We start from the raw sequence: 56528 nt of genomic DNA, 5'->3' as shown, positions 1-56528 counted from the left end.
CAAGCCCGGCACCGCGCCGCCGGATTCCTACTCGGCGCCGTCCTCCTCGGGCGGCGGCCAGGCGGCCGCCCCCGCGGCGGTCGCGCCCGATCCCGACCGGGCCGCGCAGGCCGGCGGGCTGTACTGAGGCGGCTCGCCCCGCCCAGCCCGCACTCAGCCGAGGTCGCACTCAGCCCAGGTCGGGTCCGCCCGGCCTGGGCTCTCGCGTTGTGGATCCGGAGCGGACGCGCGTCTCACGCGGGGACGGCCGCGAGGGCGGCGTCCCAGATCCGGGGCAACGGCGCGCTCGACACGTCATCGCCGGGCAACGCCCCGCGATCGGCAACCGGCGCCGTCCGGGACCGCGCAGGGGTGCCCGAAGGGGTCAGGCGGCGCGGCTGCCCGGCCCGTGCGGGCCGCTTCCGCGCGGCCCGGCCAGCCGGCGCGGCGGCGAGCGCACAGAAAAAAGCCGCCCCGGACGGAGCGGCTCGAGGAGTCATCAGGGAGGCATCAAAACAGAGCGGACGGATATGTCCAACTCGACATCCAGATCACTGGATGCCTGTTTATGCCTCGAAAACCTTAATGCGGAGTTAAGGCAGGTTCTCGCCCGGCGATCTCAGGCCGCCAGACTGTCGAACAGACCGCGCCCGTCGGTCCCGCCGATCAGGTCCTCGACGAAGTTCTCCGGGTGCGGCATCATCCCGAGGACGTTCCCGGTCTCCGACAGGACGCCCGCGATGGCGTTGAGGGAGCCGTTGCGGTTGGCCTCCACGGTGATCGCGCCGGTCGCGTCGCAGTAGCGGAAGGCGACCCGGCCCTCGCCCTCGATCCGCGGCAGGGTCTCGGGATCGGCGAAGTAGTTGCCTTCGCCGTGCGCCACGCAGACGTCGATGACCTGACCCTGCCGGTAGGCGCTGGTGAAGCGGGTGTCGGTGCGCTCGACCCGGAGCGTCTGCCGATGGCAGATGAAGCGCCGGTCGATGTTGCGCATCAGAACGCCCGGCAGGAGCCCCGATTCGCACAGGATCTGGAAGCCGTTGCAGATGCCGAGCACGAGGCCGCCGCGGGCGGCGTGGGCCCGGACCGCGTCCATGGCGGCGGCCCGGCCGGCGATGGCGCCGCAGCGCAGATAGTCGCCGTACGAGAAGCCGCCGGGCAGGACGGCGAGGTCGGTGCCGGCGGGGAGCGCGTGGTCCGCGTGCCACACGAGGCTCACCTGCGCGCCGGAGCGCCGCAGAGCCCGGACGACGTCCGACTCGCGGTTGGAACCCGGGAAGACGACGACCGCGGCGTGCATCAGAGGATCTCGATCGCGTAGTTCTCGACGACGGTGTTGGCCAGCAGCTTCTCGCAGGCCGCGCGCAGGGTCGCCTCGGCGGCGGCGCTGTCGACCGCCGACACCTCGATGTCGAAGACCTTGCCCTGCCGGACGCCGTCGACGCCCTCGATGCTGAGGGATCGGAGGGCGGCCTCGATCGCCTTGCCCTGCGGGTCCAGCACACCGGTCTTCAGGGTGACGATGATACGGGCTTTCATGGATCTTCGGGTCTCACGCGTGTCCGGGACGGGGGTGTGACCTGCGACAACATCACACAGACCGTCGCCGGTCGCTTCTAGCAGGAAGGCCGGCGCACTGTCGAACACGCCGCACGCATAGGGATCATTCCGCTGTTCGATACAACTTGAATGAAGAACCCGCCCGCGCGCGCTCGTTCAGCGATGCGCCGCCGGGGCCGGGCCCCGCAGGGGCTCGATGCTGGTCGCCCGGCGCCAGAGCTGGAGCATGATCCAGGCCGCGAACAGGCTGAACAGGCCCATCAGGACGTGCCCGACCCGGTCGCCGAGATCGAAGATGCCCGCGATGGCCCAGCCCGCCGCGATGGCCACGGCGAACACCTCGGTGCCGACGAGGACCATCATGCTGATGATGGTGATGGCGTTGCGCCCGTTCACGAGATCCGCCCTCGAAAAGATTTCGGGCCCCGGACGAACCGTCCGGGACCCGCGCAGCTAGCCCACAGAGGCGGGGCGATGCAACCGACCGGGCGGCGCCGGAGCGGTCCGGCCTCAGCGCGGCGCGCGCTTGGCCAGGATCCGCTGCAGGGTCCGCCGGTGCATGTTGAGGCGCCGGGCGGTCTCGCTGACGTTGCGGCTGCACAGCTCGTAGACGCGCTGGATGTGCTCCCAGCGGACCCGGTCGGCCGACATCGGGTTCTCGGGCGGGTCGGCCCGCTCGCCCGGCTGCGCCATCAGCGTGCCGTGGATCTCGTCGGCGTCGGCCGGCTTGGCGAGGTAGTCGAAGGCGCCGAGCTTCACCGCGGTCACCGCCGTGGCGATGTTGCCGTAGCCGGTGAGGATCACGCCCCGGGCCTCGGGACGGCGCTCCTTGAGGCGGGCGATCACGTCGAGGCCGTTGCCGTCGCCGAGGCGCATGTCGATCACCGCGAACGCGGGCGCGCGCGCCTCGACGGCGGAGACGCCGTCCGCGACGCTGTCGGCCACCTGCACGTGATAGCCGCGGCTCTCCATGGCGCGGGCGAGGCGGGTCTGGAAGGGCTTGTCGTCGTCGACGATCAGCAGGCTGCGGTCGGAGAAGGCGGCCAGTGGATCGGCATCGTTGATCACGGCGGGGTCTGTCGCCGCCGAGGTCCCGGGCTGCGTGAGCATCCGGCACTCCTTTCGGGTTTTCGTCGTCGGGTTCTTGGTCTGTCCTTCATATAGGTACGGCGTCGCGCGGTGGCAGGGGGGGGCGGATACTGAGTTCCGGAGAATGTCGCGGCGCCGCGCCGCGCTCGAAGATGTGGCGGGCCCAGGAGACGCGCACGATCGCCCCGTGGGCGTCCGGCGCCGCGACGTTCATGAGGGCGAGCTGCGCCCCCGAGCGCTCGATCAGGGTCTTGGCGATGAACAGCCCGAGGCCGAGCCCGGCCCCCACGGTCCCGCCGGATTGCGGCCGGTCGTGGCTGCGGGTGGTGACGTAGGGCTCGCCCGCCCGCAGCAGCACCTCGCTGGAGAAGCCCGGCCCGTCGTCGCGGATCTCGATCCAGACGCGGTCGGGGGTCCAGCGCCCCTCCACGGTGACGCCGGCCTCGGCGAAGTCGACGGCGTTGTCGAGGATGTTGGCGAGCCCGAACATGACGCCCGGGTTGCGCCGGCAGGCGGGCTCCGGCCCCTCGCCGGTGCTGGTGACGGCGAGGGCGGCGCCGAGTGCCCGCTGCGGCGCCACCAGCTCCTCCACGAGGTGGCTGAACGTCACCGTCTCCAGGAAGCCGGCCCCCGCCCCGTCCCCGTCGAGGGAGGTCAGCTTGCCGAGGATGCCGCGGCAGCGGTCGACCTGCTCGCGCAGCAGGTTGAGATCCTCCGCCACCGCCGGCGAGGCGGTGGGGCCGAGCTGGCGGATCAGCTCCTTGGTCACCACCATGATCGTGCCCAGCGGTGTGCCCAATTCGTGGGCAGCCGCGGCCGCGAGCCCGTCGAGCTGCGACAGGTGCTGCTCGCGGGCGAGCACCAGCTCGGTGGCGGCGAGCGCCTGAGCGAGGAGCCGGGTCTCCTCGGCCACCCGCCACGCGTAGACGCCCGTGAAGGCGGTGCCGAGCAGGATCGCGGTCCAGACGCCGGAGACGTACAGGAACGGCAGCTCGATCCGACCGTCCGCGAACCAGGGCAGGGGCCGGTGCACCAGCGCGAGCAGGGTCGCGAGGCCCACCGCCAGGAGGCCGAGCGCCAGCGTCCGCTCGGGCGGCAGGGCGGTGGCGGAGATCAGCACGGGGGCGAGGAACAGCAGCGAGAACGGGTTCTGGAGCCCGCCCGTGAGGAACAGCAGGGCCGCGAGCTGCACGATGTCGAAGGCGAGGAGCAGCGCCGCGGAATCGTCGCTGAGCCGGTAGCTCGCCGGGAAGCGGATCCGCAGGGCGAGGTTCAGCCAGGACGAGGTGGCGATCACCAGGAAGCACCAGCCGAAGGGCAGCGGCAGGCCGAGGCCGAACTGCGCCCCGACGACCGCCGCGCTCTGGCCCGTGATGGCGAGCCAGCGCAGGCGGACGAAGGTGTCGAGCCGCAGGTGTCGCGCGTCGCGACCGAGGCCGCTGAGATCGGTATCGGGCATAGACTGTATCGTGCGTCGCCGGACGGGCGCCGCCGGAGCGGCGTCCCGCGGACTCCCTTCGCACGACGCGGTGCTGGGAATCCCGGCATGCCGACCCGGACACGTCGTCGCTGGCGGAGGGTCGCCGGCGGATCTGGTCACAAGCAAGTCGCCGCAGCTGCGGGATGTTCCACCCGCGTTCAGGGTGGAGCATTATCCTACCGAATCGGGTTGCAGGGGGTATGGGTCGCGCGGCTCGAAGCCCGCGGCCGGACCGAGACCGCGAGGTGACGATGCTGCTGGCCTATTCCCTGTACGAGGGCGCGCGCGCCCTGATGGCACCCGCCCGCGTCGCCGCCGACCTCACCCGCTACGGGCTGCAGATGCCGGGCAACCCCCTGGCCTACGGACCCTATGCCCGCGCGGTCAGCGCCGGCTGCGAGATGTTCGAGCGCGTCACCCGCCAGTACGGCAAGCCCGCCTTCGGCTTCACCGAGACGGTGGTGGACGGCGCGGCGGTCCCGGTCACCGAGCGGGTGGTCTGGGAGCGGCCGTTCTGCCGCCTGATCGCCTTCGACCGCGCGTTCCAGGCGGCCCCCGCGGAGCCGCAGCCCAAGCTGCTGATCGTCGCGCCGATGTCGGGTCACTACGCCACGCTGCTGCGCGGCACCGTCGAGGCGATGCTGCCGAACCACCGGGTGTATATCACCGACTGGACCGACGCCCGGATGGTGCCGCTCTTCGCCGGCCAGTTCGATCTGGACGACTACATCGACTACCTGCAGGAGATGTTCGCGGTCCTGGGGCCGGACCTGCACGTCATGGCGGTCTGCCAGCCGGCCGTGCCGGTGATCGCCGCGGTGGCGCTGATGGAGGCGGCCGACGAGCCGGCGGTGCCGACCTCCATGACCCTGATGGGCGGCCCGATCGACACCCGCCGCTCGCCCACCGCGGTGAACTGCCTCGCGCAGGAGCGCGGTCAGAAGTGGTTCGAGCAGAACACGATCAGCCTCGTGCCGCCGATCTACCCGGGCGCGTGGCGCCGGGTCTATCCGGGCTTCCTGCAGCTCTCGGGCTTCATGGCGATGAACCTCGACCGCCACGTCACCGCCCATTCGGACATGTTCGACCATCTGGTGACGGGCGACGGCGACTCGGCCGAGAAGCACCGTGAGTTCTACGACGAGTACCTCGCCGTGATGGACCTGACGGCCGAGTACTACCTCCAGACCGTGCAGACTGTGTTCGTCGACCACGCCCTGCCGACGGGACAGATGAAGCACCGCGGCACACCGGTCGATCTCGGCGCCGTCCGCCGCTGCGCGATCCTGGCGGTGGAGGGCGAGAACGACGACATCTCCGGCGTCGGCCAGACCAAGGCGGCCCTCGACCTGACGCCGAACCTGCCCGAGGCACGCAAGGCCTACCACCTCCAGGCCGGCGTCGGCCATTACGGCGTGTTCAACGGCTCGCGCTACCGGGCGGTGATCGCGCCCCGGATCGCGGCCTTCATCCGCGCCATGCAGGCGGTGCCGGGCGCGCGGGGCGGCCACCTGCGGCAGGTGGGCTGAGCCCGGACCGGGCACGACGCGCCCCGTTCCCGTGCGGGAGCGGAGCGAGGACGGAGTCGGCGCGCGGTCGGCCCTCCCACTTCTGGCGCGGTCGCGCCGGCATCGCGCCCGCGCCTGTGCGCGCACGCCTCCCCGCCTTTCCGGAGGCCGCGGGCGAGCCGGACATCCGGGGCCGCCGTCGGTGCGGGCCCTCCGTGCCCCGGCGGTTCCGGGATGACGCGCCGTCGCGAGACCGCGCGCGAAACAGACCGCCGATCCTGAATACATAACGCAGGGACGGTCGGGCTGGCGCGGGGCTTGCGAGACGCGCCCCGTGAGTTCGAGCCGCGCCACCCCAGCCCCCATCCACGCCGCCGTCGCCCCGAGGCCGGCGGCGGTGTGGGCGCTTGCCCGGGCCGCGTTGTCACGTCGGGCCATTGCGCCTGTGCATCAGAACCGTTCAAACTCGCCCGCAAGGTGCGGGCCGGCGACCGATGCTTGAGATCCGCACCGCCAGGGAGAAGACGATGGACCGCAGGACCTTTCTCAAGGGTTCGGCTGCGCTCGGTTTGGCTGCGCCGCAGCTCGCGCGGCCGGCCCTCGCGCAGGGCGGCAAGGTCCTGCGCTTCGTGCCGCAGGCGAACCTCGCCAATTTCGACCCGATCTGGGGGACCCAGTACGTGGTGCGCAACGCCGGCACCCTCGTCTGGGACATGCTCTACGGCGTCGACGCGCAGCTGAAGCCGCAGCGCCAGATGGTCGAATCCGAGGAGGTCTCGGGCGACAAGCTGACCTGGACCTTCCGGCTGCGCCCCGGCCTCAAGTGGCACGACGGCGAGCCGGTGCTGGCCAAGGACGTGGTGGCGAGCCTCACCCGCTGGATGGCCCGGGACCCGATCGGCCTGATGATCCGCGGGATCCAGGACGACCTCGCGGCGACCGACGACAAGACCTTCCAGTGGCGCCTGAAGAAGCCGTTCCCGAAGCTCCTCTACGCGCTGGGCAAGACCAACGCCCCGATGGCGCTGATGATGCCGGAGCGGATCGCCAAGACCGACCCGTTCACGCAGATCACCGAGTATGTCGGCTCGGGCCCGATGAAGTTCGTCCGCAACGAGTGGGTGCCGGGCGCCCGGGCGGTGTTCGAGACCTTCACCGACTACAAGCCCCGCGACGAGCCGAATTCCTGGCTCGCCGGCGGCAAGCGCATGCTGGTCGACCGGGTCGAGTGGGTGATCATGCCGGACGCCGCCACCGCGTCGGCGGCCCTGCAGAACGGCGAGGTCGACTGGTGGGAGAACCCGATCTCCGACCTCGTGCCGCTGCTGCGCAAGAACGCCAACCTCAACGTCGATATCGCCGACCCGCTGGGCAATGTCGGGTCGTTCCGGATGAACCACCTGCACCCGCCCTTCGACAACCCGAAGATCCGCCAGGCGGTCATGACCGCCATGAGCCAGGAGGACTACATGCGGGCGATCGTCGGCGACGACGACAGCCTGTGGAAGAAGCTGCCGGGCTTCTTCACGCCGGGGACGCCCCTCTACAGCGAGGCGGGCGGCGGCAATGTCGGCAAGGGCGACATCAAGCTCGGCCAGAAGCTGCTCAAGGAGGCCGGCTACAAGGGCGAGCCGGTGGTCTGCGTCGTGGCGCAGGACCAGGGGATCACCAAGGCGCAGGGCGACATCACCGCCGACCTCCTGAAGCAGATGGGCTTCAACGTCGACTTCGTCGCCACCGACTGGGGCACGACCGGCACCCGCCGGGCCTCCAAGGCGCCGCCGTCTCAGGGCGGCTGGAACATGTTCCACACCTGGCACGCGGGCGCCGACTGCATCAATCCGGCGGGCTACCCGGCGGTGCGGGCGAGTGGCGACAAGGCGTGGTTCGGCTGGCCCAGCATCCCGCCGGTCGAGACCGCCATCGCCGAGTGGTTCGACGCCGCCGACCCGGCCGCCGAGAAGGCCGCCATCGACAAGGTCAACGCCGCCGCCTGCGAGGGCGTGGTCTACGTGCCCACCGGGTTCTTCCTCGGCTACCAGGCGTGGCGCAAGAACGTCTCGGGCATCGTGAAGGGGCCGATCCCCTTCACCTGGGGCGTGTCGAAGGCGTGATGGCGCTCGCTCTCGCCAAGTCGGGCCGCCCGACCCGCCCGGTCTCTCGGGCGGGCTACCGGCCTCGGACAGCGCGTTCGGCAACGCGGCCGCGGGACGGGGCGCGAGGCCCCTCTCCCGCACGTGCGCCGGCGGTGCGCGCGCTCCTGAAGCGTCCGATCCCGCACCCCGACCCGCTCCCGCACGGGAGAGGGGGCGCGTCGCGCTCCGCCGCCAGCGTCGGCGCCCGACCCGGACGCGTGAATGTCGGCCCCCGCGATGAGGGCAGGGGCGGCGCTACCCGCCGCGCCCGCCCGCCCGCACGATAGCGAGGACCCATGCTCGGCTATATCGGCAGGCGCATCCTCGCCACCATCCCGGTCATGGCGGTGGTCGGGCTGTTCGTCTTCAGCCTCCTCTACTTCGCCCCCGGCGACCCGGCCGCGATCATCGCGGGCGACCAGGCGACGCCCGACGACGTCGCCCGCATCCGCGCCACGCTCGGCCTCGACCGGCCCTTCCTGGTGCGGTTCTGGGAATGGTCGTGGCAGATCCTCCACGGCGATCTCGGCACCTCGATCTTCACCAACCTGCCGGTCACCACCATGATCGGCCAGCGGGTGGAGCCCACCGTCTCGCTGATGCTCGTCACCCTGGTCTTCGCGATCCTGGTGGCGGTGCCGCTCGGCGTCGTCGCCGCCTGGAAGGCCGGCAGCCTGATCGACCGCCTCGTGATGGGGCTCGCCGTGACGGGCTTCTCGGTGCCGGTCTTCGTGGTCGGCTACGTGCTGGCCTACGTCTTCGCCCTCGAGCTCGGCTGGCTGCCGGTCCAGGGCTACACGCCGATCGAGCAGGGCCTGTGGCCCTGGCTGTCCAACCTGATCCTGCCGGCGGTGACGCTGGGCCTCGTCTACATCGCGCTGATCGCCCGGGTGACCCGCGCGACCATGCTCGACGTGCTCCAGCAGGATTACGTGCGCACCGCCCGGGCCAAGGGGCTGGCGCAGGGGCCGGTCCTGTTCGTCCACGCCCTCAAGAACGCCGCGGTGCCGATCGTCACCGTGATCGGCATCGGCATCGCGTTGCTGATCGGAGGCGCGGTGGTGACCGAGACGGTCTTCGCCATCCCCGGCCTCGGGCGCCTCACCGTCGACGCGATCCTGCGGCGCGACTACCCGGTCATCCAGGGCGTCGTGCTGCTGTTCAGCTTCGTCTACGTGCTCGTGAACCTCGCCATCGACCTCTTCTACACCGTGCTCGACCCGAGGATCCGCTATTGACCGCGACCGTCGCGCCCTTCCCCAGCAGCGCCCCGCAGGCGGGCAATCCGCCCGACGGGGCCGTCCCCAAGGCACCGCCGCCGCCGGGCCTCGCCGTCGCGGCGCCGCTGCCGGACGTCATCCCGGCCCGCAAGCGCCGGGGCAAGGTCTGGACCTACGTGCGCCGCAACCCGACTATCGTGGTCGGCGGCGTGCTGCTGCTCATCGTCTTCCTGATGGCGGTGCTCGCGCCTTACCTCGGCACCGTCGACCCGACCGCCCTGGCGCCCGCCAAGCGCACCCGGGCACCGTCGGCGCAGTACTGGTTCGGCACCGACATGCTCGGCCGCGACGTCTACTCGCGGGTGGTCTACGGCGCCCGGGTCTCGCTGCTGGTCGGCTTCTCGGTGGCGTTCCTCGCGTCGATCGCCGGGCTGGCGGTCGGCCTCGTCTCCGGCATGGTGCGCTGGCTCGACGGGATCGTCATGCGGGTCGTCGACGGCATGATGTCGATCCCGCCGATCCTGCTCGCGGTCGCGCTGATGGCGCTCACCCGCGGCTCGGTCCAGAACGTGATCATCGCGATCACCATCGCGGAGATCCCGCGCGTCGCCCGCCTCGTGCGCGGCGTGGTGCTGTCGCTGCGCGAGCAGCCCTACGTCGAGGCGGCGGTGACCACGGGCACCCGGATGCCGGCGATCATCTGGCGCCACATCCTGCCCAACACGCTGGCGCCCATGACCGTGCAGGCGACCTACATCTGCGCCTCCGCGATGATCACCGAGGCGATCCTGTCGTTCATCGGCGCGGGCGTGCCGCCCTCGACGCCGTCCTGGGGCAACATCATGGCCGAGGGCCGGGCCCTCTGGCAGGTGAAGTTCTACATCATCCTGTTCCCGGCGATCTTCCTCTCGATGACGGTGCTCGCCGTGAACCTCGTCGGCGACGGCCTGCGCGACGCCCTCGATCCCCGCATGGCGAAGGACGTGTGATGAGCACAGGGATGAGCACAGGCGTGAGCGGAACCCCCCTCCTGTCGATCGAGAACCTGCAGGTCCATTTCCGCACCCCCGACGGGGTGAACCGGGCGGTGGACGGGGTCTCGTTCGCGATCCAGTCGGGCGAGACCCTGGCGATCGTGGGCGAGTCCGGCTGCGGCAAGTCGGTGACCTCGATGTCGATCCTGCGGCTCCTGCCCGAGCCGCCGGCCCGCATCGCCGGCGCGATCAAGTTCGAGGGCAGGAACCTCCTCGACCTGCCGAACAGCGCCATGCGCAAGATCCGCGGCAACGACATCAGCGTGATCTTCCAGGAGCCGATGACCTCGCTGAACCCGGTGCTGACGGTCGGCCGCCAGATCGGCGAGACCCTGCGGCTGCACCAGGGCCTCGGCCGCCGGGAGGCCGAGGAGCGGGCGGTGGAGATGCTGACCCTCGTCGGCATCCCCGAGCCGCGGCGCCGGGTGCGGGAATACCCGCACCAGCTCTCCGGCGGCATGCGCCAGCGGGTGATGATCGCCATCGCGCTCGCCTGCTCGCCGAAACTCCTGATCGCCGACGAGCCGACCACGGCGCTCGACGTGACCATCCAGGCCCAGATCCTCGACCTGATGCGCGACCTGAAGGCCCGGGTCGGCGCCGCCATCATGCTGATCACCCACGATCTCGGCGTGGTCGCCGAGGTCGCCGACCGGGTGGTGGTGATGTATGCCGGCCGCAAGGTCGAGGAGGCGCCGGTCCGCGACCTGTTCCGGTCGCCGCGCCACCCCTACACCCGCGGTCTGATGGGGGCGGTGCCGAAGCTCGGCGCCGTCGAGCACGGCGCCGACGCGCGGCTCGCCGAGATCCCCGGCATGGTGCCGAGCCTCAAAGGTCGGATCGAGGGCTGCGTCTTCGCCGGGCGCTGCCCGGACGTGACCGACCTGTGCCGCGCCTACGCGCCGGCCCTAGAGCCGAAGGCGCCGGGCCACCTCGCCGCCTGCCACTACGCGCCGAAGGACGCCCTCGCGGCATGAGCGCCACCCCCGCACCCGCCGGTCGCACCCTGCTGGAGGTCAACGACCTCAAGAAGCACTTCGCCCTCGGCGGCGGCCTGCTCGGCCGCCAGAGCCGCGTGCTCAAGGCGGTGGACGGCCTGTCGTTCACGGTCGCCCGCGGCGAGACCCTCTCGCTCGTCGGCGAGTCCGGCTGCGGCAAGTCCACCGTCGCCAAGGCGCTGATGCGCCTCTACGCGCCCACCGCCGGACAGGTGGTCCTCGGCGGGAAGCGCATCGACGACCTCTCGGCCGGGGCGCTCCGGCCCCTGCGGCGCCACATCCAGATGGTCTTCCAGGACCCGTTCTCGTCGCTCAACCCGCGGATGCGGGTGCGGGCGATCCTGGCCGAGCCGATCCGCAATTTCGGGCTGGCCCGCAACGCCGCCGACCTGGAGAGCCGGCTGGCCAGCCTGATGGAGCGGGTCGGCCTGCCCCGCGAGGCGCTCGGGCGCTTCCCGCACGAGTTCTCGGGCGGGCAGCGCCAGCGCATCGGCATCGCCCGGGCGCTCGCCGCCGAGCCGGACCTGATCATCTGCGACGAGGCGGTCTCGGCGCTCGACGTCTCGGTGAAGGCGCAGATCGTCAACCTGCTGCGCGACCTGCAGCGCGAGCTCGACCTCGCGATGCTGTTCATCTCGCACGACCTCGCCATCGTCGAGCACATGACCCACCGCGTCGCCGTGATGTATCTCGGCAAGATCGTCGAGATCGGCCCGCGCCGGGACATCTTCCTGGCGCCCAAGCACCCCTACACCCAGGCCCTGCTCTCGGCGGTGCCGATCCCCGAGCCCGGGGCCGGGCGCACCCGCATCGTCCTCAAGGGCGACGTGCCGAGCCCGATCAACCCGCCGTCGGGCTGCCGCTTCCACACCCGCTGCCCGCACGCCTTCGACCGCTGCCGGACCGAGGTGCCCGGCCTCGACCCGGTGGGCTCCGGCCACTTCGCCGCCTGCCACCTCAACGACACGGCCGTGCCCGCCCGGGCGGCCTGACGGCGCCGTCCTGGCGAGCGCAGCGAAGCAATCCAGGGCGGCGCGCGGTCCCCGAGCGTGGCGGATCCCTGGGTCGCTTCGCTGCGCGCGCGATGACGGGTCGGATTCCCGCGACCAACATCTGGAGTCTCTCGTGCAGCACGACCTCATCCTGAAGGGCGCGCGGGTCATCGACCCGTCGCAGAACCACGACGGGATCTGCGACGTCGCCTTCGCGGACGGCCGCGTCTCGGGCTTCGGCCGCGACCTTCAGGCGAGCCCCGGCACGCAGGTCCGCGACATGGCCGGCGCCATCGTCACCCCGGGCCTGATCGACCTGCACACCCACGTCTACTGGGGCGGCACCTCGCTCGGCATCGACGCCGACGAATTCTGCCGGACCTCGGGGGTAACCACCTCGGTCGATACCGGCAGCGCCGGCCCCGGCAACTTTGCCGGCTTCCGCAGCCACGTGATCGAGCGGTCGCAGGCGCGGATCCTCGCCTACCTGCACGTCTCCTTCGCGGGGATCTTCGGCTTCTCGAAGACCATCATGGTCGGCGAGAGCGAGGATCCGCGGCTCATGGCACCGCGCGAGGCGGTCGAGGTCGCCGACGCCAACCGGGACGTGATCGTCGGCATCAAGGTCCGGGTCGGGCGCCACGCCTCGGGCGACCAGGGCACCGCGCCCCTCGACATCGCGCTGCAGGTCGCCGAGGAGACCGGCCTGCCGCTGATGGCCCATATCGACGAGCCGCCGCCGAGCTACGAGGCGGTGCTGGCCATGCTGCGGCCCGGCGACGTGCTGACCCACGCGTTCCGGCCGTTCCCGAACTCCCCGATCACGGCCCAGGGCGCCGTGAAGCCGGCGCTCCGCGAGGCGCGGGCGCGGGGCGTGATCTTCGACATCGGCCACGGCAAGGGCTCGTTCGCCTTCAAGACGGCGCGGGCCATGCTGGCCGGCGGCTTCCTGCCCGACACGATCTCGTCCGACGTGCACCAGCTCTGCATCGAGGGGCCGGCCTTCGACCAGGTCACCACCATGTCGAAGATGCTCTGCCTGGGCATGAGCCTCGACGAGGTCGTCGCCGCCTCCACGGTGAACGCCGCCGTGGCGCTGAAGCGGATGGAGTACGGGACCCTGAAGGTCGGGGCGCTCGGCGACGCCACGGTGCTGGCGGTGCGGGACGGGGAGTTCGACTACGTCGACACCCGGGGCGAGCACATGACGGGCGACCGGCGGATCACCGCGGAGGGCGTGGTGCTGCGCGGAGCGTGGTGGCACCCGGCCTGACCGCGCCGGGATCGCGCCCCGAGGACCTCGGTCCTATCGCATACAAAATATCGACCTTTACAGCCTCTTCGACTGACCGATACACTTTCCCGTGAGGGTCGGACCATCTCCGGCGCTCAGCGAAACGCGGCCCAAGCCGCGGCGCCAGGGAGGATGGATGGACACGGGTCAGCCTCTGCTGGAGGTCGACGGCGTCACGCTCCGCTACAAGACGCCCGAGCACCTCGTCACGGCCACCTACCGGGTGAGCTTCCGGGTCTGGCCCGGGGACCGCTTCGTCCTGCTCGGGCCGTCCGGATGCGGGAAGTCGACCCTGCTCAAGGCGGTGGGCGGCTACATGGCGCCGACCGAGGGCGAGATCCGCCTGAAGGGGCGCCCGGTCACCGAGCCCGGCCCCGACCGGATGATGGTGTTCCAGGAATTCGACCAGCTCCTGCCGTGGAAGACGGTCCGGCAGAACGTGGTCTTCGCCCTCGAGGCCTCGGGCCGGCTGAGAGGTCGCGAGGCCCTGGACCGGGCCAACCTCTACATCGACAAGGTCAACCTCACGAAGTTCGCCGACAGCTACCCCCACACCCTGTCGGGCGGCATGAAGCAGCGCGTCGCCATCGCCCGCGGCATGGCGATGGAGCCCGACATCCTGCTGATGGACGAGCCCTTCGCGGCGCTCGACGCGCTCACCCGGCGGCGCATGCAGGACGAGCTGCTGATGCTGTGGGAGGGCACGCGCTTCACCGTCCTGTTCGTCACCCACTCGATCCCCGAGGCGATCAAGGTCGGCTCGCGCATCCTGCTGCTCTCGCCCCATCCCGGCGAGGTGAAGGCCGAGCTCAACAGCGCCGAAACGCCGGAGGCGGCGCTGCAACTCGAGGGCCGGATCCAGCACATGCTGTTCTCGGAAGAGATCCAGGAGGCGGAGAATGTCTAGCGCGCAAGCCCTGAGCGGCCCCCCGCTGGCCGGCCCCGCGCCGCGCCTGTCGCCCCTGCCGCCGTCCGGCCGGCCCGAGATCGTGCGCGAGACCGGCCACGCCCACGGCGCCACCGTGGTGGAGAAGCCGCTGTCGGTCGCCGAGCGGCTCTACAACCAGGCCTGGCTGCGCAAGGTCGTGATCCTCGTGCTCCTCGCCGGGATCTGGGAGGCCTACGGGCGCTACCTCGACAACGACCTCCTGTTCCCGACCTTCTCGGCGACCGTGGAGGCTTTCGTCCGGGGCATCGCGGACGGCACGCTCCCGGCCCGGGCCTGGAGCTCGCTGAAGGTGCTGCTCATGGGCTACGCCGCCGGCGTCGCCCTGGCGACCCTGCTCACCGGCGTCGCCATCGCGTCGCGGATCGGGACCGACCTCCTCGAGACCCTGACGTCGATGTTCAACCCGCTGCCGGCGATCGCGCTGCTGCCCCTGGCGCTGATCTGGTTCGGCCTGGGCAACGGCAGCCTGATCTTCGTGCTGGTCCACTCGGTGACCTGGGCGATCGCGCTCAACACCCATTCGGGCTTCCTGTCGGTCAGCCGCACGCTCAAGATGGTCGGGCGCAATTACGGGCTCTCGGGCCCGCGGCTGATCGGCAAGATCCTGATCCCGGCGGCCTTCCCCTCGATCCTCACCGGCCTGAAGGTCGGCTGGGCCTTCGCGTGGCGCACCCTGATCGCCGCCGAGCTGGTCTTCGGCGTGTCGTCCGGGGCGGGCGGCCTCGGCTGGTTCATCTTCGAGAACAAGAACATGCTCGACATCCCGAACGTGTTCGCCGGGCTGCTCACCGTGATCCTGATCGGCCTCGTGGTCGAGAACCTGATCTTCCAGACGATCGAGCGGCGCACCGTCCAGCGCTGGGGCATGCAGGCCTGAGCGGGGGCGGGCCGGTGCGCGACACCGGCCCGCGTCGCCGCGGGGGGACGCGGAGCGCTCCGGCAGCGCTCGGCCTGTCGCTGTCTCCGGCGGACGCCGAGATGTGTCTTCTCGCATGGCACTCGAATAGAGATCGAACTTCTCTGTTGCGCGGGTGCGGCGAACGTTTTCTTCCTATAGGCTCCGCCGACGATCCCCGGAGCCCGATCCCGTGAGTCCTGAAGCCCCCTCCAAGACGGCCCCGACGCCGGCGCGCTCCGACCGGGGCGGCCGGTCGGACACGGCCGCCTCGGTCCTGCCCGGGATCGGGCTGTGCGCGGCGATCACCGCGGTGGCGATGGCCGCGCAGGCGGTGGAGGAGCGGGTCGCCGGCCACCCCTATATCGAGGCCCTGGTCCTGGCGATCCTGATCGGGATCGCGGTGCGGACCGCCTGGACACCCCCGGCGCAGTTCCGCACCGGCATCGCCTTCTCGGCCAAGCAGCTCCTCGAGGTCGCCGTGGTGCTGCTCGGCGCCTCCCTGAGCCTCGGGGCGATCCTCGCCTCGGGCCCGGCGCTGCTGGCCGGCATCGTCGGAACCGTGGTGCTCGGCATCGCCGCCAGCGTGGCGATCTGCCGGGCGCTCGGGCTGCCGGCCCGGATGGCGATCCTGGTGGCCTGCGGCAACGCCATCTGCGGCAACTCGGCCATCGCCGCGGTGGCGCCCGTGATCGGCGCGGAGGCGAAGGACATCGCCGCCGCCATCGCGTTCACCGCCGTCCTGGGCGTGCTGATGGTGCTCGGGCTGCCGCTGTTCGTGCCCCTCGCCGGCATGACCGACAACCAGTACGGGGTGCTGGCGGGGCTGACCGTCTACGCGGTGCCGCAGGTCCTGGCCGCGACCGTGCCGGTGAGCCTGCTGTCGACCCAGGTCGGCACCCTGGTCAAGCTGGTGCGCGTGCTGATGCTCGGCCCCGTCGTGGTGGTGTTCTCGCTGATCGCCCCGCGTCTGCCGCAGGCGGCGGGGGCGCCGCCGGCGCCGTCCCGTCCGGGCTTCACCAAGCTGGTGCCCTGGTTCATCCTCGGCTTCCTGGCGCTGGCCACCCTGCGCTCCCTGGGCCTCGTCCCGGACCCGGCGGTGAAGCCGCTGACCCAGCTCGCCGGCGTGCTCACGGTCCTGTCCATGGCCGCCCTCGGCCTCGGGGTCGACGTCCGTGTCCTGGCCCGGGTCGGCGGCCGGGTCACCCTCGCGGTCACCGCCTCCCTGGCGGTCCTGATCGCCCTCAGCCTCACCCTGATCCGCGCCCTCGGGATCGGCTGACGCCGCGCGCGGTATTTCCCGCCGCGCGGGCCCTCGACCCCTGTAACCGGCCTTCGATTGGCACCTTTGTGCAGGTGACCGAGGCCTTTCGCGCCGGCGAGCCGGCCGTCCCGCACCGTGAAGCGATTTGGGAGATCGACTCTCTGTCAAGACCGTCTTGACACATACGCGGTTTTTGCTTTGGAACCGCGGGCACCGTCGTCGAAAGCTTTGTGTGGACTCCCGCAGTGCCTGAAAAGAATCCCGAGAACAGCCTCAGGTTGGTCACGCTGGTGGGCGAGATCGTCGCCGCCTACGTCTCGAACAATTCCGTTCCGCCGACGGCCCTGCCGGAGCTGATGGCGAGCGTGCACGCGGCCCTGGCGGCCCTCGACGGGCAGCCGCCCGCGGCGGCCGCCGAGCCGGCCGTGGAGCGGCCGACGCCGGCCCAGATCCGCAAGTCGGTCCAGGAGGACGGCATCGTCAGCTTCATCGACGGCCGGACCTACAAGACCCTGAAACGCCACCTCACCGCCCACGGCCTGACGCCGGAGCGGTACCGCGAGCGCTACGGCCTGCCGGACGATTACCCGATGACCGCGCCGGGCTACGCCGCGCAGCGCTCCGCCCTCGCGAAGGCGATCGGCCTCGGTGTGCCCGGCGGGCGCGTCGATCAGCGCAGGACGGGCACCGGCGGCTGATCGGCGGCGCGGCGCCGGGTCGAGCGCGGCGCGGTCTCGCTCCGGCGCCCCTGGAACGGCAGCACCTGTGCGGGGCCCGGAGCGGGCCGGCCGGGCTCGGCCCGGCTCGGGCGGCCGAACGTGTCGGCCCAGCTCAGCTTGATCACGCGGTTGTCCGCGGAGGCGGGCGCGGTGTCCTCCGCGGAGCGCTGTGCCTTGCGGTTGGCGGCGCCGATCCAGCGCACGATCCGGTGCTCGCGCCCGCGGCGCAGCACCGGCGGCAGATCCGCCTCGCTGCGCTTGCGGTTCGGCCGGATGTCGTCGGTCTTGTCTGAGATCGACACGCTCGATAACCCTGTCCCCGTGCGAGGTGCGGGCGGGGACGGATAGCGGGTGCAGCCGTAGATCCGCCGGGGTGCTCCACCCTCGACAACGGCGCTATCCTACTGAACTCGCAGGATCCGGACAGGGCAGTCCCGTCCAAAAAACTTGTCTCTGCGTCCCAGATTGGCCTGTCCGGGGCCGGCACGGCTCAGGGCGCGTGCGCCCCCGGCACCGCGGCGAGCAGGGTGCGGGTGTAGGCGTGCTCCGGCGCGGCGAACAGGTCCGCGGTGCCCCGCATCTCCACGATGGCGCCGCGGTGCATCACGGCGATCCGGTCGCAGATCGTGGCGGCCACCCGCAGGTCGTGGGTGATGAACAGCATCGCCAGCGACAGGCGCTGCTTCAGGTCCTCCAGGAGATCCAGCACCTGCCGCTGGACCGAGACGTCCAGGGCCGAGACCGCCTCGTCGGCCACCAGCACGTCCGGCTCCATGGCGAGCGCCCGGGCGATGCCGATGCGCTGGCGCTGGCCGCCCGAGAAGGCGTTGGGGTAGCGGGCAGCGGCCTTCGGATCGAGGCCGACGAGGTCGAGGAGGCTCCGCGCCCGCTCCCGCGCCTCCGCGGCCGGGACCCCGTGGGCGATCGGCCCCGCCGTGATGATCTGCTCCACGGTGCGGCGCGGGTTCAGCGACGCGAACGGGTCCTGGAAGATCATCTGGATGCGGCTGCGCTTGTCGCGCAGCGCGCCGCTCTTGAGCGCCGTGTAGTCGAGGTCACCCAGGCGCACCGTGCCGCCGTCGGGCTCGATCAGCCGGATCGCGAGCCGCGCCGTGGTCGACTTGCCCGAGCCGGATTCGCCCACGATCCCCAATGTCTCGCCGCGGCGGACATCGAACGAGACTTGCCTGACCGCCGCCACGACCCGCGGCTTGCCGAACAGGCCGGAGCGCCCGGCATAGGTCTTCGACAGGCCGGCGACCGACAGGGCGACCGGGGCCGCCGCGAGCGGAGGGCGCGCCGGCGGCGTCAGGCTCGGGACGGCGGCGAGCAGCGCCTTGGTGTAGGGCGCCTGCGGGTTGCGCAGCACCGCTTCGGCCGTGCCGGACTCGACGAGCCGCCCGCGCTGGAGCACCGCCACGTGGTCGGCGATCTCCGCCACCACGCCGAAATCGTGGGTGATGAACAGGACGCTCATCCCGCGCTTCCGCTGCAGGTCGCGGATCAGCCGGAGGATCTGGGCCTGGGTGGTGACGTCGAGCGCCGTGGTCGGCTCGTCGGCGACCAGCACCGAGGGCTCCAGCGCCAGCGCCATGGCGATCATCGCCCGCTGCCGCTGGCCGCCGGAGAGCTGGTGCGGGTAGGCCCGGACCGCCTCCTCGGGATTCGGCAGGCCGACCTCGGTGGCCAGCGCCACCGCCCGGGCCCAGCGCTCGCCGCGGGTGAGCAGGTTGTGCGCCTCGAACATCTCGGCGATCTGGTCGCCGATCCGCATCACCGGGTTCAGCGCCGTCATCGGCTCCTGGAACACCATGGCGATGCGCCGGCCGCGGAGGGACCGCCACGCCGGCTCGTCGAGGGTCAGGAGGTCCCGCCCCTCGAACAGGATCGTGCCGGCCGTCGGCTTCAGGGCCCGGGGCAGGAGGCCGGTCAGCGCGTAGGCGCTCATCGACTTGCCCGAGCCCGATTCCCCGACCACGCACAGGATCTTCCCGGCCTCGAGGTCGAGGTTCAGGCCCTCGACCGCGTGCGGGCGGTCGGCGCCCTTGGGGAGCGCGATCGTCAGATCGCGGACGCGGACGACCGGCTCGCTCATCGTGTCAGGCCCTCGCTTCGCGGCGGCGGAGGATGTCCGGGCCATCCTGCCCGAGATCCCAGAACAGCCCGGCCATGATCGCCAGACCCTCGCGGGTGCCGGAGGCGAGCATGTGCTCGTCGGGCCCGTGCTGGCGGCAGGCCGGGTAGGAATGCGGCACCCAGAGGGTCGGCAACCCTAAGATCTCCGAGAAGGCGTCGTTCGGCAGCGAGCCGCCGAGATTGGGCAGCAGCGCCGGCTTCTTGCCGGAGCTCGCCTCGATCGACTGGAGCGCCCACTCGACCCAGGGATCCTCCACCGGCAGCCGCGTCGCCTGGAACACCTCGGCGGCGCGGGCCGGCCTGACCTCGATCATCGGGAAGCCGTGCGCGTCGAGATGGGCGCGCACGTTCTGGATCAGGTTCTGCCAGTCGGTGCCGACCACGAAGCGCAGCTGCAGGGTCGCCTTGGCGTGGGGCGGCACGGCGTTGAGCGGGCCGTCCGGATCGCCGGTCTTGAAGGCCAGCACCTCCAGCGTGTTCCAGGCGAAGACCCGCTCGGCCGGGGTGAGGCCCGGCTCGCCCCAGTCGGAATCGATCGTGGGCGCGGTCGGGTCCTCGCCGACGCGGATGTCGGCCAAAGCCGCGCGCACGCCCTCGGGGATCGGCGGCGGCCGCAGGGCGTCCACCAGGATGCTGCCGCGCGCGTCGACCATCGAGGCGATCGCCGAGGCCAGCACCGTGCCGGGGTTGCGCAGCAGGCCGCCCCAGTTGCCGGAATGGTGCGGGCCCTCGCGCAGGTTCAGGCTCAGCTCGAAATTGTAGGCGCCGCGGGAGCCCAGGAAGAGGGTCGGGCGCTCGCCGTTGAGGCGGGGGCCGTCCGAGGCGATCAGCACGTCGGAGCGCAGGGACTCGGCCTGCTCCCGGCAGAACGGCCGCAGGCCCGGGGAGCCCGATTCCTCGCCCATCTCGATCAGCAGCTTCACGTTGAAGCCGAGATGGCCCTCGCGGGCCGCGATCACCTGCTCCAGGGCGGCTAGGTTGAGGACGTGCTGGCCCTTGTTGTCGGCGGTGCCGCGGCCGTACCAGCGGTCGCCCTCGACCACGATCTCCCAGGGGCCGAGGCCCTCGCGCCACTGCTCGGGATAGCCCCGCACCGTGTCGCCGTGGCCGTAGATCAGCACGGTGGGCAGGCCCATACCCTCGTGCCGCTCGGCGATCAGGAACGGGCCGTGCACCCCGTCCGGGTTCGGGAAGATTTCCGGGGTCTCGAAGCCGAGGCGGGCGACGAGGGGCGCGATGAAGGCGTCGAGATAGGCGCGGAGCGCCGCTTCCTGGCCGGGGGCCTGGCTCTCGGTGGGCATCGCCACGGCCTCCCGCAGGAGCGCGAGGAACGCGCCCGAATCGAAGGCCTCCGTGGCGCGCGCGATGGCGGCGTCTCGCGTCATGGTGTGTTTCCCGTGAAACATTTCGTTAATCTGCCGGCCGGCTCTGGCCCGGCGGAGGCGTCAATTGCGCGCCTCGGGCGCCGTGATGTCGCGCAGGCCGTCGCCCAGGAGATTGATCGCCAGCACGAGCAGGAGGAGCGCCACGCCCGGGATGGTGATCACCCAGGGCTGGAAGAACATGTACTGCTTGCCCTCGGCGATCATCAGGCCCCAGGAGGGCAGGGGCGGCTGCACGCCGAGCCCGAGGAACGACAGGGCGGCCTCCAGCAGGATCGCGTGGGCCATCTCCAGGGTCGCCACGACGATCAGGGCGTTCATGATGTTGGGCAGGATCTCCTGGCGGATGATCCGCAGGTCCGTGAGCCCCGCGGCGCGGGCGGCCGAGACGAAATCCTGGTTGCGGATCTGCTGGGTGGCGGCCCGGGTCACCACGGCGAAGCGGTCCCAGAGCAGGAAGCCCAGCACCAGCACCACCACCTTGAGCGAGCCGCCGACCAGCGCCGCCATGGCCAGCGCCACCAGCACCACCGGCATGGCGAGCCGCGTGGTGACGATGTAGCTCACCACCGAGTCGACCCAGCCGCCGAAATAGCCGGCGCAGAGCCCCAGCGTCGTGCCGATCAGCCCGGAGATCAGCGCCGCCGAGAGCCCGATCAGGAGGGAGATCTGGCCGCCGTAGAGCAGGCGGCTCAGGTAGTCGCGGCCGAGCTTGTCGGTGCCGAGCACGTGCGCCCAGGTGCCCTTGGCCTGCCAGACCGGCGGGATCAGGCGGCGGGACACGTCCTGCGCGTAGGGGTCGTGGGGCGCGATGAGCGGGGCGGCGAGCGCCGCCAGCACGATCAGCCCGAGGATCCCGGCGCCGATCAGGAAGCCGGTGTGGCGCAGGCCCCGCCGCAGGATCAGGCGGGTGGGGGAGGGGACCGGCGCCAGCGCGACCGGCGCGTCCGGGGGCAGGGCCGGGGCGGCGAGCGCCGCCGTGTCGGGGGGGAGGCTCATCGGCGGATCCTCACGACTGGCGCAGGCGCGGGTCGAGGAAGGCGTTCAGGAGGTCGGCGGCGAGCGTCAGGCCGATGTAGATCATGGCGAGCACCAGCACGATCGCCTGGACGACGGGGAAGTCGTTGCGGGCGATGGATTCCCAGGCGAGCTGCCCGAGGCCCTGGAGCGAGAACACCGCCTCGATCACGATCGAGCCGCCGAGCATGAAGCCGAACTGCACCGCCGACAGGGCGATCACCGGGATCACGGCGTTGCGCAGCGCGTGCCGGACCAGGATCTTCCGGGGCGGCAGCCCCTTGGCGCGGGCGGTGCGGACGTAGTCGGAGGCCAGCACCTCCAGCATGCCGTTGCGGGTGAGGCGCATCACCGCCGGCATCGCGTAGTAGCCGAGCGCCACCGCGGGCAGGACGAAGTTCTTCCACGTGGCGTTGCCGGAGACCGGCAGCCAGCGGAGATTGACGGAGAAGATCAGGATCAGCGTCAGGCCGAACCAGAAGCTCGGCATCGCCTGGCCGAGCACCGAGACGGCCAGTGCCGTCCGGTCGATCCACGTGTCCCGCTTCACGGCGGCGACGACGCCGAGCGGGATCGCCACGAACAGCGCGACGGCCAGCGCGATGATGCCGAGGTAGAGGGTGATCGGCAGGCGGGCGGCCAGCAGGTCGATCACGCTCTCGCGGAAATAGAAGGAGTTGCCGAAATCGAGGTGCAGCGCCCGCCAGCCCCAGGTGAGGAACTGGGTCAGCAGCGGCTGGTCGAGGCCGTAATCCCGGCGGATCTGCGCGATCTGGGGGCCCGTGGCCTCCGGGCCGGCGATGGCGGTGGCGAGGTCGCCCGAGAGGTGGAGGAGCAGGAAGCTCGCCACCGAGACGGTGACGGCCACCGCCAGGGCGACCAGCACGCGCCGGACCGTGAAGGCCAGCATGGCTCAGGCTCCTTCGTGGCGATCGGAGACGGATCGGTCGGCGCTCACGGCATCCGGACCGATCGCGGGTCCCCTCTCCCGTGCGGGAGAGGGACAGGGTGAGGGATGCGACCTCTCCGGACTGACCGGGCCCCTCACCCCAACCCGCTCCCGCACGGGAGAGGGGGCTCGGCGCGCCGCGGCCACCGCCGTCACTTCCACGACGCCGCGTAGAAGCGCGGCACCTCGTCGGGCTGGGCGGTGAAGTTGAGGTCCGACGTGAAGGCGTAGTTGGTCGAGTAGGAGAACATCGGCAGCGCGTAGGCTTCCGCGGCGATCCGCTGGAGCGCCTTGGCGTAGGCGGCCTTGCGCGTCTCCGGGTCGGTCGAGCCGTCGCCCTTCTGCAGATCCGCGATCACCTGCGGATCCTTGGTCAGATCCTCCTCGCCGCCGCGGAAATACACCCCGTCGAAGGCCGAGACGTCCAGCACCGAGAACGAGCCCCAGGTCTGGTAGCCGATCGAGGTCTTGCCGGCCCGCAGCGCGTCGCGGAACGCCGCGTAGCGCAGGTAGTTGAGCCGCGCCTTGATGCCGACGGCGCCGAGATAGCCGATCACCGCCTCGGCGTAGTCGCGCTCGCGATAGGCGCCGAGGTCGATCTCGAAGCCGTTTCCGTAGCCGGCTTCCTTGAGCAGCGCCTTGGCCTTGGCGGGGTCGTAGGGGTAGCGCATCACCCCCTGGTCGGTGCAGCCGAACTGGTCGACGAAGCACAGCGCGTTCATCACCCGCGAGGCGCCGCGCACGAGGTTGTCGACCATCGCCTTGCGGTCGATGGCGTAGGAGATCGCCTGCCGGACGCGCACGTCCTTGAGCGGCGAGTTCTCCTTGGCGCGGCCGAGCGTGTCGAACTGCAGGAAGCCGACCCGCATCGTCTCGGAATTGAGGACCGTGATGTTGGGCGCGGCGCGCAGCTGCTCGGCCTGGTCGCTCGGCACCCGCCAGATCCAGTCGACGCCGCCGGTCATCAGCTCGGCCATCCGGCTCTCGCCGTCCGGGATGACGCGGAACTGCAGCTTGCCGATCTTCGGCTTACCCAGAGGGCTCTCCGCCCAGTACTTGTCGAACCGCTCCATGCTGACGCCGCGGCCGCTGTCGACCTTGGTGATCCGGTAGGGTCCGCTGCCGACCGGCGCCTTGGCGAAGCCGTCGAGGCCGACCTTCTTGAAGTAGTTCGCCGGGAAGATCGGGGTCGGGCCGGCGAGGTACTCGAGCGCGGCCGGGAACGGCGCCTTGAGGTGGATGCGCACGCTGTGCGGGCCGGTCACCTCCACCGACTTCATCCAGTCGACGTTCTGGCGGGTGACCGTGCGCGCCTCGGGGGTCAGCACGTAGTTGAACGTGAAGGCCACGTCCTCGGGCCCGAGCGGGTCGCCGTTGTGGAAGACCACGCCCTCGCGGATCGTGAGGTCGAGGGTCGTGTCGTCCGCCCATGTCCAGGCGGTCGCCAGCATCGGCTTGTAGGTGCCGTCCTTGGGATCCCGGTACAGCAGCGTGTCCCAGCAGTTCCGGGCCAGGATCACGCCCTCGCGGGCGCTGTTGTGGTACGGGCTGACGTTCTCGGGCTCGCTGTCGGAGGCGTAGACCAGCGTGTCGTCGGCCTTGCCGGCGAGCGCCGGGTGCGCGGCCATCAGTGCGGCGAGCGAGGCGGCCAGGGTGGCGGCCCGGGTGAGAGTCCGTAGCGGCATGCAGGCTCCGACGGCGCGGCGGACAGGCCCGGCGGACGGTTCCGCGGGTGCCGCGTTTTTCACCCTGCCATGGTGTTGTGCATCTGGGATCGCAACAAGTAGAATTTGGCGAGTGCTGCGTTGCCGTATCGGCAATGTGCGCGGCACCATACAGCGTATCGAGCACGATAATGCAGAGCACGGGCCTGCGCTACTTCCTGGCCGTGGCCCGCACCGGCTCGATCGCGGCGGCCTCGGCCCAGCTCAACGTCGCGGCCTCGGCGATCAGCCGGCAGATCGCCAACCTCGAGGCCGAACTCGACTGCGTGCTGTTCGAGCGGCGCCCGCGCGGCATGGTGCCGAGCCCGGCCGGGGAGCTCCTGGCGCAGCACGCCCATCAGGTGCTGATCCGCTCCGAGCAGGTGGTCACCGAGATCCGGGAGCTCGAAGGGCTCGCCCGCGGGCTGATCCGGGTCGCCTGCTCCGAGGGCTTCTCCCTCGACATCGTGCCGAACGCGATCGCGGCCTTCCACGCCGACCATCCCGGCATCCGCTTCGAGGTCACGGTCCAGCCCCCGGCCCAGGTCACCCAGACGGTCGCGGCGGGGGATGCCGATCTCGGGATCACCTTCGCGCTGACGCCAACCGCGCAGGTCGAGGTTCTCTACGACGGGCAGGTCGACATGCTGGCGCTGGCCGCCCCCGACCACCCCCTCGCGCGGGCGCCGGCCCTGCGCCTCGTCGACCTGCTGCACTATCCCGTCGCCCTGCCGACCCGGGACACGACCCTGCGGCAGGTCTTCGACGCCGCCTGCGCGCACGAGGGCCTCACGGTCGAGCCCGTGCTGACCGCCAACAAGCTCTCGGCGCTGCTGCCCTTCGTGCGGCGGTCGCGCGGGCTGGCGCTGATGTCGGCCCTGTCGGTCCGGACGCCGCTGCGCCTCAACGAGCTGGTCAGCCTGCCGATCCAGTCCCGGGCGAGCCTCGCCCGCGGCATCAAGGTCCAGGCCATGCGCGACCGGCGGCTGCCCCGGGCGGTGCGGGCGTTCCTGCGCCAGCTGCTCGACGCGCTGCCGCCGCCGCGGTCGCCGTGACGCCGCCGTGACCCTCGACGCGCTCGGCCCGCGGCTCTGCATCCTGGGACCGTCGAACAGCGGCAAGTCCACCCTGGCGGTCGCCGTCGCGCGGGCGCGCGGCCTGCCGCCGGTCCACCTCGACCGGCTGTACCACCGGCCGGGCACCGACTGGGAGCCGCGGCCCTTCGCGGAGTTCCAGGCCCTGCACGACGCGGCGATCCGCGAGCCCCGCTGGGTCATGGACGGCACCTACGCCCGGTGCCTGCCGCAGCGTCTGGCGCGGGCGACGGGCGTGATCCTCCTCGACGTCCCGACCGCCACCGGCCTGATCCGCTACCTGCGCCGGTCGTGGTTCGTGCGTGACCGGCCTGGCGTCCTCGACGGCGGCCGGGACAGCGTGAAATGGGCGATGATCCGCCACATCGCCGTCACCGAACGCGGGAACCGCGCGCGCGACGCGGCCCTGTTCGACCGCATCGCCCTGCCCAAGATCCGGCTGGCCACGGGGGCCGCCCTGGCCGGCTTCTACCGCGCGGAGGGGCTGAGCCGGTGACCCGGACCGCTCAGGCGCCGCCCCGGGCGGCCGCGACGGCGCAGCTATGGTCCATCACGTCCTCGGCGCTGGCGCTCGGCGCCCGGTAGGCCAGCAGGATGTAGCCCGGCTCGGGATCGCCGGGGGGCGTGGCGAGCGCCGCGAAGCTCGTCCGGTGCAGGTCGGGCCGGGCGCCCGGCAGGGTGTGAAGGGCCGCGAACGGGTTGAACTGCGCGGCCTCCGCCTCCGGCACGCGCAGGGCGTAGTAGCGGTCGCCGGCCAGCGGCACCGGGAAGCGGCTCCAGGTGTGGCGCACCTGCCGGCCGTGCGCCCGGACGGCCTTCAGCACGCTCGGCTTCAGGCAGTCGAGGTGGATGTGGAGCTGGTCCTGGCTGCGGCCCCGGGCCGAGTTGACCGCGAGCCCGACCTCCGCGGGGGTGAGCCTCCCCTTCAGCGCGTCCGACACGAGCGGCCGCGCCGCCAGGGCCGCCCGCCAGTAGGCCGCACCCCGCGGCCCGCGCAGGACCGGCGCCTCCAGGCCCGGCACGGTGTCGGTCGGCATGACGACGCTGTGGGTCGGCTCGCCGGGCGCGCGCAGGACCGCCGAGCCCGGCCGCGTCCCGTCCCCGAGATCGACCGAGAGGCACGGGAAGGTCCGGTTGGCGAGCCGCTTGGCGAGCACGCAGGTCTTCAGGGCCGCCCACAGGACGTCGCGGCTCGGGTCCGGCGCGGCGGTGGCCGGTGCCGCGGCGGCCGACAGGGCCGCGACGAGGAGGGCGGCGGGCGGCGCGCGGCGCATGGGGACTCCCGGTGAGGCCGGCGCGTCCGGCCCGGCCCTCCGCGATAGCCGATCCGGGGCCGCGCCGGCAAAGGATCCGCGGGCCCTGACGCCGCACCGGGAAACCCGCTATGCCGGCGGTCGCAGAGTCCCCGCCAAGTCTCAGCCAAGCCTCCGCCAAGTCCCCGCCAAGTCCCAGCCAAGTCCCCGCCGGAATGCCGCGATGACGCCCGCGCTCACCCCCACGCTCACCCCCGACCTCGCCGCGCGCTTCGCCGCCGTCGCCCTCGGCCATGTCGGCCGCGAGTATCCGAACAAGCCGGGGCACGTCCTGGCCGGGCCGGCCGATGCCCGCACCCCCGCGGCCCTGCACCCGGCCTTCCACGGCAGCTACGATTGGCATTCCTGCGTCCACGGCACGTGGCTGCTGGCGCGGGTGCTGCGGCTGTTCCCGGACGGCCCGCAGGCCGCGGCGATCCGCGCCCGGTTCGACGCGCAGCTGACCCCCGGGACGGTGGCGGGGGAATGCGCCTACTTCGCCGCCCCGACCGCCCGGGGATTCGAGAGGCCCTACGGCTGGGGCTGGCTCCTGAAGCTCGCCGACGAACTCTCCGCGCTCCCGGAGCGCCGCTGGTCCGAGGCCCTGGCGCCGCTGGCCGGGCTGATCGTCGGTCGATTCGCGGAGTTCCTGCCGGTGGCGACCTACCCGGTGCGGGTCGGGACCCACTTCAACACCGCCTTCGCGCTGCGCCTGGCGGCCGATTACGCGGAGGGCGCCGGGGATGCCGCGCTGATTGCCCTGCTGCGCGACACCGCCGTCCGCTGGTACGGGGACGACGCGGATTGCCCGGCCTGGGGCGAGCCCGGCGGCGACGACTTCCTCTCCTCGGCGCTGATCGAGGCGGAGTGCATGCGCCGCCTGCTGCCGCCCGCGCGCTTCGCGCCCTGGTTCGACCGGTTCCTGCCCGGTCTCGCGGCGTCCCGGCCGGCGACCCTGTTCCGCCCGGCCCGCGTGACCGACCGCTCGGACGGGAAGATCGCCCATCTCGACGGGCTGAACCTCAGCCGCGCGTGGTGCTTCCGCGCGCTCGCCGCGTCCCTCGGTCCGGACGATCCCCGCCGGCCGCCACTCCGCGCGGCCGCGGAGGCGCACCTCGCGGCGGGCCTCCCGCACGTCACCGGCGACTACATGGGCGAGCACTGGCTCGCGACCTTCGCGCTGCTGGCCCTCGAGGCCGTCGCGGGCGACACCCAGGGCGGCGGGAAGACTTTCTGAGAGATTCTTGAGAACTGTCCGTCGCGGGCTCCGTCGAGCACTGGCGGTGGACAGCAAAAAAAGGACCGTCCCCGGGGAGAACGGTCCGGAAGTCTAGGGAGGAAACGCCCACGAGGGGCTGCAAGACAGCGACGCCGTCGCTGTGTTGCCTCCCGTCAACCCGACAGGGGCGGCCTTGTTCCTGGCTCCGGTCCGCCGCGCGCCAGGGCCAGCCCGGCCGGGACCGCCGCGAGGCCGGCGGGGCGGCGCGGCTCGCCGGGGCCGAACTCGGCGCGGTAGGTCCGCTCCAACGTCATCAGCCCCCGCAGCGGCCCCTCGGCGAGGTCGAGCAGCCGCGCGTCGCGCCAGCGCAGGGTGCGGCCGAGGCGGCGCCGGAACCAGCGCCCGCGCTCCTCCTCGACGAGCAGGATCAGCTTGCCGGTCCAGGTCCGGCGGAACCAGAAACGTCCGGTCAGCGGCATGGCGGTCGAGGCCCCGGCGGTCGATGGGCGATAGACTACAGCCGGATCGGATCCGCGGGAATATTGCCGTCCAGACCGCGGATGAATTCTAGCGAAGTCTGTTAATCGGAGCCGACGGCGGGTCGGGCCCGGGAGGCCGGCTGCCGCCCCCGCTGCGCCGTCTCGTAGAGGATCTGGGCGAGCTGCTCGGCCGAGTAGGGCTTGCGCACGAGGGCGAAGCCGTGGGCGTCGTCCTTGGCGAGGACGTGGCTGTAGCCCGACGTCAGCACCACCGGCAGGTCGGGACGGTGGGTCCGGAGCTGCCGGGCGAGGGCGAAGCCGCCCATCCCCGGCATGACCACGTCGGAGAAGACCACGTCGAACCGGTCCGGCGCCCGGTCGAGCTCGGCCAGCGCCTCCTCGGCGGATTTCGCCCAGACCGGCGCGTGGCCCAGATCCTCCAGGATCTGGGTGCAGAAGCGCCCGACCCCGAGATTGTCCTCCACGACGAGGATGCACAGGCCCCGCCGCGGCTCCGCCGCCCGGTCGGACGCGCGGTCGGCCTCGGACGGCGCGGCGGGGGCCTCGACCTGCGGCAGGTAGAGCGAGAAGGTCGTGCCGTGGCCGAGCGCGCTCGCCACGTCGATGTCGCCGCCCGACTGCTTGGCGAAGCCGATCACCTGGCTGAGGCCGAGGCCGGTGCCCTTGCCGACCTCCTTGGTGGTGAAGAACGGCTCGAAGATCCGCCCCAGATCCGCGTCCGGGATGCCGGCGCCGGTGTCGGAGACCCGCACGGCCACGAACGGCCCCGTCGCGCCGGCATGCCCGCGGATCGGCGGCATCGGGCTGTCGCCCTCCAGCCGCAGGATCAGTGACCCTTCCCCGTCCATGGCGTCGCGGGCGTTGACCGCCATGTTGATCAGCGCGGTCTCGAACTGGCTCTCGTCGGCGCGCACGTAGCGGGGTGTCTCCGGCAGGTCGATGGTGACGCGGATGCGCGCGCCGGTGACCGAGTCGAGCATGTCGGCGATGCTGCGCAGGCGCGCGCCGATGTCGAACACCTGGGGCTTCAGCGCCTGGCGCCGGGCGAAGGCGAGGAGCTGGCCGGTGAGCTTGGCCGCCCGGTCGACCGTGTCGGAGACGGCGTCGAGGTAGCGGCGCCGGCGCTCCTCGGCCAGCTCCGGCCGGCGCAGGAACTCCACGGAGGATCGGATGATGGTCAGGAGGTTGTTGAAGTCGTGCGCCACCCCGCCGGTGAGCTGGCCGATGGCCTCGAGCTTCTGGGACTGGCGCAGGGCCTCCTCGGCCTGGCGCTGCTCGGTGATGTCGCGCCCGAAGCCGTAGAACAGCCCGTCCTCCGGCACGACGGTCCAGAGCACCCGCCGCCGGTCGCCGGCGCGGGTCAGGCACGACAGTTCCACATCCTCGACCCGGCTGTCCGCGCAGAGCGGGCGCAGCGCCGCCTCCGCCGCCGCGCGCTCGGTGGGGGCGAGGAAGTCCAGGGCCGCCCGCCCGATCGTCTCGGCCTCGGACCAGCCGAGCGCCCGGCTCCACGAGGGGTTCACCGACTGGACCTGCCCGGTCCGGTCCGAGACGAGCTTCAGCACCGGCGACAGCGTCCAGACCCGGTCGCGGTCGCGGGTCTGGGCGGCGACCTGCGCCTCCAGGTGCTCCGCCCGGGACTGGAGCAGGACCTCGTTCCGCTTCCGCTCGGAGACGTCGTGGGCGAAGACGTAGAACCCGTCGACGCTTCCGTCCGGTCCGCGGCGCGGGAGGTAGCGGGTGTCGGCGATCCGGGCCTGCCCGTTCGGGAAGGTCCAGGCCCACTCCTCGCGGACCTCCTGACCGGCGAGCGCCCGCTCGATGCCGGCGCGTCGGGCCTCGAACGCGCCGGGGCCGAGGAGGTCGCGAACGGTCCGCCCGACGACGGCGTCGGGGGTCTGGCCGGTCCAGGTCTCGTAGGCGGCGTTCGCGAACCGGTAGGTCAGGTCGCGGTCGATGAAGGCGATCAGGACCGGCATCGCGTCCGCGACCAGCCGGAGCTCCGCCTCGCGGGCCCGCAGCGCGTTCTCGCCCCGGCGGCGCTCGGTGATGTCGTTGAACAGGATCGCGACGCGGTTCCGCGCCGGCCCGTCGACCCGGTAGGCGTGCACGTCGTACCAGCGGCCCAGCGCCGCGGCGGCCTGCTCGAACCGGACCGGCTCGCCGGTCAGGGCGACCCGGCCGTAGAGGTCGAACCAGTGCTGCTCGTGGTCGGGGGCGAGGTCCCGCATCCAGCGGCCCACCGCCTCCCGCAGGCCGGTCTGCCGCTCGAAAGCGGGGTTGACCTCCAGGAAGCGGTAGTCGACGGGCCGGTCGCCGTCGGCGAACTTCACCTCGATGAGGCAGAAGCCGGCATCGATGAAGGTGAACAGCGAGCGGTAGCGCTCCTCGTTCCGGCGCAGGGCCGCCTCGGCGTTCCGGGATTCCAGCTGCGTCATCACCGTCCGGGCGAGCGCCATCAGGATGAAGCGCTGCTGGTCGGTGAGCGTGCGCGGGACGCGGTCGAGGACGCAGAGCGTCCCGATCGCCCAGCCGTCCGGCGTCACAAGGGGCACGCCGGCGTAGAAGCGCAGGTGCGGTTCGCCGGTCACGAGGGGGTTGGCGGCGCTCTCCGGCTCCGCGGCCAGATCGGGCAGCACGAGGACGCCGTCCGCGCGCATGGCCTCGGTGCAGAAGCCGAAATCGAGCGGCATCGTCCGGGCGGCGTGGCCGAACGCGGCCTTGATCCACTGCCGGTCGGCGTCGACGAAGTTGATGTGGGCCATCGGCGTGCCGCAGGCCTGGGCGGCCATCTCGGCGATCTCGTCGAACGCGCGCTCCGGTGGCGTATCGAGGATCGCGTAGGCGCGCAAGGCGGCGAGCCGCTGGGGATGCCGGGGCTCGAAACCCGACGGGCGGGGTATTGTCTCGTTCGGCGACACGGGGTCGTCATAGCCTACGCTCCCGCTTCTCCCTAGTGAAACTCTGCATCACGCGTCCGACGGCGGGACCAGCGCAAGCATTCCGCGTTCGTCCAATACTCGACATTCATCTCAAATTGTCGGCGGCGGCGCGGTTTCACGGTCGCCGTCCAAGTCTTGCCGGTGCGGCCGACCGGGCTTCGGGCACCTGCCGGGATCTCGTCCTGCGGCGCCCGTCGGAGCCGCGCGACGCGATCCGGCGGGCGCCGCGCGGCCCTTGTGGATCGGATCGCCGCGGTCGGGAGCCCGCGGGGCGGGTGCGGCGTTGCCGGCTCACAAGGGATGGGTTCGGATCAGGCATGGCCAAGCGCAGGACGAAGGCGGGCGCCCAGCAGGGGCTGGAGGACGCGCCGCTGATGCCCACCGGCGCCCTGGCGGTCGCGCTCCTGGCCTTCGCCGAGGGGCCGGGGCCGGTGGTGCACGTCGCCCGGGACGCCCGCCGCCTCGAGGATCTCGCCGCGACCCTGCGGGCGCTGGAGCCCGACGCGCGGGTCGCGGTCTATCCCGAGTGGGACTGCCTGCCCTTCGACCACGCCTCGCCGTCGCGGGCGACGATGGGCGCCCGGGCCGCCGTGATGCGCTGGCTGACCGACCGGGACGCGCTGCCGGACTTCGTTCTGACGACCGCCCCCGCCCTCGTGCAGCGCGTGCCGCCGCCGGAGACCTGGGCCTCGGCCCGCGTGACGCTCCGGGTCGGCGACCCCCTCGACGTCGCGGCCGCCACCGCCGACCTCAAGCGCCTCGGCTACATCCTCGACGAGCGGGTCGACGAGCCGGGCGAGATCGCCGTCCGCGGGCGCACCGTGGAGGTGTTCCCCGCCGCCGCGCCGCGGCCGTGCCGGATCGAGCACGCGGAGGGCCGCGTCACCGCGATCCGCTCCTACGACCCGATCTCGCAGCGCTCGGTGGCGGAGGCCGACGAACTCGTCATCGACCCGGCCACCGAGATCATCCTGGAGCCCGGTTCCGGCCAGAGCTTCGAGCCGTTCACCGGGCAGGAGCACCGCCTGGACCGCTACTACCCGCGCCTCGTGACGCTCCTCGACTACGTGCCCGAGGCGCGCCTCGCGGTCGAGGACGGCACGCAGGCCCGGATCGACGCGTTCTTCGAGCAGATGGACGAGGCGCGGGGCCGGATGAAGGGCCGCGACGCGCCGGCGGGGCCCGGCGCCGGCCTCTACCTGGCGCCGGAGGCGTGGCGCGCCATCGTGGCGGCCCACGGCCGGCTCACCGCCACCGAGGCGGCCGGGGAGCCGCGCGCCATGCCGCGCTTCGCCGGGGAGCGCCGGCCCGGCACGGCCTTCGCCAAGGTCCTGCGCGCGCGGCTGAAGGCCGGCGACGTCGTCGTGCTCGCCGGCTCGGTCCGGCCGCTCCGGCGCCTCGTGCGCCAGGCGGGCAAGATCGCCGAGCGCCCGATCCGGCTGATCGACGCCTGGGCCGACGTGGCCGAGGCGGCGCCCGGCGACGTCCTCGCCCTGGAGGCCCCGCTGGCGGCCGGCTTCCGGGTGCCCGAGCAGGGCGCCAGCGTGATCGCCGCCGCCGACCTGTTCGGTCCGGAGGCCGCCGTCACGGGCGGCGCCCGGGCGATCCTGCCGATGGGCGAGGTCGACCTGCGCCCCGGCGACGTGGCGGTCGACCGGGACCACGGCCTTTGCGTGTTCGAGGGGCTGGAGCCCGTCTCGGCGCCGAGTGCCGCGCCGAGTGCCCCGCCGAGTGCCGCGCCGGGGGCAACGCAGGACGGGGCGCCCTCCGAGGCCCTGCGCCTGCGCTTCGCCGGCGACGCGATCCTGATGGTGCCGGTCACGCAGGCCGATCGGATCTGGCGCTACGGGTCGGAGCCCGACGCCGTCACCCTCGACAAGCTCGACGGCGGCACGTGGCCCCGGCGCCGCCTGGAGGCCGAGGCCACCATGGCGCGGACCGCCCGCCTGATGCTGGAGGCCGCCCGGGCCCGCCGGGAGACCGAGGCGCCGGTCCTGGCGCCGCCGGCCAGCGAGATGGAGCGGTTCGCCGCCGGCTTCGGCTTCGCCCCGACCCCCGACCAGGCGGCGGCGGTCGACGCGCTGATGGCCGACCTCGCCTCCGGCCGCCCGATGGACCGGCTGGTCTGCGGCGATGTCGGCTTCGGCAAGACCGAGGTGGCGCTGCGGGCGCTCGCGGCCGCGATCTTCTCCGGCAGGCAGGCGGCGCTGATCGCGCCGACCACCGTGCTGGCGCGCCAGCACGCCGAGACCCTGCGCCGCCGCTTCGGCCGGTTCGGCGTGGAGGTGGCGCAGCTCTCGCGCCTCGTGGCCCCGGCCGAGGCCAAGCGCGTCAAGGCGGGGCTCGCCGACGGCACGATCCGGCTGGTGGTCGGCACCCACGCCCTCGCCGGCGGCGGGGTGGCGTTCGCCGATCTCGGCCTGACCGTGATCGACGAGGAGCAGCGCTTCGGCGCCAAGATGAAGGCCGACCTGCGCCGCCTCGCGGAAGGCGGCCACGTGCTGACGCTCACCGCGACGCCGATCCCCCGCACCCTCCAGGCGGCGCTCGTCGGCCTCCAGAGCCTCAGCGTGCTCGCCACGCCGCCGGCTCTGCGCCAGCCGGTCCGGACCGTGGTGGCGCCCTTCGACGCCGAGGCGGTCCGCGAGGCGCTCATCCGCGAGCACCGGCGCGGCGGCCAGAGCTTCGTGGTCTGCCCGCGGATCGAGGACATCGCCCCCATGGCCGAGCGCCTGCGGGCCCTCGTGCCGGGCCTCGACATCCTGGTGGCGCACGGGGATCTCAAGCCCTCCGCCATGGACGAGGTCATGGTCCGGTTCGCGGAGGGCGACGGCGACGTCCTGCTCGCCACCGCCATCGTGGAGAGCGGCCTCGACGTGCCGCGGGCCAACACCATGCTGGTCTGGGAGGCCGCCCGGTTCGGCCTGGCGCAGCTCCACCAGCTCCGGGGCCGCGTCGGCCGCGGCCCGCGCCGCGGCACCGTCCACCTGCTCAGCGACCCGGCCGCGCCCCCGCCGGCGGCGGCGCTCCAGCGCCTGCGCGCCCTGGAGGCCCTCGACCGCCTCGGGGCCGGCTTCGCGGTCAGCGCCCGCGACCTCGACCTGCGCGGCGCCGGCGACCTCGTCGGCGAGGATCAGGCGGGGCACGCCAAGCTCGTGGGGCTCGGCCTCTACCAGCACCTCCTGCAGCTGGCGCTCACCGCCGCCAAGGGCGAGCGCGCCGAGGATTGGAGCCCGGAGATCGAGCTCGGCCTGCCGAGCCGGATCCCCGAGGACTACGTCCCCGAGCCCGAGATCCGCCTCAGCCTCTACACGCGCCTCCTGCGCCTGCAGGATGCCGAGGCGATCGAGGCGCTCGCCGGCGAAGTCGAGGACCGGTTCGGCGCGGCCCCCGCGCCGGTGCTCGCCCTGTTCGACCTCGCGCGGCTGCGCGCGGCCTGCTGCGCGCTGGGCGTCGCCCGGCTCCGGGGCGGCCCGCAGGGCGTCGCGGCCGACCTGCGCCCCGACCGGCCGCTGACCGCGATGGCCGCCGAGGCGGGGATCGTGCTGCGCGATGGGCGGGTGGTGTGGAAGCGGCCCTGCCCGGATTCGGCCGCCTGCACGGCGCTCGCGACCGACCTCCTGGAGCGCATCCGCGCCGTCCGGGAGAGTGCGGCCTGACGGCGCCGGGCGAGGGCGCTGCCGATCTGCGGTTGATCTTGCATCGTCCGCTTCAAGCCGCCACAGGCTGTCGCGCCAACAACGCGAACGGGAGTGTCCCATGCACGTGACGATCGAGCAGGCCGAGAAGGCGATCGCGGCCGCCCGCGCCAAGGCCGTGGAGCTCGGCACCCAGATGTGCATCGCGGTGGTCGATTCCGGCGGGAACCTCAAGGCGTTCCACCGCATGGACGATGCCTGGGTCGGGTCGATCGACATCGCCCACAAGAAGGCCAAGACCTCGGTGTTCTTCGGCATGATGACCGGCCAGATCGGCCAGCTGTCCCAGCCGGGCGGCCCGCTCTACGGGATCGAGCACTCGAACGACGGGCTGATCACCTTCCCGGGCGGGATCCCGATCGTCGATGCCGACGGCGTGATGTCGGGCGCCATCGGGGTCAGCGGCTCGACGGTGGAGAACGACCACACCGTCGCGGAGGCCGGCGCCAAGGCCATCGGCCGGACCGAGCTGCCGGCCCATCCCTGGCGGACCTGAGCCGGAAGGCCTGTCAGGGGTCGCGCCGCGCCAGCGCGCGGCCGATCCCGAGGAGCAGCATCCCCGAGACCGACCGCAGATAGGGGTCGCCGTGGCGCTCCAGCGCCGCGTGGATCTGGATGCCGTGGTCGGCCGCGGCGTTCAGGTCCGCCCCGCTCGCCGCCCCGCTCATCGTGCCGTTCGTGGCGCCGCTCGTGGCGCCGTTCGTGCTGCCGGTGACCACCGCGGCCCGGATCCCGTGCCGGTGGAGGTCCGTGACGTCGATATAGGCCCCGCGCCCGTGCAGCCGGCCGTCCGAATCGGGCGACAGGCAGCCGCGGTTGAGGATCCAGCGGGTCTCGCCAGTCCCGGTCACGACGCGGAATTCGAGGGAGACCGGGCCGCCGGTGTGGCGGACGTGGCGGATCCGGCCGAACACCCAGTCCCGGTCCGCCGGGTGGATGCGGCCGAGAGCGGCGTCCAACGGCAGCGGTGTCCCGGCGAGCCCCGGATCCCCCGCCATCAGCGAAGCCGCGCCCGAATCCAGCACGGACCGGCCGGCCCGGACGTCCGTATCCCAGACCCCGACGAATCCGGCGGCCTGCAGGGCATCGGCTGCCGTGGAAGTCAGCGCCATGGAATCTCCTCCGAACTGGCTACAATCTGAGATTGTATGGTGGCGGACAGACTGATCCGCAGCACATGCGGCTCACAACGCCGAAGTCCAGGATCGGCTGCGCGATCGGCTTCTGACACGGCGTCGCGGACCCGCGCCACCGGGTTGCATTGCGGATGACAAGCATTCGATTCCGGGCAATCCCGTTCTCGACAATCATCGTCGCCCCGGTTCGGCACAAAGACCGGATTCAGAGCGCCGCGTTGCGGACAATTCGATCACAAATGATCGGTAGACGCCGCAATCCGGCGGAAATCCGCACTTCTGCCCGTGGATCGCCGGGCGCCACCCGGCGCCGGCGGCGCCCGACAGCGGGGACGCGCGCCGGGCCTGCCCTGGTGCGGGTTGCCGGTGCGCCGTAACCTGCACCTTCCGGTACGCATTCGGCCGAGAGGCCCGCAGCAGAGACGCCATGGACCGCACGGTGGACCGCATCAATCTCCCGCTCTCGCAGGACCGGCTCTGGGCCAGCCTGATGGACCTCGCCCGGATCGGCGCGCTGCCCAACGGCGGCAACGACCGGCAGGCCCTGACCGACCGCGACGCCGAGGGGCGCGCCCTGTTCCGGCGCTGGGGCGAGGCGGTGGGGCTGACGCTCACCGTGGACCGGGTCGGCACCATGATCTTCCGCCGTCCCGGGCGGGATCCGAGCCGCAGGCCCGTGGCGATCGGCAGCCACCTCGACACCCAGCCCACCGGGGGCAAGTTCGACGGGCCGCTCGGCGTGCTCGCCGGGCTGGAGATCATGCGCGCCCTGCACGAGGCCGGGATCGAGACCGAGGCGCCGCTCCTGCTGATCAACTGGTGCAACGAGGAGGGCGCGCGCTTCGCGCCGCCGATGAGCGGCAGCGGCGTCGCCATGGGCATCGTCCCGGAGGCCGACATCCTGGCGACCCGGGACCTCGCGGGCCACGCCTTCGGCGACGAACTGCGGCGCATCGGCTGGCAGGGGACGGCCGACCCGGCCGCCCTGCGGGAGATCGGCGCCTATTTCGAGCTCCACATCGAGCAGGGCAAGCGCCTGGAGGATGCGGGCCTCACCATCGGGGTGGTCGACCGGGCGCTCGCCCAGATCTGGTACGAGATCACGGTGCTAGGCGAGGAGGCCCATGCCGGCAGCCCCATGGCGGGCCGGCGCGACGCGATGATGGCCGCGGCGGCGCTGATCGCGTCGCTGGAGGGCATCGCGGAGGCGGCGGTCGGCGCGGGCGGGGAGCGCGGCCGCGCCACCGTCGGCGTGCTGCGGGCGGAGCCGGCGAGCCGCAACATCACGCCCGGCCGGGTCTGGTTCAGCCTCGACACCCGCCACGGCGACACCGCGCAGCTGGAGGCGATGGGCGCGCAGATCCGGGCCCGGGCCGACGCCCTGGCGGCGGAGCGCGGCGTCGCCGTCCAGGTCGCGGAGTTCTGGCGGGCGCCGCCGACCCCGTTCGACCCGGTCCTGGTGGACCGCGTCCAGGCGGCGGCCGAGGCGCGGGGCCATGCCTGGACGCGGATGCCGACCGCGATCTACCACGACGCCGTCTACTGCGCCCGCGCGGTGCCGGCGGCCCTGGTGTTCTGCCCCTGCCACGGCGGGATCAGCCACAACGAGGCCGAGAGCATCACGCCGGGCTGGGCCGGAGCCGGTCTGGAGGTTCTGGCCGACGCGGTGCTGGCGACGGCGGGCCTCGCCGGTCCTCGGGCCGGGCAGGCCTGAGCGCGGCGCCGCCGAGCGCGCACGAACGGAGACTGGGTTCTCGCATGTCCGACGACAACGTCATCCGCCCCGCCTTCGGCGTCCCCCGCAATCCGGCGCCGGAGCCCGATCCGGTTCAGGCGCCCCTGCGCGTCTTCGGCACGGGGGCCGGCCACCGGGTCGGCCTGATCCACGACCCGTCGGCGGTCGAGGGCGACGTCATCCGGATCGTGGTCGGTCCCGAGGACGAGCCGGGGGTCGAGACCGTGGCGCTGCTCCCCGCCGACGCGGAGGCCGAGGCCGAGCGGATCGGCTTCGCCATCCTGCGGGCGCTGGAGGTGGTCGAGGGCGCGGTCTGAGCCGCGCCCGGCGCGCCGGCCGGATCGCGGTCTGAACCGAAGGGTGGGCGGTGCGCGTTCTCGGAGGGCGTGAGCGGCCGGCGCGAACGGTCGCCGGATCGCCGGGAGGGACGGATGACGGGCGCTCGGATCAGCAGCACGGAGATCGCGATCCCCGCGCGGGCCGGACTGGTCTGGTCGGTGCTGACGGATCTGGATTCCTACCCGGCGTGGAACCCGTACATCCGCAAGGCGGAGGGCCGCCTGCGCGAGGGCGCGCGCTGGCGCCTGGAGCGGACCCTGAACGGCCGCGCCTACCGGGCGCGCCAGGTGACGGTGACCTGCTGGGAGCCCGGCCGGCGGCTCACGTGGCGCGGCGGCATCCCGACGCCGCCCCTGCTCATCGGCGAGCACGAGGTCCGGATCACCGAGACCGCCGACGGCGTCCGCCTCGTCCAGGCCGAGACCGTCGCGGGCCTGCTCGCCCCCGGCCTGTTCCCGTGGCTGCGGACGCGCATGCAGGCCCGGTTCGCCGCGATGAACGAGGCCCTGCGCGAGGAGGTCGCGCGCCGGCTGGCCGAGAGCGCCTGACCGCCCCAGGCCCGTCCCGGCCGCCTCAGGCTGGCCCGATCAGGCGACCGGCTTCGGCTTGACGATCGGCGAGCGGGTCAGGCTCTCGATCGCGCGTCCCGGCCGTCCGGCCTTGCGGGCGATCTCCTCCTCCTGCTCTTCGATGAGCTGCCGGGCGGGCTCGTCGCCGTCGAGGCCGCCGAGGATCTCGGCCGGCACGCGCCGGTTCGAGGCCCGGGACCCGTCCGTGAAGACGATATCGAACAGAACGGAGCCCCGCTCCTGCGGTCTCGACTTGATGCGCTTGGCCATAGGTGCTGATACGCCGCCGGAATCGGTCGCGGCAAGGCGCGGTGCCGGGCGGGGGGTTGCGCGGCGCGCACTGCCGGGCCCGCGCGCCGCCCCGCTCCCGCCGCGATCCCTCCGCCGCCCGCACGACAGGGCGCCGGCAACCGAGGACGCGCGCGTGATACCCTGGGTTCATCTCGATACCGGGTCCGTGCCCGGCGGCGGCACCGACCTGCGCCTGATGCGGCGCGGCGACGAGTTCGCCATCATGGCCGACACGATCGAGCTGATGAACAACCGGCGCAGCGGCTCGGAGGTGGCGCTCGCGGCGATGACCTGCGCGCGGCTCCGGGACAGGCCCCGGGCCCGGATCCTGATCGGCGGCCTCGGCATGGGCTTCACCCTGCGGGCGGCCCTCGAAGGCCTCGGGCCGGAGGCGCAGGTGGTGGTGGCCGAGCTGGTGCCCGCCGTGGTCGCCTGGGCCCGGGGGCCGCTCGCCCACGTCTTCGCCGGCTGCCTCGACGATCCGCGGGTCGACCTGCAGGAGGCCGACGTCAACCGCCTGATCCAGGCCGGCCCGGAGCGCTACGACGCGATCCTGCTCGACGTCGACAACGGCCCGGAGGGGCTGATGCGCAAGGCGAACGACCGGCTCTACGACAATTGGGGCCTCAAGCGCGCCCGCTGGGCCCTGCGGCCGGGCGGCATCCTGGGCGTCTGGTCGGGCGCCCCGGACCGGAAGTTCAAGAGCCGCCTGCAGCGCTCCGGCTTCGCGGTCGACGAGCAGCGCGTGCACGCGAGCGGCCGGGGCAGCGGCCCGAAGCACGTGGTCTGGCTCGGGACCCGGACCGAGGGGCGGGCCGAAGGCCCGGGCCAGGGGGACCAGCGCCGGAGCGACGACCGGGCGGCGGGCGGCTCCGGACCGCGCGGTCCGGCCCAGGGCCGGCGGCGGCCGGCGCGCTAGGGCGGCCCTCGAGAGTGCCGCGGCGGTCCGGACGACGGGCGTCTCCGGTCCGGGCAACCCCGCCACGCCCCTGTGCCGCGCGGGAAAGGGGCTCCGCGCGGCGGACGGTCCGGGCTCGGCGATCGCGCCCCCGCCCCGACCCGGAACGGCTCCGCCGGCCGGGGCTGCCGCGCACGGTCGCACCCCCTGTCCCGGCGCGGGACGCTCACGCACATTCCCGGCATGGGTGCGACGGGCGGGCATCTCTACACGGTCGAGGTCAGGCCGAGCCGGCATGATCCCGGCCGCTTCACCTGGGCGATCCGCGACCGCGGCAAGCTGGTCCGGGGGTCGTACCGCCCTCACACGTCCGAGCACGCGGCGCGCGCCGTCGCGGAGGCCGAGATCGAGCGCCTGATCGGCCAGGACGGTCGGGCCGGCGGCGCCTAGACCCGTTCCTCGCGCGGCCCGATTTCAGGTCCGCTCGAAGGGTGACGCGCGCCGCGCGGTCGACGCCCTCGCGGCCCCCGCGCGGCACCATGCGGAATTCGCATGGCCGCGCGGTCGGACCCGGGCACATATGCATGCCTCCGCGCCGCCCGATCCATTGCATGCCGCAATGCGGCAATCTATGTTTGCATTGCGGGATGGCGATGGCGTCGCGATCCCGCTGCCCTTCTTGGGCGTTTCCTCCCTAGACTTCGGGCCGCTCCTTCGGGAGTGGCCTTTTTTGTTCGCGCCGTCCGACCCGCGACGCGGTCGGTTCGGCGACGTGTCGCCCGAGCGGAACTCGGAGCTTGGCGGTACGTTTTTCCGCCATGGAACACTATCGCTCCACCCTCGGGACCACTGCCGTTGCCGTATTCGGGCTCGTGGCGGCCGCGCATATTCTGCATCCGGGCAATTACGAGGTGCAGACGCGCCCCGCACGTCCGGCCGTGACGGACGTGGCATCGGTCACGCGGAGCGCCTGGGTCGATCCGCCGGCCAAGCTGGCCGCGCCGGAGACCACCGGCGCGCTGGCGGCCGTCCCGGCGCCGCGGGTGGCGGCGGCCGTCCCGGCCACAGCCATGCCGGCCGCACCGCTCCCCGCCGAGATGGCGCGCCCGGCCGAGCCGCCGCGCAAGACCGCGGCGCACCGCGCGAAGGGAACGGAGCGCGGCGTCCATCGGGCAGCACGCCTCCGCCACGCCGCCGTCGTCCGCACCGCGGAGTCCGACCGGCCGGCGGCCGCCGCGCCGCAGACCGCGCCGGTGGCCGCCCCGTCGCAGAAGATCGATCCGATCGGCGACATCATCCGCGGCCTCGGCTTAGGCCGGGACGGCTGAGCCGGTCCCGGGGCCCGAATTCCTACTCGACGTGGAGGGTGAGCTTCATCTTCGGGTGAATGCCGCACTGGATGACGAAATCGCCCGGCTCGACCAGCGTCAGCCGCGTCTCGGCGCCGGGTTCCTGAGCGCCGGCATCGAACGAGAACCGCTCCGCCTCGATGAAGGCGTGGTGGGTCAGGCGCGCGTCGCCGTTGCGCAGGGCGATGGTGTCGCCGCGGCGCAGGTACAGGTCGGTCGGCATGTACCGGCCCGCCTTCTGCAGCACGATCCGGGTCGCGGCCGGGAGCGAGGCCCGGGCCGTCTCGAGGCCGATGCCCGCCCCGGCCAGGGCCAGGATCCCGGCGAACACGAAGGGGCGCAGGCACCTGCTGCGGAGGGACATGACCGATATCCAGACGTGACGCGCTGCGGGCCGGACTCCGCGGGGCACTGGCCGTGCGGCCGCGCTTGCCGCCGCGCGCATGGTGCGATGCGGCCCCTCAACCGGGCACTACGATGTCCGGTAAAACTTTAGCGATATAAACCTATGTAGAGCGTCGATACAGATAAATAAATCGGTTTATCTGTATTCGGTGTGAGTTTCCGCGCTGTCACGGCGGCATCCCCGCGACGCCAGGACGGTCCGGACATGCTCGCGGAAGACCTGGACACGGGCCGGCAGCTCGCGCCCGGCCAGGGTGACGGCGCGCAAGGTGCTGCTGCGGGTCGCCCACGGGCCGAGCACGCGCACGATCTGCCCGGCCTCCACGGCTCGGGCGGCCACGAGGCTCGGGAGGTGGCCGATCCCGGCGCCCGCGAGGGTGAGACGGAGCGCGGTCGCGAAGTCGCTGACCCGGATCGCCGGGCTCAGGGACAGCGGCTCCGTGCGGCCCCGGCCGTCGGAGAGGGTCAGCCCGGCCGTGCCGATCCGTTCCCGGGCGAGGATCAGGTCGTGGTCGCGCAGGTCGGCGAGGTCCGCCGGGGCCGGGCGGCGCTCCAGGTAGGCGGGGGCGGCGTAGAGGGCCAGCGCCAGGGTCGCGAGGACCATCGCGCGGTAGCCGGTCTCCTCCGCGCCGCCCAGCCGCAGGGCGAGATCGATCCGGTTGGCCGCGAGGTCGAGCCGCGCGTCGGTGTTGAGCATCTCCACGGTGATCTGCGGGTAGGCGGCCCGGAAGCTCGCGACGATCTCGGGCATCACCTCGATCCCGAAATCGATCGAGGTCGTGATCCGCAGGTGCCCCGCCGGCACCGTGCGGGCGTCGCGGGCGGTCTCGGCCGCCTCGTCCAGGAGCGTCAGGCTGTCCTGCGCCTTGGCGTAGAAGGCGAGGCCCTCGGCGGTCGGCGACACCGCCCGGGAGGTTCGCGCCATCAGCCGGACGCCCAGCGCCTGCTCCAGGCGGGAGATCCGCCGGCTGACGCTGCCCTTGGTTTCCTGCAGAGTCGCTGCGGCGGCCGTCACCGTGCCGAGATCCACGACGGCGCAGAAAGCCCGCACATCGTCGAGCCCGCCCCGGAAGGTTTCCGTTCTCGCAACCATGGGGTTCCGGATAGCAGGCTCAACCGGTGCCGTGAACGGGTCTACACGGCGGCTGCGGCGCAGCGACTCGCGCTCAGCCGTCTGCTCTGCAGGAGACACCCTTGAAGTCGATTCTCGCCTCCGGCCTTCTGGCCCTGCTGGTCGCCACCCCGGTGCTGGCCCAGACACCGCCGACCCGCGACCCCGCCCAGATCCAGGCCGGCACCTACGCGGTCGACCCCGGCCACACCCAGGTCGGCTGGCGGGTCTCCCACATGGGCTTCTCGAACTACGCGGGCGGCTTCTCGGACGTGTCCGGCACGCTGGAGCTGCAGCCGAAGAACCCGGCCGCCGCCAAGCTGTCGGTGAAGATCCCGGTCGCCTCGGTGACGACGACCAGCGCCAAGCTCACCGACGAGCTCAAGGGCGACCAGTGGCTCGACGCCGCCAAGTTCCCCGACATGACCTTCGTGTCCACCAAGGTCGTGCCCGCCGGCAAGGACCACGCGAAGGTGACGGGCGACCTGACGCTGCACGGCGTGACCAAGCCGGTGACGCTCGACGTCACCCTGGTCGGCGCCGGCGTGAACCCGCTGAGCAAGAAATACACGGTCGGCTTCGAGGCCACCGGCACGCTCAAGCGCTCCGAGTTCGGGGTGAAGACCTACGTGCCGCTGATCGGCGACGAGCTGCACCTCACGATCGCGGGCGCCTTCGAGAAGCAGGACTGAGCTGGGAGGATCCGCCATGGCGAACGGGGTCTCCGCGCGGCGGTACTCCGCCGTGGCGATCCTGCTGCACTGGGCGAGCGCGCTGGGCGTGCTCGTCCTGATCGGTCTGGGCCTGACCATGACCCATGCGGGGTTGGCGCCGCTGCGCCAGTTCCAGCTCTACCAGTGGCACAAGTCGGTCGGGATCACCGTGCTGGCGCTGACCGCCCTGCGCGTCCTCTGGCGCCTGACCCACCGGCCGCCGCCGCACCCGGCCGGGATGCCGGCTCGGGAGCGCCGGGCCGCCGTGGCGGCCCATCACCTCCTGTACCTGCTCCTCGTCGGGCTGCCCCTGACCGGCTGGGCCGTGGTGTCGCTGTCGCCGTTCAACATCCCGACGGTGCTCTACGGGATCGTGCCCTGGCCGCACCTGCCGCTGGCGGGCCTCGCCCCCGACCCCGCCGCCGCCGAGGGCGTCCTGAAGCGGGTCCACGCCCTGGGGGCGTGGTTCCTGGCGGCTCTGCTCGCAATCCACGTGGCGGCGGTCCTGCGCCACCACCTCCTCCTGCGCGACGACGTGCTGCGCCGCATGCTGCCGGGGCGCAGCACGTCGATCACCCCGACCGTGGAGCCGACCCGATGAACGCGCGTCACCTCTGCCTGCTGGCAGCTCTCCAGGCCGCCCCCCTGCCGGCGGCGGCCGCCGAGTGGGCGGTCGATCCGGGCAAGAGCGCCATCCGGTTCTCCGGCGTGCAGGTCGGCGTGCCGTTCACCGGGCGGTTCGAGCGGTTCAAGGCCGACATCGATCTCGACCCCGCCAAGCCCGAGGCGGGGCACGCGCTCGTGCTGGTCGACCTCGCCAGCGCCCGGACCGGCGACGTCCAGCGCGACGAGGCCCTGCCGCAGAAGGACTGGTTCGACGTCAAGGCGGGGAGCGAGGCGCGCTTCGAGGCGACCCGCTTCGTCGACAAGGGGCAGGGCGACTACGCGGCGATCGGGACGCTGACGATCCGCGGCACGAGTCGGCCCGTGACGCTGCCGTTCCACCTGACCCTGGCGGGCGACACCGCGCGCGCCGCGGGGCGCGTCGGCCTCGTCCGCACCGAGTTCGGGGTCGGGCAGGGGGCCTGGGCCTCGGGCCAGTGGGTGGCGCTCGACGTCGGAGTCGAGGTCGACATCGTCGCGACGGCGCGGCCGGCAGTCGGACACTGACGCGGGCCGCGCGCGGCGACAGGCGGACGGTCCGAATCCCGCGGGCGCCCGGACTCGTCCCGGCGCGCCCTTTACCCCGGCCGGTCCTCCGAGCCGGTCCCCAGCGCCCGCTGGACCATGACGCTGTCCGACCAGTGGCCGTACTTGAAGCCCACCGCCCGCAGGTAGCCGACCCGCTCGAACCCGCAGGCCTCGTGGAGCCGCAGGGAGGCCGCGTTCTCGGCGTCGATGTAGCCGATCATCTGGCGGTAGCCGCCCGCCGCGCAGGCCTCGATCAGGGCCGGCAGCAGGCGCCGGCCGATCCCGGCATGGAGGTGGTCGGGATGCACGTAGATCGAGTGCTTGAGCGTGTAGCGGTAGGCGGGCCGCTTCCGGAACGGCACCGCGTAGGCGTAGCCCGCCACGGCGCCGTCGCGATCCGCCACGAGGTGCGGCAGGCGCTTCTTGCGCATGGTCTTGCGCCGGCGCTTCAGGTCGTCGGGGAGCAGCCGGTCCTCCTCGGCGACGCCGACGTCGCTGACGCCCCGGCTGATGTGGTGCTCGTAGATCGCCACCATCGCCTCGACATCGGCGTCCGAGGACGGGCGGATGACGATGTCGGGGCAGGACCGGTCCGGGACCGGGCCGGGCGTCTCGACCTCGATCTCCATCAGACCCCCTCCCGCGCCACGTAGGTGTGGAAGCGGATCCGCCCGTCCGGGTCGACCTCGCGGTAGACGCCCTGGATCTCGGCCTCGAAGCCCGGGAACAGGTTGGCGGAGGCCTCGAACATCTTGAAATAATCGAGCATGGGCTTGGCCCTTTCGTCCAGGCGCTCGCCCGGCAGAACCGTGCCGATGCCCGGCGGGTAGACCAGCATCAGCGTGGTGGCGATCCGCCCCTCGGCCTCGGCGATCGGCACGTAGTCGACCGTGTTGCGGGTCAGCAGCTGGGCGGCCTTCTTGGGCGGCATCACCATCTCGGGCAGGTGCTCGGGGGCGAATTGGCGCCGCTGCAGCGCGGAGGTGCCGGCCTCCCGGTGGAAGGCGTGGAACTCGCCGCAGAGGTCGCGCAGGCGCACGCCGCGGTAGCGGTTCGGCCGGCGGTTGACGAATTCCGGCATGGCCTCCTCCAGCGCGACGTTGTCGTCGTGGAGCCGCTTGAAGGCGACGAGGCCCGAGATCAGCGTGCCGGCCTTGGAGGATTCGACCCCCGGGGTCAGCAGGAAGAGCAGCGAGTTCAGGTCGTTCTTCTCGGCGACGATCCGGTTCTCACGCAGGTATTGCGCCACGATCGGCGCCGGCACGCCGTGCTGGGCGTAGGCCCCCGTGTGCCGGTCGAAGCCGGGGGTCAGCACGGTGAGCTTGTTCGGGTCGGTGATGGCGTAGCCCGGCGCCACGTGGCTGAAGCCGTGCCAGCGCGCGCCCGGCTTCAGCTCCCAGTGGCGCGGCGTCGCGGCGAGCTCGTCGGTCGGCACGCTCTCCCACGGCACCTCGGCGCCGTCGGCGTTCACCGTCACGTCCGGCACGAACGGGTCGAAGAACCAGCGCCGGGCGGGATCGCGCTCGTTCTCCTCGAATTCCCGCCGGATCGCCCGGACCTTCTTGCGCCACTCGATCCCGAGGCGGATCGTGTCGTCCCACAGGATCATGCCGGAGCGCCCCTTCATCATCTGGGCGCCGACGTCGAGGGAGGCGAACAGGGGATAGAAGGGTGACGTGGAGGCGTGGACCAGGAAGCTCTCGTTGAGCCGCTTGTGCTCCACCCGCCGGGTCTGGCCGCGGATATGGCCGTCGCGGGTGTGGATCTGCGAGGCCTGGCTGAAGCTCGCGAGCTGCTTGTGGGTCGACTGCGTGGCGACGATGCCGGGCGAGGTCTCGTCGAGGCCCGTCAGCCCCATGGCGAAGCGCCGCGCGTAGAGCGGGTGGAACTTCATGAAGCCCGCCCAGGCCTCGTCGAACAGGATGTAGTCGCAGAGGTGGCCGATCTTCTCCAGGATCTCCTGGGCGTCGTAGATCGTGCCGTCGTAGGTGCACTGCTCGATCACCGCGACGCGGAACGGCCGTTCCCGGCGCCACGCCTCCGGATCGGTCACCAGCGGGTTCCGGCGGATCTTCTCCCGGATCCGGCTTTCGTCGAGAGCTTCGTGGAAGATCGGCCCGATCAGGCCGTACGCGTTCCGATCCGTTTCCAGGAAGATCGGGATGCCGCCGCCCAGGAACAGGGCGCCGTGGTGGGCCGCCTTGTGGTTGTTGCGGTCGAACAGGACGAGGTCGTCCTCCGCCACCAGGGAGGACAGGACGATCTTGTTGGACGCCGAGGTGCCGTTGAGGACGAAGTAGGTCTTCTCCGCCCCGAAGATCTTGGCGGCCTCCTTCTGGGCCTTCAGCGCCGGGCCCTCGTGGGTCAGCAGGTCGCCGAGGTCGAGGACCGAGTTGTCGAGGTCGTCGCGGAAGATCGCCTCGCCGAGGTGCTCCACGAAGATCCGGCCGATGGGGGACCGGTTGTAGAAGATGCCGCCGTTGTGGCCCGGGCAGGTCCAGAGCTGGTTGCCCTTCTCGGCGTAGTCGACGAGCGCGCCGAAGAACGGCGTCTTGAGGGTCTCGGCGTACTGCGTGACCCGGCTGACGAGGCCGCGGGCGATGAATTCCGGCGTCTCCTCGGCGAGGAAGATGTAGCCGTCGATGAAGTCGAGGAGCTCGACCGGGATGTCCTCCAGCCGCTTGCGGCGGACCATGATGACGATCGGCATCTCCAGGCCGCGCCGGCGCATCATGTCGATGAGGGCGGCCGCCTTGCCGTCGAGGCCGCGCTTGCCCCAGTCGACCACGAGGCAGCCGACCGCCGCGTCGGTCTGGACCGCGATGGCCGCGTCCTCGACGCGCCGGGCGCGCACCACCTCGAAGCCGCGCTGCTCCACGGCCGCGACGATCTGGTTGACGCGCGCGCCCTCGAGATCGTCCGGGTCGAAGGCCGGGGCGCACATCAGGACCGTGAAGCGGCGGTGGAAGTCCATGGAGCCCTCTCTGGCCTCGGATGCAGCGGGTGGCTTTCCGGCCCGTCTGCGACGATTGCATGACACGGTGCGCGGCGGGCGGTCGCGGTCCGGACGAAAGGGCGTGATCCGCCGGGGGCGGGGATGTCGGGAGCGCGGCCTTCTCGCCCGCTCCCTCATCCTCAGGTGCTGGAGCGAGGCGGAAGCCTCGAAGGAGGCCTCCAGAGGCCAGCGCGATCCCTGGAGCCTCCCCTCCGAGGCCCGCCGAGGCGGGCACCTCAGGATGAGGCTGTTGGTCGGAGGCCCGTCGCGCGGCCCGCGGCGGTCCCCGGTCTCAGGGTGTCACGGCGCGCGGCGCCGCTCCCAGACATCCGGGTTGACCAGCCCGCCCGGCCGCCGGCCGGCGAGGACGTCGACCACGCGGGTCGCGGCGGTCTCGGCGGTGCGGATCAGGGCCGCGCCGGTGGAGCCGCCGACATGGGGCGTCAGGATCGCCCGAGGCTGGCGGGCCAGCGGGTGGTCGACCGGCAGCGGCTCCTGGGCGAAGACGTCGAGCCCGGCGCCCGCGATCGTGCCGGCCTCCAGCGCCTCCACCAGGGCCGCCTCGTCGATCAGGCCGCCGCGGCTGGTGTTGATCAGGAAGGCCTCCCGCTTCATCCGGGCGAGCTGGTCCCGACCGATCAGGCCGCGGGTGCCCGTTGTCAGCGGCACGTGCAGGGAGACGATGTCGGCCTCCGCCAGGAGCGCGTCGACCGAGGCGGCCCGCAGGGCGCCGGCATTGGCGAAGTCGGCGTCCGGGCGGCTCGGGCCGTAGGCCAGCACCCGCAGCCCCAGGGCGGCGGCGAGCCGGGCGGTCGCCTGCCCGATCGCCCCGAAGCCGACGAGACCCAGCGTCAGCCCGGCGAGCTCGATCAGCCGGGCGGTGAACTTGAAGCTGTCGTCGCCGGTCCGGACCGAGCGGTCGGCCTCCGGCAGGGCCTTGGCCAGGGCGAAGATCAGCGCCAGCGTCTGCTCGGCCACCGAGACGGCGTTCGCGCCGGGCGTGTTGACCACCACGATCCCGGCCGCGGTCGCCTCGGCGGTGGCGACGTGGTCGGTGCCGGTGCCGTGCACGCCGATCACCCGCAGGGCCGGCGCCGCCGCGATGGCGCGTGCCGGGAAGCCGGTGTTGCGGGTGATGACGGCGACGCAGTCGGCGACCTCGCGGGCCAGCGTCTCGGAATCGGTCCCGCTCGCCGAGCGCGGCTCCAGCCCGGCCGCGCGCAACCGGTCGAGGCCCGCCGCGTGGATCGGCTGGACGATGAGGCACGGACCGGTGATCACGGGAAAACCTCTGCACAAGAGGAGGGGTGACGGGCAAGTTTCGCGCCGGGCCCGTCTAGGCGGGGTGGGCAACCCTGGCAACCGGGCGCCCCGGTCCCCGCCGCGGCGACCCGCTCGGACGCGCGATCCACACCCGATCGCGGCCGGGTCGCGCCCCGCCCGGCCCGACGATCCCGGCCGCGCGCCTCGGCCGAGATCCGGCCTCGCCTTCCGCGAAATCGCCGGCTCGACCGTGCGACGATGGCCGAGGCACTGATAAAGATGTCGTTCGGCGTATGAGATCAGTATAGAACGTGTTCAATATCGGTCCTCCAGATTCGCCCCGCGCGCGGCGGCTGTAATTGTAATTACTCCAAATGTATTTTTGACATCTGTAGAGATATTTGCTGCCTTGCTCCGTGATTCGGAGCCTCCGTCGCGACAATGCGGTCCCACGACTTCTCAATACCTGTTTCCGCGCGGACCCGGCGCCGACGGCGCGCGGCCCGGCCGGTTCTCCCGATGGCCGTCCTGCTGGGCTTCGTCGGTTCCGGGCCGCACGCCGCCCGCGCGGAGGAGGCGGGGGCCGGCCGGGATGTCCAGCTCGGCGAACTCTCGGTCGAGGGTGCGGCCGCGCCGCGCGGCCCGATGCCGGCCTATGCCGGCGGTCAGGTGGCGCGGGGCGGGCGCCTCGGTCTGCTGGGCGATACCGAGACGCAGAAGGCACCCTTCAGCATCGCCAGCTACACCGACACGCTCATCCGGGACCGGCAGGCGCGGACTTTGTCCGAGACCCTGGTCCTCGACCCGTCGGTGCGCGCCACCCAGACCACGGGGGCGCCGTTCGACTCCTTCTCCATCCGGGGCTTCCCGGCCAACGAGAACACCAGCGGCGAGGTCGCCTTCGACGGGCTCTACGGCATCGCCCCGAGCTTCCGCATCTTCACCGACTACGTGGAGCGCATCGAGGTCCTGAAGGGGCCGTCCGCCGCCCTGACGGGGGTGTCGCCGAACGGCGCGGTCGGCGGCGTGGTCAACATCGTCCCCAAGCGCGCCGGGGCGGACCTGACGCGCGTCACCCTGGATTACGGCTCGTCCGCCTGGGGCGGCAGCCAGGTCGACGTCGCCCGCCGCTGGGGTCCGGGCCGGGAATGGGGCGCCCGCGTCGTCGGCAGCCTGCACGGCGGCGCCACGCCCTTCGACCGCCAGACCGAGACGACCGGCGTCGGGGCCCTGGCCCTCGACTACCAGGGCGACCGGTTCCGCGCGTGGCTCTACCTGCTGGCGCAGACCGACCGCTTCGACGCGCCGCTGCGCCCGTTCCTCCTGCGGGCCGGCGTGCCCGTGCCGCGGGCGCCCGACGGCCGCCTGAACCTGACCCAGCCCTGGGAGTACTCGGACGTCGACGATCGCGGTGGCCTGCTGCGCACCGAGTACGACCTGACCGACCAGGTCACGCTGTTCGCGGATGTCGGCGGCGGGCAGACCGGGGTCGAGCGCTACTTCCAGTCGGCGCCGACGATCCTCAACGGCCGCGGCGACACGACCAGCACGCCGCAATTCTACGCGCTGGGCGTCGACAGGCTGACCTACGACGGCGGCGTCCGGGCCCGGTTCGAGACCGGCTTCATCCGTCACGCCCTGACGGTGCAGGGCTCCGTGTACGACGAGGCCACGGCACGGCGGTTCTCGCCCGGCCGGGGCGCCTACCTGTCGAACCTCTACGCGCCGGCCCTCGTCCCGTACATCGCGCCGATCTACGGCGTCGGCCGGCCCCGCCTGTCCGACAGCACCCTGTCGGGGATCGCGGTGGCCGACACGCTGTCGGCCCTCGACGAGCGCGTCCTGCTGACCCTGGGCGTGCGCCGCCAGCGCGTTGAGGCGCACAATTACGTGTCGAATGTCGGCACGCTCGCCTCGTCCTACGACAGGAGCGCCACGACCCCGATGGTCGGCCTCGTGGTGCGGCCCTGGGACTCGGTCTCGCTCTACGGCAACTACATCGAGGGCCTGAGCCGCGGCGACGTGGCCCCGGCGGTGGCGACCAATTCCGGCACGATCCTGGCGCCCTACGTGGCCCGGCAGGTCGAGGCGGGCGTGAAGCTCGATCTCGGCCGGTTCGGCGCCACGCTCGGCGCGTTCCGGATCACGAAGCCCGCGGGCGAACTCGGGCCGCAGGGGCGCTTCGCGGCGACGGCCGAGCAGCGCGTCGGCGGGCTCGAGCTGAGCCTGTTCGGCGAGATCACCCCGCAGGTGCGGGTGGTCGGGGGCGTCACCCTGCTGGACGGACGCCTCGTCCGGACAGCGCTCGCCGCCAATCGCGGGCACCGGCCGATCGGCGTGCCGGAGGTCCAGGCGAGCCTGGGTGCCGAGTGGGACCTGCCCGGGTTACCCGGCCTGACGCTCAACGGCGCGGTCATCTATACGGGGCGGCAGTTCGTCGACCTCGCGAATACCCAGGCGCTGCCCGACTGGGCCCGCCTCGACCTCGGCCTGCGCTACACGACCCTGGTCGCAGAGCGCCGGACGACCTTCCGGGCCAGCGTCCTCAACGTGACCGACGCGCGCTACTGGACCGGCGTCGCCTCGTTCGGCACCTTCTTCCAGGGCGCGCCGCGCACCTACCTGCTGTCGATGGCGGTGGACCTCTGAGCAGGGCCGGCCGCGCCGGACCTGCCGGACCGCGCGATGTTTCACGGGAAACATTTTCTTAACCCTGAGGGCCGCCCGCGCGGGACCGGACCGCTGTTGCAGCGGTGCCGTCGCGGCGCCGCGGCCGCCGGGTTACCACCGGTCCGGCATGACGACATCGAGCTGGCGCACCCTCCGAAACGTGCAGGCGCGGAAACGGCTGGAGAAGGCCCTGCCGGCGGTCTTCCCGGTGCCGGTCCTGCAGCACGCCCTCGCGCGGCCCCTGATCCCGCCGACGCCGCGGCTCGCCGTCGAGAGCTACTGGCGCAACCACATCCTCCGGGCCGACCGGCTCGCCCGGGCGCTGGCGGCCCGCTCCGGGACACCGGCGGGCTGGAGCTGGCAGCTCGGCGGCGCGGGCCGGGCCGGGAGCTTCCGCCTGCCGCCGGCCCCTTTCCGCGACCCGGCCTTCGCCCGCGGCCGGGGCGCCTGCTGCATCTGCGGCCAGCCAGTCTACCGGTTCGGCTGGCACCGGGATCTCTGGGCGCGCGGCGCGCCCAACACCAATGCCGGCTGGCACGCGGCCTGTGTGGCGGCCTGGAAGTTCTGGATCGCGCCGCACGCCCAGGTCCGGGCGCTGAAGCTGCGCCAGCGCCACCGCTGCACCACCACCGGCAAGCGCCTGCTGAAGACGGCCGAGGTCGACCATCTGCTGCCGCTCTACCGGGTCTGGCGCGAGCACCGCGACGCGCCCTGGCCGGAGCTCCTCGGCTACTGGGGCGCGCCGAACCTGCAGGTGGTCAACCGCGCCGCCCATGTCGACAAGTGCCGCGACGAGGCGGCCGAGCGCTCCCGGACCGTGCAGCTCGCCCGTTTCCGGGTGGTCGAGGACGAGTCCGGGTTCAGCGTGGTCGAGGAGGAGTGACCGGCCGGGTCAGCCGTCCAGGGCCTGGAAGGCCCGCGACAGGTCGGCCAGCAGGTCGGCCTCCGCCTCCAGGCCGACCGACAGGCGCAGCAGCCCGTCGGTGATGCCCGCGATGGCGCGCGCCTCCGGGTCCATCGCCGCGTGCGTCATGGTCGGCGGGTGGGCGATCAGGCTCTCGACGCCGCCGAGCGACTCGGCCAGCGTGAACACCCGCAGGGGCTCCACAAAGGTCTTCACCGCGTCGCGGCCGCCGGCCAGCTCGAAACTCAGCATCGCCCCGAAGCCCGCCTGCTGCGCCTTGGCCAGGGCGTGCCCCGGATGCGTGGGCAGGCCGGGATAGTGCACCCGCGCCACCGCCGGATGGGCGTCGAGGAAGGCCGCCAGGGCGGCGGCGTTGCGCTGCTGCTGCTCCACCCGCACGAACAGGGTGCGCAGGCCCCGGAGCGTCAGGTAGGCGTCGAGGGGCGAACCGGTGACGCCGATCGTGTTCGCCCAGGCGGCGAGGTCCTCGCCCATCGCCTTGTCGGCGGCGATCACGGCTCCGCCGATCACGTCGGAATGACCGTTCAGGAACTTGGTGGTGGAGTGGACGACCAGATCGGCCCCGAGGGCGATCGGCTGCTGCAGGGCGGGCGACAGGAAGGTGTTGTCCACCACCGCCAGCGCGCCGGCCGCCTTCGCGTCCGCGGCGACGCGCCGGACGTCGACCACGCGCATCAGCGGGTTGCTCGGCGTCTCGATCAGCACGACCTTCGGTCCCTGGGCCAGGGCCGCCGCCAGCGCATCCGGATCGGTCTGGTCGACGAAGGCGACGCGGTAATGGCCCCGCTCCGCGCGGAAGCTGAGCAGGCGGTGCGTGCCGCCGTAGCAATCGTGCGGCGCGACCAGGAGATCGCCGGGCCGCAGGCTCGACAGGGCGAGGTCGAGGGCCGCCATGCCGCTCGCCACCAGGACGGCGCGGGCGCCGCCCTCGAGCTTGGCGATCGTGTCGGCGAGGGCGTCCCGGGTCGGGTTGCCCAGGCGCGAGTAATCGTAGGGGCCGGGCTGCTCGAAGGTCGGGAACTTGAAGGTCGTCGACAGGTGGATCGGCGCGATCACCGCGCCGAAGGCCGCGTCCTGGGCCACGCCGTTGGCCGCCGCGACGGTACGCGCCGCTAATCCCTCTGACATCGCCTCGTCCTCCACGCAGAGATCGCCCGGCCCCGTCCGACCGGGGCGGGCGTGCGTTCTTTATGGAGAACGGATCAGACTTTCAAGAGAACGAACGCCCGGTCACGGCGGCGTGGCGGCGTCGGGCGGGCCCGACCGCCAGGGTGCCATGCTGGCGAAGACCCCGTCCCGGCGGATCAGCGCGTGCAGCAGCGCCGCCGCCAGATGCGCGAGGATCAGGGCGAACAGCCCGTAGGCCAGCGCGGTGTGGAGCCGGCGCAGGGCCGCGTACAGCATGGGGTCCGGCGGCAGGATCGGCGGCAGGACCACCGGGCCGGCGAGGATCACGGGATAGCGCGCCGCCGACAGCATCGCCCAGCCGATCAGCGGCATGGCCAGCATGAGGCCGTAGAGGAGGATGTGCGAGCCGTGGGCCGCGCGCCTCTGCCAGACCGGAAGATCCGCCGGCAGCGGCGGCGGCGCGTGGCGCCAGCGATTCGCCAGTCGGAGCCCGGCGAGCAGCAGGATCAGGATCCCGAGCGGCCGGTGCAGGGCCACGAGGGTGCTGTAATCGGCGAGCGAGGTCACCATGGCGGCGCCGGTGAGCAGCATCGCCAGGATCAGCGCCGCCATGGTCCAGTGGAGCAGGCGCGCGGGCCGGTTGAAGCGGGCGGTCTCCGTCACAGGGCGGCTCCGTGGATGGCGGCCCCGGTCACGGCGCTCGGCGTCTTGGTCTCGCCGGCGCGGCGGGTGACGGATTGCGCGTAGGCCGCCGACCGGGCGCTCAGCAGCGGGTCGTCGCTCGGCGCGATGCCGTCCGGCAGCACCAGCGGATCGAAGTTGATGTCCCGGCAGGTGGAGGCGGCCTCCGGCGTCGCCGCCGTGAGGGTCAGGGTGCCGACATCCACCGTCGCGCGGTCGGCGGGCCAGGGCAGCGTCGCGTCGGCGGTGGGGTCGCCGGCCTGGCCGAGCGTGACGATCAGGTGCCAGTGCCGCGGGTTCTGCGCGAGCTGCGCGGCGAACGCGTCGAACAGGGCGTTCCGGTCGCCCGGCGCGGCGTCGACCGCCGGCACCGGGTCGGGGACGAGGGCCCAGCGCACCGGCCGGGTGCCGCCGTCCGCGGCGACGAACCGGAAGGCGTTCAGGCTCCAGTAGGTGCTGTCGGCGAAGCCCGCGGTCACGGTCCGGGCCTTGATCAGCGCGGCGGCCTTCGCGCTCTCCGGATGGTCCGCGAAGAAGGCCTTCAGGCGCTCCGGATCCGGCTTGCCGGTGGCGGGATCGGGCCTGGCCGCGAGGAGCTGCGCGTAGAAGGCCTCGGGCGTGCGCACCGGAAAGACCGGGATGTTGTTCATGCCGGTGCGCCACTCCTCGCCGTCCGGCAGCCGGAAGCGCAGGGCGAGGCTGCGCACGGTGGCGGCGGCGTCGGCCGCGTAGGGCTGTCCGCCGGCCAGCGCCACCCGCCCCTCGACCGGCGTCACGCGTCCCGCAGCGAACACGCCCGCCTTCGACAGGCGCGCGCCCGCGCCGCTGCCCGTGAAGCGGCCCGCGACGCACATCCCCTTGGCGTGATTGCGCCGGAAGCCGGGATGCGGCCCGTTCACCTGCTCGAAACGGTCGATGATCCGGGCCGGCGTGAGCAGGCCGGGCGAGAGCCAGCCGCCGGCATACGCGAAGGTGCCGGCGGTCCCGGCCAGCACCGCGCCGATGGCGGACAGGCGCAGGAGCAGCGCGCGCCCGGTCATGCCGGGGCGCGCGCCCGTGAAGTCGTGCAGCAGCGTCATCGAGTCCCTCGGAGTCGGTCACGATGACGCCTCTTCGCCCGCCCGCCGCGGCGGTTTCAGGCGGCGCGGGTCCCGTGACGCGCCGGGGGCCGGTCGCCCGCCTCGGCCGGTGCGGCGGCGCACACAGCGTCGGCCTCCTGCGCCAGGGCGCGGGCGAGCAGGCCGGCCCGCCCGGCCCACAGGTCCCTCTCGTCGCGCAGCGCCCCGAGGCGGTCCTCGGAGGCGGCCAGCGCGACGCGCAGGGTGTCGATCTCCACCCGCAGGTCGGTCGTGCGCTGCCGCTCGCTCGCCAGCGCCGCCTTGAGCACGCTGAGGGCGGCCTCGGTCGCGCCGCGCGTCCCGGTCGGCCGGCGCGGGGCCGGCTCGACCGGCGGCGTCCGGTCCTGGGCGGCAGGCGGCGGCGCGAGAGGCGGCGCGGCGACCGGCGGCGCGGGTTCCGGGCGCAGCCGCGCGATCTCGGCGCGCACCTGCGCGACGTCGAGCCCGGACGCCGCGCGCGGCTCGGGGACGGTCTCCGGAGGGACGGGTGCGGCGGCGACGGTCTCGGCGGCCGGGACGCCCTCCTCCTCGAGAACGAGGCCGTGCAGCATGGCGAAGACCCGGTCGCCGTCGAGCCGCGCGAGGTCGAACCCGCTCTCGGTCGCGAGGCCGCTGAAACGGGCCTGACCGCTGCGCGACGCGCCCACGAACGCCATCGACCAGTTCGCGAAGCCGCGGCTCTCGGCCGGGCCGCACTGCAGGACCGTGACGTCGTCGTGCCGCAGGTCGCGCTGGATCCGCTCGAAGGTCGCCTCGACGCCCTGCCGCGGGCCCTCCAGCACCTGCGCGAAGGCGCCCGCGTTGAACATCAGGGCGCCGGTCACGTCCAGCGCGGCGTTGTTCCGCCGGGACGCGTCCAGGATCTGCCGGACCGCGGCCATCGCCTCCGGCTCCGGGCCCTGGAGCAGGTTCTTGCTGGCGTAGACGAGGCGGTAGAGGTCGCTCATGGCTTTGCGTCCGGAA

The 56528-nt window shown here is 72.7% G+C and carries 53 protein-coding genes (1 of these 53 running past the window's edge); 28 read left to right on the top strand and 25 right to left on the bottom strand.

All coding sequences use genetic code 11. The features are described 5' to 3' along the window. On the top strand, positions 1–127 hold the end of the coding sequence (locus tag ME121_RS14100) for a penicillin-binding protein 1A (protein WP_012321279.1). Its footprint begins 2306 nt before the window's first position; 127 of the gene's 2433 nt are visible here — the last part of the coding sequence; the start codon falls outside the window, past its left edge; the stop codon is at positions 125–127. 471 nt (positions 128–598) lie between these two features. Here the strand turns inward: ME121_RS14100 and purQ are convergent, their stop codons facing one another. The 5 genes from purQ to ME121_RS14075 form a co-directional block, all read right to left on the bottom strand. After that, positions 599–1279 carry a phosphoribosylformylglycinamidine synthase subunit PurQ gene (gene purQ / locus ME121_RS14095; RefSeq protein ID WP_059409028.1) on the bottom strand — a complete coding sequence of 227 codons (681 nt, stop codon included), beginning with the start codon at positions 1277–1279 and terminating at the stop codon, positions 599–601. Continuing rightward, positions 1279–1518, bottom strand: coding sequence for a phosphoribosylformylglycinamidine synthase subunit PurS (gene purS, locus ME121_RS14090; protein ID WP_012321281.1), 240 nt, complete (start codon positions 1516–1518; stop codon positions 1279–1281). Before purS ends, purQ begins: the two co-directional genes overlap by 1 nt. A gap of 177 nt (positions 1519–1695) precedes the next feature. Continuing rightward, positions 1696–1935 carry a hypothetical protein gene (locus ME121_RS14085; protein ID WP_012321282.1) on the bottom strand — a complete coding sequence of 80 codons (240 nt, stop codon included), beginning with the start codon at positions 1933–1935 and terminating at the stop codon, positions 1696–1698. A 114-nt stretch (positions 1936–2049) separates the two neighbouring features. Continuing rightward, positions 2050–2649, bottom strand: coding sequence for an ActR/PrrA/RegA family redox response regulator transcription factor (locus tag ME121_RS14080; protein ID WP_012321283.1), 600 nt, complete (start codon positions 2647–2649; stop codon positions 2050–2052). Positions 2650–2695: 46 nt separating this feature from the next. Continuing rightward, complete coding sequence (locus ME121_RS14075) at positions 2696–4087, bottom strand: ActS/PrrB/RegB family redox-sensitive histidine kinase (protein ID WP_059409027.1); 1392 nt, start codon at positions 4085–4087, stop codon at positions 2696–2698. A 272-nt stretch (positions 4088–4359) separates the two neighbouring features. Between ME121_RS14075 and ME121_RS14070 the strand changes: the two genes are divergently transcribed. From ME121_RS14070 to ME121_RS14020, 11 genes are all read left to right on the top strand, one after another. Beyond that, complete coding sequence (locus ME121_RS14070; RefSeq protein WP_024828827.1) at positions 4360–5637, top strand: polyhydroxyalkanoate depolymerase; 1278 nt, start codon at positions 4360–4362, stop codon at positions 5635–5637. A gap of 506 nt (positions 5638–6143) precedes the next feature. Further along, the gene (locus ME121_RS14065) at positions 6144–7730 is read left to right on the top strand and encodes an ABC transporter substrate-binding protein (RefSeq protein WP_058607194.1); all 1587 of its coding nucleotides are present in this window, start codon (positions 6144–6146) and stop codon (positions 7728–7730) included. Between the two features lie 317 nt (positions 7731–8047). Further along, positions 8048–8989, top strand: a complete 942-nt coding sequence (locus tag ME121_RS14060) for an ABC transporter permease (protein WP_012321287.1) — start codon at positions 8048–8050, stop codon at positions 8987–8989. After that, positions 8986–9960, top strand: a complete 975-nt coding sequence (locus tag ME121_RS14055) for an ABC transporter permease (protein ID WP_012321288.1) — start codon at positions 8986–8988, stop codon at positions 9958–9960. Before ME121_RS14060 ends, ME121_RS14055 begins: the two co-directional genes overlap by 4 nt. A gap of 11 nt (positions 9961–9971) precedes the next feature. Beyond that, the gene (locus ME121_RS14050) at positions 9972–10982 is read left to right on the top strand and encodes an ABC transporter ATP-binding protein (protein ID WP_029358647.1); all 1011 of its coding nucleotides are present in this window, start codon (positions 9972–9974) and stop codon (positions 10980–10982) included. Further along, positions 10979–11995, top strand: coding sequence for an ABC transporter ATP-binding protein (locus ME121_RS14045; protein WP_012321290.1), 1017 nt, complete (start codon positions 10979–10981; stop codon positions 11993–11995). Before ME121_RS14050 ends, ME121_RS14045 begins: the two co-directional genes overlap by 4 nt. A 133-nt stretch (positions 11996–12128) precedes the next feature. Beyond that, the gene (locus ME121_RS14040) at positions 12129–13268 is read left to right on the top strand and encodes an amidohydrolase/deacetylase family metallohydrolase (protein ID WP_012321291.1); all 1140 of its coding nucleotides are present in this window, start codon (positions 12129–12131) and stop codon (positions 13266–13268) included. A gap of 157 nt (positions 13269–13425) precedes the next feature. Beyond that, positions 13426–14196, top strand: coding sequence for an ABC transporter ATP-binding protein (locus tag ME121_RS14035; RefSeq protein WP_012321292.1), 771 nt, complete (start codon positions 13426–13428; stop codon positions 14194–14196). After that, the gene (locus tag ME121_RS14030) at positions 14189–15115 is read left to right on the top strand and encodes an ABC transporter permease (RefSeq protein ID WP_012321293.1); all 927 of its coding nucleotides are present in this window, start codon (positions 14189–14191) and stop codon (positions 15113–15115) included. Before ME121_RS14035 ends, ME121_RS14030 begins: the two co-directional genes overlap by 8 nt. 211 nt (positions 15116–15326) lie before the next feature. Further along, on the top strand, positions 15327–16415 hold the full coding sequence (locus ME121_RS14025; RefSeq protein ID WP_024828824.1) for a YeiH family protein: 1089 nt from the start codon (positions 15327–15329) through the stop codon (positions 16413–16415). Positions 16416–16642: 227 nt separating this feature from the next. Next, the gene (locus tag ME121_RS14020) at positions 16643–17095 is read left to right on the top strand and encodes a Ros/MucR family transcriptional regulator (protein ID WP_012321295.1); all 453 of its coding nucleotides are present in this window, start codon (positions 16643–16645) and stop codon (positions 17093–17095) included. On the opposite strand, the gene ME121_RS14015 is transcribed toward ME121_RS14020, so the two are convergent. From ME121_RS14015 to ME121_RS13990, 6 genes are all read right to left on the bottom strand, one after another. Beyond that, positions 17068–17418, bottom strand: coding sequence for a hypothetical protein (locus ME121_RS14015; RefSeq protein ID WP_012321296.1), 351 nt, complete (start codon positions 17416–17418; stop codon positions 17068–17070). The genes ME121_RS14020 and ME121_RS14015 overlap by 28 nt on opposite strands. Before the next feature lie 188 nt (positions 17419–17606). Continuing rightward, entirely contained in the window at positions 17607–19211 is a 1605-nt protein-coding gene (locus tag ME121_RS14010) for an ABC transporter ATP-binding protein (RefSeq protein ID WP_059409039.1), read from the bottom strand. Positions 19212–19215: 4 nt separating this feature from the next. Further along, positions 19216–20637: a M20 family metallopeptidase gene (locus tag ME121_RS14005; protein WP_059409026.1), complete on the bottom strand. Its 1422-nt coding sequence runs from the start codon at positions 20635–20637 to the stop codon at positions 19216–19218. A gap of 60 nt (positions 20638–20697) precedes the next feature. Continuing rightward, positions 20698–21633 carry an ABC transporter permease gene (locus ME121_RS14000; RefSeq protein WP_029358642.1) on the bottom strand — a complete coding sequence of 312 codons (936 nt, stop codon included), beginning with the start codon at positions 21631–21633 and terminating at the stop codon, positions 20698–20700. A gap of 10 nt (positions 21634–21643) precedes the next feature. Then, positions 21644–22561: an ABC transporter permease gene (locus ME121_RS13995; RefSeq protein ID WP_012321300.1), complete on the bottom strand. Its 918-nt coding sequence runs from the start codon at positions 22559–22561 to the stop codon at positions 21644–21646. Between the two features lie 191 nt (positions 22562–22752). Beyond that, positions 22753–24285, bottom strand: coding sequence for an ABC transporter substrate-binding protein (locus ME121_RS13990; protein ID WP_012321301.1), 1533 nt, complete (start codon positions 24283–24285; stop codon positions 22753–22755). Positions 24286–24455: 170 nt separating this feature from the next. On the opposite strand from ME121_RS13990, the gene ME121_RS13985 reads away from it, so the two are divergent. Together ME121_RS13985 and ME121_RS13980 are read left to right on the top strand one after the other, a co-directional pair. Beyond that, a complete protein-coding gene (locus ME121_RS13985) occupies positions 24456–25358 on the top strand; it encodes a LysR family transcriptional regulator (RefSeq protein WP_024828820.1) in 903 nt (300 codons plus the stop codon). 7 nt (positions 25359–25365) lie between these two features. After that, positions 25366–25893, top strand: coding sequence for a P-loop NTPase family protein (locus ME121_RS13980; RefSeq protein ID WP_012321303.1), 528 nt, complete (start codon positions 25366–25368; stop codon positions 25891–25893). A 10-nt stretch (positions 25894–25903) separates the two neighbouring features. On the opposite strand, the gene ME121_RS13975 is transcribed toward ME121_RS13980, so the two are convergent. Continuing rightward, on the bottom strand, positions 25904–26671 hold the full coding sequence (locus ME121_RS13975) for a CDP-diacylglycerol diphosphatase (RefSeq protein WP_024828819.1): 768 nt from the start codon (positions 26669–26671) through the stop codon (positions 25904–25906). 202 nt (positions 26672–26873) lie between these two features. On the opposite strand from ME121_RS13975, the gene ME121_RS13970 reads away from it, so the two are divergent. Beyond that, positions 26874–27926 (top strand): DUF2891 domain-containing protein, encoded by a 1053-nt coding sequence (locus tag ME121_RS13970; RefSeq protein WP_059409025.1) that lies wholly within the window; start codon positions 26874–26876, stop codon positions 27924–27926. A gap of 155 nt (positions 27927–28081) precedes the next feature. Here the strand turns inward: ME121_RS13970 and ME121_RS13965 are convergent, their stop codons facing one another. Further along, positions 28082–28387 carry a hypothetical protein gene (locus ME121_RS13965; RefSeq protein ID WP_012321306.1) on the bottom strand — a complete coding sequence of 102 codons (306 nt, stop codon included), beginning with the start codon at positions 28385–28387 and terminating at the stop codon, positions 28082–28084. A gap of 101 nt (positions 28388–28488) precedes the next feature. Then, entirely contained in the window at positions 28489–31329 is a 2841-nt protein-coding gene (locus ME121_RS13960; RefSeq protein WP_012321307.1) for a PAS domain-containing protein, read from the bottom strand. A gap of 338 nt (positions 31330–31667) precedes the next feature. On the opposite strand from ME121_RS13960, the gene ME121_RS13955 reads away from it, so the two are divergent. Beyond that, positions 31668–35009: a DEAD/DEAH box helicase gene (locus ME121_RS13955; protein WP_089231245.1), complete on the top strand. Its 3342-nt coding sequence runs from the start codon at positions 31668–31670 to the stop codon at positions 35007–35009. Between the two features lie 100 nt (positions 35010–35109). Continuing rightward, complete coding sequence (locus ME121_RS13950; RefSeq protein WP_012321309.1) at positions 35110–35544, top strand: GlcG/HbpS family heme-binding protein; 435 nt, start codon at positions 35110–35112, stop codon at positions 35542–35544. Positions 35545–35557: 13 nt separating this feature from the next. Here ME121_RS13950 and ME121_RS13945 read toward each other — a convergent pair whose 3' ends face one another. Then, positions 35558–36160 carry a PAS domain-containing protein gene (locus ME121_RS13945; protein ID WP_012321310.1) on the bottom strand — a complete coding sequence of 201 codons (603 nt, stop codon included), beginning with the start codon at positions 36158–36160 and terminating at the stop codon, positions 35558–35560. A gap of 451 nt (positions 36161–36611) precedes the next feature. Between ME121_RS13945 and ME121_RS13940 the strand changes: the two genes are divergently transcribed. From ME121_RS13940 to ME121_RS13930, 3 genes are all read left to right on the top strand, one after another. Further along, complete coding sequence (locus ME121_RS13940; RefSeq protein WP_012321311.1) at positions 36612–37898, top strand: Zn-dependent hydrolase; 1287 nt, start codon at positions 36612–36614, stop codon at positions 37896–37898. A 44-nt stretch (positions 37899–37942) separates the two neighbouring features. Beyond that, positions 37943–38236 carry a hypothetical protein gene (locus ME121_RS13935; protein ID WP_012321312.1) on the top strand — a complete coding sequence of 98 codons (294 nt, stop codon included), beginning with the start codon at positions 37943–37945 and terminating at the stop codon, positions 38234–38236. Positions 38237–38350: 114 nt separating this feature from the next. Continuing rightward, positions 38351–38806 (top strand): SRPBCC domain-containing protein, encoded by a 456-nt coding sequence (locus ME121_RS13930; RefSeq protein ID WP_024828814.1) that lies wholly within the window; start codon positions 38351–38353, stop codon positions 38804–38806. A gap of 39 nt (positions 38807–38845) precedes the next feature. On the opposite strand, the gene ME121_RS13925 is transcribed toward ME121_RS13930, so the two are convergent. Then, on the bottom strand, positions 38846–39097 hold the full coding sequence (locus ME121_RS13925) for a hypothetical protein (RefSeq protein ID WP_012321314.1): 252 nt from the start codon (positions 39095–39097) through the stop codon (positions 38846–38848). 154 nt (positions 39098–39251) lie between these two features. Between ME121_RS13925 and ME121_RS13920 the strand changes: the two genes are divergently transcribed. From ME121_RS13920 to ME121_RS13910, 3 genes are all read left to right on the top strand, one after another. Continuing rightward, on the top strand, positions 39252–40037 hold the full coding sequence (locus ME121_RS13920) for a spermidine synthase (protein ID WP_012321315.1): 786 nt from the start codon (positions 39252–39254) through the stop codon (positions 40035–40037). A gap of 222 nt (positions 40038–40259) precedes the next feature. Next, the gene (locus tag ME121_RS13915; RefSeq protein WP_012321316.1) at positions 40260–40466 is read left to right on the top strand and encodes a hypothetical protein; all 207 of its coding nucleotides are present in this window, start codon (positions 40260–40262) and stop codon (positions 40464–40466) included. 368 nt (positions 40467–40834) lie between these two features. Continuing rightward, positions 40835–41344 carry a hypothetical protein gene (locus ME121_RS13910; RefSeq protein WP_059409024.1) on the top strand — a complete coding sequence of 170 codons (510 nt, stop codon included), beginning with the start codon at positions 40835–40837 and terminating at the stop codon, positions 41342–41344. Between the two features lie 22 nt (positions 41345–41366). Here ME121_RS13910 and ME121_RS13905 read toward each other — a convergent pair whose 3' ends face one another. Beyond that, the gene (locus ME121_RS13905; RefSeq protein WP_012321318.1) at positions 41367–41729 is read right to left on the bottom strand and encodes a cupredoxin domain-containing protein; all 363 of its coding nucleotides are present in this window, start codon (positions 41727–41729) and stop codon (positions 41367–41369) included. A 177-nt stretch (positions 41730–41906) separates the two neighbouring features. After that, entirely contained in the window at positions 41907–42863 is a 957-nt protein-coding gene (locus ME121_RS13900; RefSeq protein WP_029358632.1) for a LysR family transcriptional regulator, read from the bottom strand. 101 nt (positions 42864–42964) lie between these two features. On the opposite strand from ME121_RS13900, the gene ME121_RS13895 reads away from it, so the two are divergent. Genes ME121_RS13895 through ME121_RS13885 form a run of 3 tightly spaced genes read left to right on the top strand, consistent with a single transcriptional unit; the run spans position 42965 to position 44764 of the window. Further along, on the top strand, positions 42965–43573 hold the full coding sequence (locus tag ME121_RS13895) for a YceI family protein (protein ID WP_029358631.1): 609 nt from the start codon (positions 42965–42967) through the stop codon (positions 43571–43573). Between the two features lie 16 nt (positions 43574–43589). Next, positions 43590–44195 (top strand): cytochrome b, encoded by a 606-nt coding sequence (locus tag ME121_RS13890; protein ID WP_059409023.1) that lies wholly within the window; start codon positions 43590–43592, stop codon positions 44193–44195. Further along, the gene (locus ME121_RS13885) at positions 44192–44764 is read left to right on the top strand and encodes a YceI family protein (RefSeq protein WP_059409022.1); all 573 of its coding nucleotides are present in this window, start codon (positions 44192–44194) and stop codon (positions 44762–44764) included. The genes ME121_RS13890 and ME121_RS13885 overlap by 4 nt, the downstream gene beginning before the upstream one ends. Positions 44765–44835: 71 nt before the next feature. On the opposite strand, the gene ME121_RS13880 is transcribed toward ME121_RS13885, so the two are convergent. The 3 genes from ME121_RS13880 to ME121_RS13870 form a co-directional block, all read right to left on the bottom strand. Further along, on the bottom strand, positions 44836–45414 hold the full coding sequence (locus tag ME121_RS13880) for a GNAT family N-acetyltransferase (RefSeq protein WP_059409021.1): 579 nt from the start codon (positions 45412–45414) through the stop codon (positions 44836–44838). Further along, positions 45414–47759, bottom strand: a complete 2346-nt coding sequence (locus ME121_RS13875) for an Orn/Lys/Arg family decarboxylase (RefSeq protein ID WP_059409020.1) — start codon at positions 47757–47759, stop codon at positions 45414–45416. Before ME121_RS13875 ends, ME121_RS13880 begins: the two co-directional genes overlap by 1 nt. A 321-nt stretch (positions 47760–48080) precedes the next feature. Next, positions 48081–49061 carry a hydroxyacid dehydrogenase gene (locus tag ME121_RS13870; RefSeq protein ID WP_058607380.1) on the bottom strand — a complete coding sequence of 327 codons (981 nt, stop codon included), beginning with the start codon at positions 49059–49061 and terminating at the stop codon, positions 48081–48083. Positions 49062–49562: 501 nt separating this feature from the next. Here ME121_RS13870 and ME121_RS13865 point away from each other — a divergent pair. Together ME121_RS13865 and ME121_RS13860 are read left to right on the top strand one after the other, a co-directional pair. Then, positions 49563–51692 carry a TonB-dependent receptor gene (locus ME121_RS13865; protein ID WP_012321326.1) on the top strand — a complete coding sequence of 710 codons (2130 nt, stop codon included), beginning with the start codon at positions 49563–49565 and terminating at the stop codon, positions 51690–51692. A gap of 148 nt (positions 51693–51840) precedes the next feature. Then, positions 51841–52596, top strand: a complete 756-nt coding sequence (locus ME121_RS13860; RefSeq protein WP_029358622.1) for a hypothetical protein — start codon at positions 51841–51843, stop codon at positions 52594–52596. 9 nt (positions 52597–52605) lie between these two features. Here the strand turns inward: ME121_RS13860 and metB are convergent, their stop codons facing one another. From metB to ME121_RS13840, 4 genes are all read right to left on the bottom strand, one after another. Continuing rightward, entirely contained in the window at positions 52606–53766 is a 1161-nt protein-coding gene (gene metB, locus ME121_RS13855; RefSeq protein ID WP_059409037.1) for a cystathionine gamma-synthase, read from the bottom strand. Between the two features lie 102 nt (positions 53767–53868). Next, positions 53869–54429 (bottom strand): cytochrome b, encoded by a 561-nt coding sequence (locus ME121_RS13850; protein WP_059409019.1) that lies wholly within the window; start codon positions 54427–54429, stop codon positions 53869–53871. Next, complete coding sequence (locus ME121_RS13845) at positions 54426–55526, bottom strand: catalase family peroxidase (protein WP_059409018.1); 1101 nt, start codon at positions 55524–55526, stop codon at positions 54426–54428. The genes ME121_RS13850 and ME121_RS13845 overlap by 4 nt, the downstream gene beginning before the upstream one ends. A 56-nt stretch (positions 55527–55582) precedes the next feature. After that, the coding region (locus tag ME121_RS13840; protein ID WP_491892838.1) for a BLUF domain-containing protein at positions 55583–56528 on the bottom strand (946 nt) is incomplete at its 5' end.

The sequence above is a fragment of the Methylobacterium sp. ME121 genome (assembly GCF_000974725.1).
GTDB classification, from domain to species: domain Bacteria; phylum Pseudomonadota; class Alphaproteobacteria; order Rhizobiales; family Beijerinckiaceae; genus Methylobacterium; species Methylobacterium radiotolerans.
This window is presented reverse-complemented; position numbering and strand designations above follow the sequence as displayed.

Coding starts and splice junctions, on each gene's coding strand:
- ME121_RS13905 (WP_012321318.1), bottom strand. CDS start 41,729: ATGTCCCTCCGCAGCAGGTGCCTGCGCCCCTTCGTGTTCGCCGGGATC.
- ME121_RS13990 (WP_012321301.1), bottom strand. CDS start 24,285: ATGCCGCTACGGACTCTCACCCGGGCCGCCACCCTGGCCGCCTCGCTC.
- purQ (WP_059409028.1), bottom strand. CDS start 1,279: ATGCACGCCGCGGTCGTCGTCTTCCCGGGTTCCAACCGCGAGTCGGAC.
- ME121_RS13860 (WP_029358622.1), top strand. CDS start 51,841: ATGACGACATCGAGCTGGCGCACCCTCCGAAACGTGCAGGCGCGGAAA.
- ME121_RS13930 (WP_024828814.1), top strand. CDS start 38,351: ATGACGGGCGCTCGGATCAGCAGCACGGAGATCGCGATCCCCGCGCGG.
- ME121_RS14010 (WP_059409039.1), bottom strand. CDS start 19,211: ATGAGCGAGCCGGTCGTCCGCGTCCGCGATCTGACGATCGCGCTCCCC.
- ME121_RS13865 (WP_012321326.1), top strand. CDS start 49,563: ATGGCCGTCCTGCTGGGCTTCGTCGGTTCCGGGCCGCACGCCGCCCGC.
- ME121_RS13925 (WP_012321314.1), bottom strand. CDS start 39,097: ATGGCCAAGCGCATCAAGTCGAGACCGCAGGAGCGGGGCTCCGTTCTG.
- ME121_RS13890 (WP_059409023.1), top strand. CDS start 43,590: ATGGCGAACGGGGTCTCCGCGCGGCGGTACTCCGCCGTGGCGATCCTG.
- ME121_RS13975 (WP_024828819.1), bottom strand. CDS start 26,671: ATGCGCCGCGCGCCGCCCGCCGCCCTCCTCGTCGCGGCCCTGTCGGCC.
- ME121_RS13970 (WP_059409025.1), top strand. CDS start 26,874: ATGACGCCCGCGCTCACCCCCACGCTCACCCCCGACCTCGCCGCGCGC.
- ME121_RS13995 (WP_012321300.1), bottom strand. CDS start 22,561: ATGCTGGCCTTCACGGTCCGGCGCGTGCTGGTCGCCCTGGCGGTGGCC.
- ME121_RS14000 (WP_029358642.1), bottom strand. CDS start 21,633: ATGAGCCTCCCCCCCGACACGGCGGCGCTCGCCGCCCCGGCCCTGCCC.
- ME121_RS13955 (WP_089231245.1), top strand. CDS start 31,668: ATGGCCAAGCGCAGGACGAAGGCGGGCGCCCAGCAGGGGCTGGAGGAC.
- ME121_RS13910 (WP_059409024.1), top strand. CDS start 40,835: ATGGAACACTATCGCTCCACCCTCGGGACCACTGCCGTTGCCGTATTC.
- ME121_RS13965 (WP_012321306.1), bottom strand. CDS start 28,387: ATGCCGCTGACCGGACGTTTCTGGTTCCGCCGGACCTGGACCGGCAAG.
- ME121_RS13900 (WP_029358632.1), bottom strand. CDS start 42,863: ATGGTTGCGAGAACGGAAACCTTCCGGGGCGGGCTCGACGATGTGCGG.
- ME121_RS13935 (WP_012321312.1), top strand. CDS start 37,943: ATGTCCGACGACAACGTCATCCGCCCCGCCTTCGGCGTCCCCCGCAAT.
- ME121_RS14080 (WP_012321283.1), bottom strand. CDS start 2,649: ATGCTCACGCAGCCCGGGACCTCGGCGGCGACAGACCCCGCCGTGATC.
- ME121_RS13985 (WP_024828820.1), top strand. CDS start 24,456: ATGCAGAGCACGGGCCTGCGCTACTTCCTGGCCGTGGCCCGCACCGGC.
- ME121_RS13875 (WP_059409020.1), bottom strand. CDS start 47,759: ATGGACTTCCACCGCCGCTTCACGGTCCTGATGTGCGCCCCGGCCTTC.
- ME121_RS14065 (WP_058607194.1), top strand. CDS start 6,144: ATGGACCGCAGGACCTTTCTCAAGGGTTCGGCTGCGCTCGGTTTGGCT.
- ME121_RS14060 (WP_012321287.1), top strand. CDS start 8,048: ATGCTCGGCTATATCGGCAGGCGCATCCTCGCCACCATCCCGGTCATG.
- ME121_RS13945 (WP_012321310.1), bottom strand. CDS start 36,160: ATGGCGCTGACTTCCACGGCAGCCGATGCCCTGCAGGCCGCCGGATTC.
- ME121_RS14075 (WP_059409027.1), bottom strand. CDS start 4,087: ATGCCCGATACCGATCTCAGCGGCCTCGGTCGCGACGCGCGACACCTG.
- ME121_RS13915 (WP_012321316.1), top strand. CDS start 40,260: ATGGGTGCGACGGGCGGGCATCTCTACACGGTCGAGGTCAGGCCGAGC.
- ME121_RS13940 (WP_012321311.1), top strand. CDS start 36,612: ATGGACCGCACGGTGGACCGCATCAATCTCCCGCTCTCGCAGGACCGG.
- ME121_RS13885 (WP_059409022.1), top strand. CDS start 44,192: ATGAACGCGCGTCACCTCTGCCTGCTGGCAGCTCTCCAGGCCGCCCCC.
- ME121_RS13950 (WP_012321309.1), top strand. CDS start 35,110: ATGCACGTGACGATCGAGCAGGCCGAGAAGGCGATCGCGGCCGCCCGC.
- ME121_RS14005 (WP_059409026.1), bottom strand. CDS start 20,637: ATGACGCGAGACGCCGCCATCGCGCGCGCCACGGAGGCCTTCGATTCG.
- ME121_RS14050 (WP_029358647.1), top strand. CDS start 9,972: ATGAGCACAGGCGTGAGCGGAACCCCCCTCCTGTCGATCGAGAACCTG.
- ME121_RS14070 (WP_024828827.1), top strand. CDS start 4,360: ATGCTGCTGGCCTATTCCCTGTACGAGGGCGCGCGCGCCCTGATGGCA.
- ME121_RS13845 (WP_059409018.1), bottom strand. CDS start 55,526: ATGACGCTGCTGCACGACTTCACGGGCGCGCGCCCCGGCATGACCGGG.
- purS (WP_012321281.1), bottom strand. CDS start 1,518: ATGAAAGCCCGTATCATCGTCACCCTGAAGACCGGTGTGCTGGACCCG.
- metB (WP_059409037.1), bottom strand. CDS start 53,766: ATGTCAGAGGGATTAGCGGCGCGTACCGTCGCGGCGGCCAACGGCGTG.
- ME121_RS14045 (WP_012321290.1), top strand. CDS start 10,979: ATGAGCGCCACCCCCGCACCCGCCGGTCGCACCCTGCTGGAGGTCAAC.
- ME121_RS13880 (WP_059409021.1), bottom strand. CDS start 45,414: ATGGAGATCGAGGTCGAGACGCCCGGCCCGGTCCCGGACCGGTCCTGC.
- ME121_RS14035 (WP_012321292.1), top strand. CDS start 13,426: ATGGACACGGGTCAGCCTCTGCTGGAGGTCGACGGCGTCACGCTCCGC.
- ME121_RS14030 (WP_012321293.1), top strand. CDS start 14,189: ATGTCTAGCGCGCAAGCCCTGAGCGGCCCCCCGCTGGCCGGCCCCGCG.